Annotated in this window: 48 protein-coding genes and 3 pseudogenes (1 of these 51 cut by a window edge); 15 read left to right on the top strand and 36 right to left on the bottom strand. The window is 59.8% G+C overall.

Translation table 11 applies throughout. From position 1 onward, the window contains the following. The 3 genes from LVD08_RS22980 to LVD08_RS22970 all read left to right on the top strand — a co-directional run. Nucleotides 1-815: the 3' portion of an FAD-dependent oxidoreductase gene (locus LVD08_RS22980; RefSeq protein WP_007909438.1), read on the top strand. 604 nt of this gene lie to the left of the window's left edge; only the last 815 of its 1,419 coding nucleotides appear in the window; the start codon falls outside the window, past its left edge; it ends in the stop codon at nucleotides 813-815. Nucleotides 816-1,054: 239 nt separating this feature from the next. Next, nucleotides 1,055-2,122, top strand: a complete 1,068-nt coding sequence (hemE, locus tag LVD08_RS22975; protein WP_247269345.1) for a uroporphyrinogen decarboxylase — start codon at nucleotides 1,055-1,057, stop codon at nucleotides 2,120-2,122. 188 nt (nucleotides 2,123-2,310) lie between these two features. Continuing rightward, a complete protein-coding gene (locus tag LVD08_RS22970; RefSeq protein WP_027611321.1) occupies nucleotides 2,311-2,823 on the top strand; it encodes a cytochrome b in 513 nt (170 codons plus the stop codon). 1 nt (nucleotide 2,824) lies between these two features. Here LVD08_RS22970 and LVD08_RS22965 read toward each other — a convergent pair whose 3' ends face one another. Then, nucleotides 2,825-4,042 (bottom strand): MFS transporter, encoded by a 1,218-nt coding sequence (locus LVD08_RS22965; protein ID WP_412103650.1) that lies wholly within the window; start codon nucleotides 4,040-4,042, stop codon nucleotides 2,825-2,827. A 178-nt stretch (nucleotides 4,043-4,220) separates the two neighbouring features. Here LVD08_RS22965 and LVD08_RS22960 point away from each other — a divergent pair, with 178 nt between their 5' ends. Then, entirely contained in the window at nucleotides 4,221-5,162 is a 942-nt protein-coding gene (locus tag LVD08_RS22960; protein WP_247269344.1) for a LysR family transcriptional regulator, read from the top strand. 13 nt (nucleotides 5,163-5,175) lie between these two features. Here LVD08_RS22960 and LVD08_RS22955 read toward each other — a convergent pair whose 3' ends face one another. The 5 genes from LVD08_RS22955 to LVD08_RS22935 all read right to left on the bottom strand — a co-directional run bounded on the left by LVD08_RS22955 (nucleotide 5,176) and on the right by LVD08_RS22935 (nucleotide 11,207). Beyond that, entirely contained in the window at nucleotides 5,176-6,165 is a 990-nt protein-coding gene (locus LVD08_RS22955; RefSeq protein WP_247269343.1) for a hypothetical protein, read from the bottom strand. 10 nt (nucleotides 6,166-6,175) lie between these two features. Further along, nucleotides 6,176-8,185 carry an ORC-CDC6 family AAA ATPase gene (locus LVD08_RS22950; protein ID WP_247269342.1) on the bottom strand — a complete coding sequence of 670 codons (2,010 nt, stop codon included), beginning with the start codon at nucleotides 8,183-8,185 and terminating at the stop codon, nucleotides 6,176-6,178. Then, the gene (locus LVD08_RS22945; RefSeq protein WP_247269341.1) at nucleotides 8,182-9,189 is read right to left on the bottom strand and encodes a phosphoribosyltransferase-like protein; all 1,008 of its coding nucleotides are present in this window, start codon (nucleotides 9,187-9,189) and stop codon (nucleotides 8,182-8,184) included. Before LVD08_RS22945 ends, LVD08_RS22950 begins: the two co-directional genes overlap by 4 nt. Continuing rightward, entirely contained in the window at nucleotides 9,179-10,408 is a 1,230-nt protein-coding gene (locus tag LVD08_RS22940) for a DNA cytosine methyltransferase (protein ID WP_247269340.1), read from the bottom strand. Before LVD08_RS22940 ends, LVD08_RS22945 begins: the two co-directional genes overlap by 11 nt. Nucleotides 10,409-10,769: 361 nt before the next feature. Continuing rightward, on the bottom strand, nucleotides 10,770-11,207 hold the full coding sequence (locus LVD08_RS22935; protein WP_247269339.1) for an excinuclease: 438 nt from the start codon (nucleotides 11,205-11,207) through the stop codon (nucleotides 10,770-10,772). Nucleotides 11,208-11,324: 117 nt separating this feature from the next. Between LVD08_RS22935 and LVD08_RS22930 the strand changes: the two genes are divergently transcribed. Together LVD08_RS22930 and LVD08_RS22925 are read left to right on the top strand one after the other, a co-directional pair. After that, nucleotides 11,325-11,630 carry a type II toxin-antitoxin system RelE/ParE family toxin gene (locus tag LVD08_RS22930; RefSeq protein ID WP_247269338.1) on the top strand — a complete coding sequence of 102 codons (306 nt, stop codon included), beginning with the start codon at nucleotides 11,325-11,327 and terminating at the stop codon, nucleotides 11,628-11,630. Next, a complete protein-coding gene (locus LVD08_RS22925; protein WP_007943750.1) occupies nucleotides 11,627-11,914 on the top strand; it encodes an addiction module antidote protein in 288 nt (95 codons plus the stop codon). Before LVD08_RS22930 ends, LVD08_RS22925 begins: the two co-directional genes overlap by 4 nt. A gap of 56 nt (nucleotides 11,915-11,970) precedes the next feature. Here the strand turns inward: LVD08_RS22925 and LVD08_RS22920 are convergent, their stop codons facing one another. From LVD08_RS22920 to LVD08_RS22820, 21 genes are all read right to left on the bottom strand, one after another. After that, entirely contained in the window at nucleotides 11,971-12,774 is an 804-nt protein-coding gene (locus LVD08_RS22920) for a hypothetical protein (RefSeq protein WP_027611326.1), read from the bottom strand. A 25-nt stretch (nucleotides 12,775-12,799) separates the two neighbouring features. Next, nucleotides 12,800-14,026: a beta-ketoacyl-ACP synthase gene (locus LVD08_RS22915; protein WP_247269337.1), complete on the bottom strand. Its 1,227-nt coding sequence runs from the start codon at nucleotides 14,024-14,026 to the stop codon at nucleotides 12,800-12,802. Further along, entirely contained in the window at nucleotides 14,026-14,754 is a 729-nt protein-coding gene (gene fabG / locus LVD08_RS22910) for a 3-oxoacyl-ACP reductase FabG (RefSeq protein ID WP_247269336.1), read from the bottom strand. The genes LVD08_RS22915 and fabG overlap by 1 nt, the downstream gene beginning before the upstream one ends. After that, nucleotides 14,747-15,211 (bottom strand): hotdog family protein, encoded by a 465-nt coding sequence (locus tag LVD08_RS22905; protein ID WP_247269335.1) that lies wholly within the window; start codon nucleotides 15,209-15,211, stop codon nucleotides 14,747-14,749. Before LVD08_RS22905 ends, fabG begins: the two co-directional genes overlap by 8 nt. Further along, nucleotides 15,208-16,404: a beta-ketoacyl-[acyl-carrier-protein] synthase family protein gene (locus tag LVD08_RS22900; RefSeq protein WP_247269334.1), complete on the bottom strand. Its 1,197-nt coding sequence runs from the start codon at nucleotides 16,402-16,404 to the stop codon at nucleotides 15,208-15,210. The genes LVD08_RS22905 and LVD08_RS22900 overlap by 4 nt, the downstream gene beginning before the upstream one ends. After that, complete coding sequence (locus LVD08_RS22895; protein ID WP_431061411.1) at nucleotides 16,401-16,991, bottom strand: hypothetical protein; 591 nt, start codon at nucleotides 16,989-16,991, stop codon at nucleotides 16,401-16,403. Before LVD08_RS22895 ends, LVD08_RS22900 begins: the two co-directional genes overlap by 4 nt. Beyond that, complete coding sequence (locus tag LVD08_RS22890) at nucleotides 16,991-17,716, bottom strand: class I SAM-dependent methyltransferase (protein ID WP_247269332.1); 726 nt, start codon at nucleotides 17,714-17,716, stop codon at nucleotides 16,991-16,993. The genes LVD08_RS22895 and LVD08_RS22890 overlap by 1 nt, the downstream gene beginning before the upstream one ends. Then, complete coding sequence (locus LVD08_RS22885) at nucleotides 17,713-18,960, bottom strand: NAD(P)/FAD-dependent oxidoreductase (RefSeq protein ID WP_247269331.1); 1,248 nt, start codon at nucleotides 18,958-18,960, stop codon at nucleotides 17,713-17,715. The genes LVD08_RS22890 and LVD08_RS22885 overlap by 4 nt, the downstream gene beginning before the upstream one ends. Then, entirely contained in the window at nucleotides 18,947-20,110 is a 1,164-nt protein-coding gene (locus LVD08_RS22880) for a sodium:proton antiporter (RefSeq protein WP_103368712.1), read from the bottom strand. The genes LVD08_RS22885 and LVD08_RS22880 overlap by 14 nt, the downstream gene beginning before the upstream one ends. Beyond that, the gene (locus LVD08_RS22875) at nucleotides 20,107-22,446 is read right to left on the bottom strand and encodes an MMPL family transporter (protein WP_247269330.1); all 2,340 of its coding nucleotides are present in this window, start codon (nucleotides 22,444-22,446) and stop codon (nucleotides 20,107-20,109) included. The genes LVD08_RS22880 and LVD08_RS22875 overlap by 4 nt, the downstream gene beginning before the upstream one ends. Then, entirely contained in the window at nucleotides 22,430-23,032 is a 603-nt protein-coding gene (locus LVD08_RS22870) for an outer membrane lipoprotein carrier protein LolA (protein WP_247269329.1), read from the bottom strand. The genes LVD08_RS22875 and LVD08_RS22870 overlap by 17 nt, the downstream gene beginning before the upstream one ends. After that, a complete protein-coding gene (locus LVD08_RS22865; RefSeq protein WP_027611337.1) occupies nucleotides 23,029-23,454 on the bottom strand; it encodes an acyl-CoA thioesterase in 426 nt (141 codons plus the stop codon). Before LVD08_RS22865 ends, LVD08_RS22870 begins: the two co-directional genes overlap by 4 nt. Then, nucleotides 23,447-24,991 (bottom strand): HAL/PAL/TAL family ammonia-lyase, encoded by a 1,545-nt coding sequence (locus LVD08_RS22860; protein WP_247269328.1) that lies wholly within the window; start codon nucleotides 24,989-24,991, stop codon nucleotides 23,447-23,449. The genes LVD08_RS22865 and LVD08_RS22860 overlap by 8 nt, the downstream gene beginning before the upstream one ends. After that, nucleotides 24,972-25,919, bottom strand: coding sequence for an LpxL/LpxP family acyltransferase (locus tag LVD08_RS22855; RefSeq protein WP_247269327.1), 948 nt, complete (start codon nucleotides 25,917-25,919; stop codon nucleotides 24,972-24,974). The genes LVD08_RS22860 and LVD08_RS22855 overlap by 20 nt, the downstream gene beginning before the upstream one ends. Next, complete coding sequence (locus tag LVD08_RS22850; RefSeq protein WP_247269326.1) at nucleotides 25,916-26,650, bottom strand: glycosyltransferase family 2 protein; 735 nt, start codon at nucleotides 26,648-26,650, stop codon at nucleotides 25,916-25,918. The genes LVD08_RS22855 and LVD08_RS22850 overlap by 4 nt, the downstream gene beginning before the upstream one ends. A gap of 128 nt (nucleotides 26,651-26,778) precedes the next feature. After that, entirely contained in the window at nucleotides 26,779-28,458 is a 1,680-nt protein-coding gene (locus tag LVD08_RS22845) for an acyl-CoA synthetase family protein (protein WP_247269325.1), read from the bottom strand. Beyond that, nucleotides 28,455-29,000, bottom strand: coding sequence for a COG4648 family protein (locus LVD08_RS22840; RefSeq protein ID WP_027611342.1), 546 nt, complete (start codon nucleotides 28,998-29,000; stop codon nucleotides 28,455-28,457). The genes LVD08_RS22845 and LVD08_RS22840 overlap by 4 nt, the downstream gene beginning before the upstream one ends. Beyond that, entirely contained in the window at nucleotides 28,997-29,251 is a 255-nt protein-coding gene (locus tag LVD08_RS22835; RefSeq protein WP_003220947.1) for an acyl carrier protein, read from the bottom strand. Before LVD08_RS22835 ends, LVD08_RS22840 begins: the two co-directional genes overlap by 4 nt. 9 nt (nucleotides 29,252-29,260) lie before the next feature. Further along, nucleotides 29,261-29,521: a phosphopantetheine-binding protein gene (locus LVD08_RS22830; RefSeq protein WP_007967290.1), complete on the bottom strand. Its 261-nt coding sequence runs from the start codon at nucleotides 29,519-29,521 to the stop codon at nucleotides 29,261-29,263. Next, the gene (locus LVD08_RS22825; protein ID WP_027611343.1) at nucleotides 29,502-30,311 is read right to left on the bottom strand and encodes a lysophospholipid acyltransferase family protein; all 810 of its coding nucleotides are present in this window, start codon (nucleotides 30,309-30,311) and stop codon (nucleotides 29,502-29,504) included. Before LVD08_RS22825 ends, LVD08_RS22830 begins: the two co-directional genes overlap by 20 nt. Next, nucleotides 30,287-31,006, bottom strand: a complete 720-nt coding sequence (locus tag LVD08_RS22820; RefSeq protein ID WP_103368705.1) for a beta-ketoacyl synthase chain length factor — start codon at nucleotides 31,004-31,006, stop codon at nucleotides 30,287-30,289. Before LVD08_RS22820 ends, LVD08_RS22825 begins: the two co-directional genes overlap by 25 nt. Before the next feature lie 361 nt (nucleotides 31,007-31,367). Here LVD08_RS22820 and LVD08_RS22815 point away from each other — a divergent pair, with 361 nt between their 5' ends. Beyond that, nucleotides 31,368-32,138 (top strand): ParA family protein, encoded by a 771-nt coding sequence (locus LVD08_RS22815; protein ID WP_007967296.1) that lies wholly within the window; start codon nucleotides 31,368-31,370, stop codon nucleotides 32,136-32,138. Between the two features lie 129 nt (nucleotides 32,139-32,267). Here the strand turns inward: LVD08_RS22815 and trxC are convergent, their stop codons facing one another. The 6 genes and pseudogenes from trxC to LVD08_RS28330 form a co-directional block, all read right to left on the bottom strand. Next, nucleotides 32,268-32,702, bottom strand: coding sequence for a thioredoxin TrxC (gene trxC, locus LVD08_RS22810; protein ID WP_027611346.1), 435 nt, complete (start codon nucleotides 32,700-32,702; stop codon nucleotides 32,268-32,270). An 80-nt stretch (nucleotides 32,703-32,782) separates the two neighbouring features. Further along, entirely contained in the window at nucleotides 32,783-34,246 is a 1,464-nt protein-coding gene (gene selO, locus LVD08_RS22805) for a protein adenylyltransferase SelO (protein WP_247269324.1), read from the bottom strand. A 48-nt stretch (nucleotides 34,247-34,294) separates the two neighbouring features. After that, entirely contained in the window at nucleotides 34,295-37,648 is a 3,354-nt protein-coding gene (gene mscK / locus LVD08_RS22800; RefSeq protein ID WP_097087044.1) for a mechanosensitive channel MscK, read from the bottom strand. A 34-nt stretch (nucleotides 37,649-37,682) separates the two neighbouring features. Beyond that, nucleotides 37,683-39,425 (bottom strand): potassium/proton antiporter, encoded by a 1,743-nt coding sequence (locus LVD08_RS22795; RefSeq protein WP_027611349.1) that lies wholly within the window; start codon nucleotides 39,423-39,425, stop codon nucleotides 37,683-37,685. Between the two features lie 302 nt (nucleotides 39,426-39,727). Then, nucleotides 39,728-40,327: pseudogene (locus LVD08_RS28335) on the bottom strand (methyl-accepting chemotaxis protein); the annotation flags it as partial. A 303-nt stretch (nucleotides 40,328-40,630) separates the two neighbouring features. Further along, a pseudogene (locus LVD08_RS28330) lies at nucleotides 40,631-41,287 on the bottom strand (MCP four helix bundle domain-containing protein); the annotation flags it as partial. Between the two features lie 344 nt (nucleotides 41,288-41,631). Here LVD08_RS28330 and LVD08_RS22785 point away from each other — a divergent pair. The 4 genes and pseudogenes from LVD08_RS22785 to LVD08_RS28320 all read left to right on the top strand — a co-directional run bounded on the left by LVD08_RS22785 (nucleotide 41,632) and on the right by LVD08_RS28320 (nucleotide 44,198). Continuing rightward, nucleotides 41,632-41,862, top strand: coding sequence for a hypothetical protein (locus tag LVD08_RS22785; protein ID WP_003220969.1), 231 nt, complete (start codon nucleotides 41,632-41,634; stop codon nucleotides 41,860-41,862). Next, entirely contained in the window at nucleotides 41,859-42,161 is a 303-nt protein-coding gene (locus tag LVD08_RS22780) for a cell division protein ZapA (RefSeq protein WP_027611351.1), read from the top strand. The genes LVD08_RS22785 and LVD08_RS22780 overlap by 4 nt, the downstream gene beginning before the upstream one ends. A 99-nt stretch (nucleotides 42,162-42,260) precedes the next feature. Then, nucleotides 42,261-43,331: pseudogene (locus tag LVD08_RS28325) on the top strand (HAMP domain-containing protein); the annotation flags it as partial. Between the two features lie 126 nt (nucleotides 43,332-43,457). Beyond that, the gene (locus LVD08_RS28320) at nucleotides 43,458-44,198 is read left to right on the top strand and encodes a methyl-accepting chemotaxis protein (RefSeq protein ID WP_446739758.1); all 741 of its coding nucleotides are present in this window, start codon (nucleotides 43,458-43,460) and stop codon (nucleotides 44,196-44,198) included. Between the two features lie 119 nt (nucleotides 44,199-44,317). Here LVD08_RS28320 and LVD08_RS22770 read toward each other — a convergent pair whose 3' ends face one another. Together LVD08_RS22770 and putA are read right to left on the bottom strand one after the other, a co-directional pair. Further along, nucleotides 44,318-46,120, bottom strand: a complete 1,803-nt coding sequence (locus LVD08_RS22770) for an acyl-CoA dehydrogenase (protein WP_247269322.1) — start codon at nucleotides 46,118-46,120, stop codon at nucleotides 44,318-44,320. Nucleotides 46,121-46,380: 260 nt separating this feature from the next. Further along, nucleotides 46,381-50,334, bottom strand: a complete 3,954-nt coding sequence (gene putA / locus LVD08_RS22765; protein WP_247269321.1) for a trifunctional transcriptional regulator/proline dehydrogenase/L-glutamate gamma-semialdehyde dehydrogenase — start codon at nucleotides 50,332-50,334, stop codon at nucleotides 46,381-46,383. Nucleotides 50,335-50,791: 457 nt separating this feature from the next. On the opposite strand from putA, the gene putP reads away from it, so the two are divergent. From putP to LVD08_RS22745, 4 genes are all read left to right on the top strand, one after another. Beyond that, nucleotides 50,792-52,276, top strand: a complete 1,485-nt coding sequence (putP, locus tag LVD08_RS22760) for a sodium/proline symporter PutP (RefSeq protein WP_247269320.1) — start codon at nucleotides 50,792-50,794, stop codon at nucleotides 52,274-52,276. A 354-nt stretch (nucleotides 52,277-52,630) separates the two neighbouring features. Further along, complete coding sequence (locus tag LVD08_RS22755) at nucleotides 52,631-54,646, top strand: type VI secretion system Vgr family protein (RefSeq protein WP_247269319.1); 2,016 nt, start codon at nucleotides 52,631-52,633, stop codon at nucleotides 54,644-54,646. Then, nucleotides 54,636-55,340 (top strand): DUF4123 domain-containing protein, encoded by a 705-nt coding sequence (locus LVD08_RS22750; protein ID WP_247269318.1) that lies wholly within the window; start codon nucleotides 54,636-54,638, stop codon nucleotides 55,338-55,340. The genes LVD08_RS22755 and LVD08_RS22750 overlap by 11 nt, the downstream gene beginning before the upstream one ends. A gap of 321 nt (nucleotides 55,341-55,661) precedes the next feature. After that, entirely contained in the window at nucleotides 55,662-56,501 is an 840-nt protein-coding gene (locus tag LVD08_RS22745; RefSeq protein WP_247269317.1) for a 23S rRNA (adenine(2030)-N(6))-methyltransferase RlmJ, read from the top strand. A 124-nt stretch (nucleotides 56,502-56,625) separates the two neighbouring features. Here LVD08_RS22745 and msrA read toward each other — a convergent pair whose 3' ends face one another. Continuing rightward, nucleotides 56,626-57,291 carry a peptide-methionine (S)-S-oxide reductase MsrA gene (gene msrA / locus LVD08_RS22740; RefSeq protein ID WP_097087056.1) on the bottom strand — a complete coding sequence of 222 codons (666 nt, stop codon included), beginning with the start codon at nucleotides 57,289-57,291 and terminating at the stop codon, nucleotides 56,626-56,628. Nucleotides 57,292-57,466: the final 175 nt, after the last annotated feature.

The raw sequence follows: 57,466 nt of genomic DNA, 5'->3' as shown, positions 1-57,466 counted from the left end.
TGAGCAATCGCCGCGAAGTCTTCACCGGCATGGGCATCGAATTCCGCCTCAACACCGAGGTCGGCAAGGACGTGACCATGGAGCAACTGCTCGCCGAATACGATGCCGTGTTCATGGGCATGGGCACCTACACCTACATGAAGGGCGGTTTTGCCGGTGAGGATCTGCCGGGTGTCTATGACGCGCTGGACTTCCTGATCGCCAACGTCAACCGCAACCTGGGCTTTGAAAAGTCGCCGGAAGATTTCGTCGACATGAAAGGCAAGAAGGTCGTGGTTCTTGGGGGCGGCGACACGGCGATGGACTGCAACCGCACGTCGATCCGCCAGGGCGCCAAGTCGGTGACCTGCGCCTATCGTCGTGACGAAGCGAACATGCCCGGCTCGCGCAAAGAGGTGAAGAACGCCAAGGAAGAAGGCGTGAAATTCCTCTACAACCGCCAGCCGATCGCCATCGTTGGCGAGGACAAGGTCGAAGGCGTGAAAGTGGTCGAGACCCGTCTCGGCGAACCGGACGCCCGTGGCCGTCGCAGCCCCGAGCCGATTCCGGGTTCCGAAGAGATCATCCCGGCTGACGCCGTGGTCATCGCTTTCGGTTTCCGCCCGAGCCCGGCGCCGTGGTTCGAGCAGTTCGAGATCCAGACCGACAGCCAGGGCCGTGTCGTTGCGCCCGAGCAGGGACAGTACAAGCACCAGACCAGCAACCCGAAAATCTTCGCCGGTGGCGACATGGTGCGCGGTTCCGACCTGGTGGTGACGGCGATCTTCGAAGGCCGTAATGCGGCTGAAGGGATCCTGGATTACCTGGGTGTCTAAGCAAACAACGCAATACCTTGTAGGAGTGAGCCTGCTCGCGATGACGGTAGATCAGTCCCTGATGCATTGACTGAAACACCGCTATCGCGAGCAGGCTCACTCCTACAGTTGTTTTGGGGTGTTGCAAAATCAGTATTCCAACGCAATAAATTGACCCGATAGACAAAAGGCTGACCTGCATCCGTGCCTTTTGCGTCGCGCTCTGAGAAAATGCCCGCACTTTTTTTCCGGATGCCGACATGACTGCCCTGAAGAACGACCGTTTCCTCCGCGCCCTGCTCAAGCAACCTGTAGACGTCACCCCGGTGTGGATGATGCGCCAGGCCGGCCGCTACCTGCCTGAATACCGCGCCAGCCGTGCCCAGGCCGGTGATTTCATGAGCCTGTGCATGAATCCGGAATTCGCTTGCGAAGTTACGTTGCAACCGCTCGACCGCTACCCGCAACTGGACGCGGCGATCCTGTTCTCCGACATCCTCACCATCCCCGATGCCATGGGCCAGGGCCTGTACTTCGAGACCGGTGAAGGTCCGCGCTTCAAGAAAGTCGTCAGCACCCTGGCCGACATCGAAGCGTTGCCGATCCCTGATCCACACAAGGATCTCGGCTATGTGATGGACGCGGTCAGCACCATTCGCCGCGAGCTGAATGGTCGTGTGCCGCTGATCGGCTTCTCCGGCAGCCCGTGGACCCTCGCCACTTACATGGTTGAAGGCGGCTCGTCGAAAGACTTCCGCAAAACCAAGGCGATGCTCTACGACAACCCGCAAGTCATGCACCTGCTGCTGGACAAGCTGGCGCAGTCGGTGACCTCGTACCTCAACGGCCAGATCCAGGCCGGCGCGCAAGCGGTGCAGATTTTCGACACCTGGGGCGGCAACCTGTCGGCGGCGGCGTATCAGGAGTTCTCCCTGGCGTACATGAAGAAAATCGTCTGCGGCCTGATCCGCGAGCACGACGGTCGCAAGGTGCCGGTGATCCTGTTCACCAAGAACGGCGGCCTGTGGCTGGAAAGCATCGCCGACGCTGGCGCCGACGCACTGGGCCTGGACTGGACCTGCGACATCGGCAACGCCCGCGCCCGCGTCGGCGACAAGGTCGCGCTGCAAGGCAACATGGACCCGACCGTGCTCTACGCCAAACCTGAAGCGATCCGCACTGAAGTCGGTCGTATTCTGGCCAGCTATGGCAAAGGCAGTGGCCACGTGTTCAACCTGGGTCATGGCATCACTCCGGAAGTCGACCCAGAGCACGCCGGTGCGTTCCTGCGCGCGGTGCATGAACTGTCGGCGCAGTATCACGAGTAAGATTTTGACACGACCGCCCGAATGCAATGTTCGGGCGGTAATTGATTTTTGTATGTTTAAGTTGAACGTGCAATAAACCTTGTTCGTAAAGATTGTTTACTTTGTGCAGTTTCTGTTAATTGTTTTCTCGTTGACGTTGATAATTAAGAGCCTTGTAATGGCGCCACTTGTTTATCAGGATGGTTGCAATGAAAAGGGTGGGATATTCGCGTCTCCAGATTGCTTTGCACTGGATATCTGCGGCAGTAATTTTATGGGCTCTGTTGTCTGGCTTCTATGTGTCAGTCATTAAAGTTGCAGCGGAAACAAAATCGATAGTCGGATTTATAAATGTTTCGGTGACGGCTTTATTTATTCCGATATTTATACTGAGATTGTATGTTTCTGTCAGAGGCTCTCACACCACTTGCGAGGTGGACAGGACCTTTGTGGAGCGTCTGGCGAGTTGGATGCATAAGTCTATTTATCTGATGACGGCGGTTGTCTTGCTCACAGGAATATTAATGATGGATCGACCGATCAATATATTTGATCTGGTTCTTATTCCGGCGCCGCTGAACGATCTACAGTGGATTGATCGGTTCTTCGTCATCCATGTTTGGGCGTGCGTGATGTTACTGGTTCAAGTAGCGCTACACATCGCAGCCGTTATCAAACACGAAATGTGTGGGCGCCGAATCCTGAAAAAAATGGTGTTCTGACTCAAGCGGGAGCGCTGCCACCGAGGGGCGGCAACTTCGCCAGTTTCAACGCCACCAACAGCGCGATCATCAACAGGGCGCCAATAAACAGGCCGATGCCATTCCACCCGCCGAGATGCCAGAACACCCCGCCAGCCGTGCCGGCAATACTCGACCCGGCGTAATAGCTGAACAAATACAACGACGACGCCTGGCCCTTGGCCTTGGTCGCACGCCGGCCGATCCAGCTGCTCGCCACCGAGTGCGCGCCGAAGAAGCCGAAGGTGAAGATCAGCATGCCGACGATCACCAGCAACAGCGGCGTAAACATCGTGAGCGCAAGGCCGGCGAACATCAGCGCGATGGTTGCCCACAGCACTTTGCGCCGCCCCAGTTTGTCCGCCAGCGAACCGATCTTCGCCGAGCTGTAGATGCCCGACAGGTACACCACCGACAGCAAACCGACGAACACCTGATCGAGGTTGTACGGCGCGGCCAGCAGGCGATAACCGATGTAGTTGAACAGAGTGACGAAGGCGCCCATCAGCACGAACGCTTCAAGAAACAGCAGCGGCAGGCCGGCGTCGCGAAAGTGCATGGTGAAGCCATCGAGCAGGCTGCGTGGGTGCAGCGAGCGTGAGCGGAAGTTGCGCGATTCGGGGAGGATTTTCCAGAATACTGCCGCCGCAACCAATGCCAGACCGCCGATTACCAGCATTGCCGTGTGCCAACTGACAAAGTCGATCAACACCCCGGTGATCAACCTCCCGCTCATCCCGCCAATCGCGTTGCCGCCGATGTACAGGCCCATCGCCAGACCGATGTGCTGCGGATGGATTTCCTCACTCAGGTAAGTCATTGCCACGGCCGCCAGGCCGCTCAACGACAGCCCGATCAGCGCGCGCATGATCAGCACGCCGTGCCAGCTCGGCATCATCGAGCTGGCGATGGTGCACAACGCGGCGGCGAACAGTGCCGCGACCATCACCGGTTTGCGTCCGACCCGGTCGGAGATCGGCCCGGTGATCAACAGCCCGACGGCCAGCATGCCAGTCGCTACCGACAGAATCAGGCTGCTCTGCGCCGCGTTGATTCCATACTCGTGGGACAGCAGCGGCATCATCGGCTGCACGCAATACAGCAAAGCGAAGGTCGCGAAGCCGCCGCTGAACAGCGCCAGCACCGTGCGCATGAACATCGGCGTGCCTTTTTCGATGTAGATCTCCTGCAGCTCGGCGATGACATCGTCCGCCGCGGCAGGCGGAACTTCATGGGCAAGAGGGGCGGCGGCGGTTTTCACATCAGACCTCGGAGGGCACGGCCAGGCAGGCAATGAAAAAATCATATAGCTGGCTAATGTTTCTATCCAATATATTGTTCGACCTGTTTGATAGCTTTAACGACCTAATGGGGTTTCCATGGAATTGCGTCATCTGCGCTACTTCATCGCCGTCGCCGAAGAACTGCATTTCGGCCGCGCCGCACAGGTGCTGGGGATCTCTCAGCCACCGCTGAGCCAGCAGATCCAGGCGCTGGAGCAAGAGGTCGGCGCGCGGTTGTTCGAGCGCACCAATCGTCGGGTCGAGCTGAGCGAGGCCGGGCGATTGTTTCTGGAGGAGGCGCGGCTGGTGCTGGCGCAGGTCGACAAAGCGGCGGACGTCGCCCGGCGTGCACAACTCGGCGAACTGGGCGAATTGAAGATTGGCTTCACCTCGTCGGCGCCGTTCAACTCGACCATTCCCCAGGCGATTTTTGCTTTTCGTCAGCGTTTCCCGGCAGTCCACCTGAACCTGCGGGAGATGAGCAGCACCATGGTCGCGGACGCGCTGGTGGATGAGTCGATCGAAGTCGGGATCATGCGCCCGCTGGGCCTGCCGGATTCGCTGAGTGTGGTGGAGCTGATGCGTGAGCCGCTGGTGGCGGTGCTCGGCTCCAAACATCCGTTGGCGCAGGGCAGCGAGGAAGGCTTGTTCCTCTCGGCGCTGGCGCTGGAGCCGTTCGTGTTCTTTCCACGCAGCTATGGCAGCGGGTTGTATGCGCAACTGCTCAGTCTGGCGCGCGATGCCGGATTCAGTCCGCACTTCGCCCAGGAGGCCGGTGAGGCGATGACCATCATCGGACTGGTCGCAGCGGGGCTGGGGGTTTCGGTGTTGCCGGCGTCGTATCAGCGGATGCGCATTGACGGTGTGGTCTATCGACCGCTGCTCGATCCGGAGGCGGTGTCGGCGGTGTGGCTGGTGCAGCGCAAGGATCAGAAATCGCCAATGGCCAAGGCGTTTGTCGAACTTTTAACTAAAAAAACAGGACTATCCCAATATCCAGGCGTGCATGAAAATTGTACTCAGAATAAAAAAATGTGACATTAATTCCGATCTAAACGAAATCGATGTAATTTCTTCTTATACAATACGCTGTTATGCCTGATACACCTTGGTCATCTTTGTAAATGCCTTGCGAATACTCCGGATGGTATAGTCTCGGTTGAGAATATGATATCTCGGCAGATTCTCCCATTTTGGGGAATGCTAACCCCATTGCAAGTGCGTGAGGCTTTGGCCCAAGTGGGATTAAATCAATATTTCCATTTGCTGCTTGCTGAATGTTCCGCAGCCAATCGACTGTTGCGAACATATCCATCGAGTTTATTCGCTTAATTTCAGTCTGCATATCCATGCCTTGAGAAAGGTCGTGTAGCAGTCGCCAACTTCTTCTAAAACCCGGTGAGCCTGGTGGGAAAGGAAACAGAAATTTAGCTGTTCTACCTTTCTGTTGTTCTAGCAACTCGCCTAAGTTAAACGCCATATAACCAACGCTTACGATAGTAATTGGGTCGCCGCTTGTTTCTTTTATTCTCGAAAAACCTGGAATTGCTGATGGAGGCAACGCGTCTTCGGTAAGTTGTCCTTCTTTGTAGCCCGCAGGCCTGGTGTAACAAACTACGAGGTCTCTGACGTTAGAAGATTTTAGTAGTTGCTTTATAGTGAAAAGAAATACCCGTTTTGGCATGCAGGTAATGTCGAATAACAAAGAGCAGTCTTTCGTAGATGAGATTTTTTGAGCAAATTCATTCCAAGCTCCCGGTCCAGCAAGTAGGTCTTGAGTTGTTAAGTCAATTTTGTTTCGCAATAGTCCACGGATGACTTTTTCATTGTCATCAGTTTTTCTTGTGATTTCTGCAGTGAATCGACTTTGTGGATCATCTATTTTTATACAGAAATGATGGTTTTCATTTTTTTTTGATATCCATTCGGCGACCGCTAGACATCTAGGTTCAAATGATGAGCAGAAAACGCCCGTCCATGTTCTAACTCCGATTTTGGAAATGAGCCAATCGAGCTTACCCCACGGATGAATAGGTGTCATATCAATGTCCTTAAAATTTCAGCTCTGTTTGTAAAGGATTGCTATCGTTGTTTTTTATCTTTGAGCTGGTAGACGTTTTTCCGTTGTATATATTTTCAAGCTCGCTAATGGACGTATATATAGGCTCTTTCGTGCGAATGTGGGGTATTCTGAAGTGTGGGCTTAGAAGTGGATTTAAATACCACTTCATGCGCGGTTTTCCATCAGGCAGTTTCGTTGTATGGTCTGATTCAATTAGATCGCCATGGTCTCGGCAGCTTCTAATCAAGTCTGTTATTTCCGTCTGCTTTTCGAATTCGGTCTTATAAAGAGATATTCCATTGTGACCCGGGTTGGAGAGAGCCTTGTCGCTTCTGATTTTAGTAGAAAACCATGAGCCCAAAGCATTTATGAAAAAAAGTCTGCGGTCTCCATCCGTTCCTTCTTTTAGCTTCTCTGCCCAAATTCTACTTGCTTCATTAATGCCTATAATTTGTTTGTCCATTTCAATTTTAGGTATATAAGTTTTCGCCAGCTCATCATCTGGGGTGCTACGTAGCCAAGCTGCCCAAATTGCTCTGCAAATAGTCATGAATGCCAAGATGTTGTAACCGGAGAGGTCAATTATATGTCTTTGACCACTCCAGATTAGCATCTCCCTAGCATCTCCTGCTATCTGAATAAGGGCCGCCTCATTTCGTTCCTTTTTCCAGTAAGTACGGCTGGACCAATTTAGCGCCGAAGATATGTCAGTTAGTTTGTAAGTTTTTTCATTTTGTTGTTTTTTCTGACGAAGCCAGATCTCCCCTAATTTTGCTTCCAAAGGGTTGGTTTTCCATATTTCTTCAAGCGCTAACTTCCATTCTTTAGACCAGTTTTCTGGAATTTGCAGTGTCGAATGCTTTTTGTTAACGTAAACTTTAGCTCTTTGCGAAGGTGATAGTGTAGTGCCGAAGACTTTGGTTAATAGACTCTTTTCTGCAATATCAATTTCGAATCCGTAAGTGCTTAATCTTCTTTTAAATACGTCCTCTGCAAAATCACCAAAGTCAGCCACTTGTGAACTTTGCTCTTTGCGTCTGAACATCTCATCGATATCTATTGTGGAGAAGTCACGCATGTTTTCAAGATGCGCGCCACTGCCCCATACGGACACATCCGAATTCCATGCGTAATGTCTGGTACCTATTCTATACGCGACCCTTCCATCCCGCATTGCTAAAGCCTGATTTATAACTTGTCGAAAAACATTGGAGTATCCCGAGGATCTTTCAAGTTCAAAGAGTTCCTCGTGCTGATCTATTCTTAGAAAAACTAGTGTGTTCTCAGGGATTACTCCTGAGTTGCGGAAGCTATCTGCTAAGACTGCGGCGGGCTCTCCGACTCTAGTTCTGCTGGTTTCAACTGATTCGCTCAATTTATCGGCGTTGAAGTTAAAGTACTTTCTATACTCAATCAGTCTGCTTGAGATTTTTTCTTCGATGTTCTCAATTGTTGTACAGTCATCAAAGTATCCAAACCATGCATCTGATGATTTGATTGATTCAGCTAATTTAGCTTTTGTTTGTTTTGTCCAAGTGATCGGGATTTCGGACTTTATAACGTTATCCTTTGCTTGCTCCTCTGCTAGATATATGATGTTGCGTAATAAATCCTCTACTAAAAGATAATTTATATAGTCAGCAAAGGTGGTTGCGGCCCAATCTTTTCGGCGTTCTTCGGGTAATTCCGAAAGGCGAGAAGCTACGATGCGTGCATTATCACGAATCAGGTGAATTCCAGCTGCAATGAAGTTTTTATATTTTGTTGGGGCTGGATATTTTTCATTTGCTCGAGCGTAAGCGATGCGTGTACGTGTATTCAAAAGACTAAGAAGCATACTTTTGCCACTTCCTTGGCGGCCTTTGATAACAACATTGCCTGTGCCAAATAGCTCTTCTGAGTAGGTAACTACGTAAGGGCTAAACATTTTCACAAAATCTGTAGGAGCGAGGATTTCTGTAACCCAAAGATCGTGAAATGGGTTGTCAAATCTGTTCATGGCATCACCTTGACTTCTCGATCGGAGCGCGGAAATAATGGTTTCCAAGTGCTCGTTTGATGATGGAAAATTGGAGGCGTATTGTTTGGGCAGTTGCTGTACATGACAACTAGGCTACCAGTTTTCTTCCATCCATACTCTTCGCCATCTAATTTAGATTGCATTCGATCGTAGCCATGTTTTAAAGCGCTTCTTAACTGAGTAAAAAATTTCGGCTCCCCTATGTTAGGTTTGTCGGAAATTAAGCACTCATCGCTTAATATGGTTACTGGTGAATAATGGATGTCAGTTCTTTTTATTTTTGCTAGCACTTCTTTAAGTTTTCTATCCCCAGGCGCACAGATTATTAGTGGTATAATTATTATTGGGCCGTCGAAAACAGTTGCTGCATAGTTTACCGCTCTAGCTATTTGTCCTCCAGATCCCACGAAATCCTCAATAAGTACTAGGTATTTTATACCTTCCTTTAATTGGTATTCCTTTATTTTCTCTGGGCTAGCGAAGGCTCTCATGCTAATCCAGTCAGGACGAAGACTTTGCCCCTTTAATCCTGTTACGTGCAGAAAACCATTAATGCGCAAACTGTCGGTTACTGGGCATGGCCAAGTAGATTGTAATTCGGCATTTAATTGAGCGTTTGAGTCCTTTGTAAATATATCAATATTTGCTAAGTCGACTAACCACGGTTTAATAGTGTTTTCTAATGCACATCGATATAATTCTTCGAATTCTTGGTGGCCTGCAAAAAAAATGTATTCAACAGATTTAAAGGCGATCCATTGGTCTTCATTATCTGTAAAGAGCTCGAGCCAGTCGTTCAGCCGAACCATGAATTCTCGGCTTATTCTGTTAGATACCTTCTTAGTAGGTTCGAATTGTTGGAATAGCTGGATTGCTAAAGTCTCATATAAGCTTCTTAGCTTGCTTGCTTTTATAGAGCGACTGTCTTCGGTGATATGCAGTTCACGCTCAAGTTTTTCTATAGTTCGCAATCTATTGCTCATGCTTATCACCTAATGCCAGAGCCGATCTAATCATTTCGCCGATTACGAATCCCATTTTTGGTGGTACTGCATTCGCAATTAGTTTGAATTGATCTTCAATAGTGCCATGGAAAATGTAACTGTCTGGGAAGCCTTGTATCCTAGCTGCCTCTCTAACACTAAAACCACGGTTCTCTATTGGATGGAGAAAGCACTTTGGATCACCAAACCTAGAGTCGACGGTGAATGACGCCCCATCTGAGGTGGCTCGCCGGTACTTGCCGTTGAAAGTATGCCTGAGATCTATATGGGATCCAACCGACTTTAGAAATCCTTTCTTAATTAGGGATTTTACATTTCTAAGTGCTTTTCGGTTTAGTTCTGATTGTAGAGTTTCCAGTGAGACAGGGTCAGCATCCCCATAAGTGCGAATCCTGTTTCTTCGGCGGAGTCTCATAATCGCAATTAGGACCTCTTTTTCTTCATTTGAAGTCTCGCCAAATACCTCTGGAATATTCCAAGTATGAACTGAGGCGTCTGCTCCTCGAACATTACATAACTTTTGACCAGGAAGAATTCTGGTTGCAATTTTGAAGTCGTGTGTGTCTTCAACTAACAGCTTTGGTTCATGATTAGGTAGCTTGTGTGCGTCAGAGAGTACGCAGGCCAAAGTTTTTGGGGTGCTACGAGCAATGATTGGTAAACATTCGATGCTTTCTTTCCACGCAACTAGTATCACCCGTTTACGTGTTTGAGGAATTCCAATATCTCTGCAATCTATAGTCATTCCCGTGTATCTATATCCAGCGGCAGAAATCGCACTGCATGCATTATCCCAATGTTCCTTGTGGGAGCCTTGTAATATCCCAGGCACATTCTCAAAAATCATTACCTTAGGAGCTGCATCTATAGCTATTTTTACTGCCGAATGGAGCAGGTGATTTCTTGGATCATTAACGTCTCTTTTTCCTACCGTTGAAAAACCTTGGCATGGGGACCCTGCCAAAACCACATCACACTTCCCATTGAATGGTATTTTTCCATCAGAAAGATCTAGAACTTGTGCGTGATCGCCTAAGTTTTTTTTGTAATTTTCAATAGCTAACGGCCATATATCGTACGCTGCTTTAGGAGAAAATCCCGCGTTCATAAATCCGATGTCTAATCCACCACAACCCGAGAAAAGGCTAATAAAGCTTGGTTGAGTATCAGCTGGTGATTTTATAACTGATGTCGGCATTATATTTAAATAGATCCTAGTTAAACTAGAAAAACGATTTGTCATTGGAAACGGTATGACTAGCGTTCAAAAACTTTCTGAGAATTGAGGTGCCAAGGGCATTTGTCAACCCTAAAGCCAATGGCCCATTTAGGGCCAGTATACGAGGACTGACAGAAGAGCCCCAGCTTCTGCTTTAGGGGGAGGCATAAATCCTAATATTTCTTTCGGCACCGATTTTACATTCCCTGTGGGTAATCGGACTCTCAAGGCACGGTTTCCGCGGCTTTCACCAGAAATTCAGCCTCCCATGACAGATGGATACCTCGCTGTTTATAAAAAACCGGGTGCTTCCGTTCACTGCTGATGAATGATTATGCATTTACTCGGTTAGCACCAGATCCCCCTTCAACGCCACCCGCGTCACAAACACGCCGGCCCGGCACTCATAAGTATTCAAATCCTTGCGCACATGCTGGTCGTAATAACTGACGATATTGACCACCGCATTCGCCCCGACCCGCTTGGCGTCGGCCTGCAACTTGATCAGGTTCGACTGCAGCACCCATTCGCAGGAGTCGTGATCGCTCTTGTTGAAACCGTTGGTGCGCAAATCACTGACCACATCCCGCCGCAACAACTGCTGCGTGCCCTGCGGCCCGTTGCCGATCAGATAGAACTTCACACTGCCATCCAGCCGCCCGGCGCGAATCGCATCCGAGAGCACGGTCTCGAACGGCATGTACATCAGATTGGTGGCGTGGCTGGCGCTGGGCAATAGCCCGAGGAACGTGGCGGCGATCAGGGCTTTCACTTGCATGGTCATCTCCTTGACTTTGCGAGTCAGCATTCAACGATTTATGGAGTGTAGACACCGTACGTCGGTGCAGAAAAAACCGTCTGGTACATGTGTAGCTCAAGGGCTACACTCTCGGTCATGCCCGAGATTATTCGAAGTTCAACATTCTCCTGCTGGCTTTTGAAGCTGGCTGACAGCCGCGCCAGGATGCGTATTCAGGTGCGCATTGATCGTATGGCCGATGGGAATTTTGGTGATGTCAAAGCCGTCGGTGAGGGGCTCAGCGAAGTCAGAATTGACTATGGCCCCGGATATCGAGTCTATTTCATGCAACAAGGTCGGCAAGTGGTCATCCTCCTTTGTGGTGGAGACAAGAGCAGCCAACCCCGAGATATCAAGCAAGCCAGGCTCATCGCGGAGTCTTGGCAGGAGCAAAACCCATGACCGAACAATTCACTCGTTGGGACTCAGCCGAGTACCTCAAGACAGAAGAGGACATGGCCAATTATCTGGATGCCTGCATGGAGGAGGCTGGAGATGATCCTGCCTTTATCGCCAAGGCACTGGGCACCATTGCGAGAGCGCGAGGCATGACCCAAGTCGCACGTGACGCCGGGCTGTCTCGAGAAAGTCTCTACCGTGCACTGTCAGGTGAAGGAAATCCTGAGTTTGGAACGATTCTGAAAGTGGTGAAGGCGTTGGGCTTGAAGTTACATGCCAGCACTTGAGCTGAACTGAATAGCAAAGGGCGCCGTAAGGCGCCCTTTGTCGTTTCTACTGTCAATCAATCGACGTGGGCCAAATCCCCACGCAACGCCACGCTCGACACCACCAGGCCGGCGCGGCACTGGAATTTCTCGGTGTCTTTGTACAGGTCGCGCTGGTCGACGCTGGCGATGTTGATCACGGCGTTGGCGTCGGCTTTTTTCGCGGCGTTCTGCAGGGTGGCGAGAGCCGACTGCAGGGCCCAGAAGCAGGCGTCGGCGTCGGATTTGTTCGAGCCGTTGGTTTTGCGGCTGCTGCTGACGGTGTCGAGTTTGCGCACCTGTTTTGGCAGGGTTTCGCCGGCCAGGTAGAACTTCACGCTGCCGTCGAGCAGGCCGGCGTCGGTGGCGCGTTTGACGCCCTCGCGAAAGCTCAGGTAGGTCGGTTCGTCGGCGCCTTGCTTGACGATGCCCAAGTCGTTGACGAACTCGATGTCCGGGTTGATCGACAGTTCCTTGAGCACGTTGTCGCGCAGGCGGTTGACCCAGCGGTTGTAGTTGCCGTGGATCTTGCCGTCCTTGGCGTCGAGGCCGTAGCTGCTGCGGTAGTCGATTTCAAACGAGGTCGGGCTGAACGGGATGTCGACTTCGGCGTGGTGACGGCCGCGTACGGTAATCGCCGCTTTGATCATGCCCGGGCGCACCGACTGCACCACCCACTGGCGATCATTGAGTGCGGTGACGATGGCGCGGCTCATCTGTTGCTGGGTGAAGCCGAGGTTGGGCGAGAACTCTTCCTTGGCGTTGTAAACCGGTTTGCTGGTGCAACCGCCGAGCACAAAGGCCAGGGCCAGCAGGGCGGCGATGCGGTGAAACTGAGTCATTCCCTTCACTCCAAACATGTTGCGGTCAGTGCCAGCGGCGGAAAATCAACGAGGTGTTGACGCCACCAAAAGCGAAATTGTTGTTCATCACGTACTCGTGATGCATCTGGCGGAATTCGCCGCGCAGGTAATCGAGCTTGCCGCAGTGCGGGTCGACCTCGTCGAGGTTGAGCGTGTGCACGTACAGGTCGCGATTGAGCATCTCGATGCTGAACCACGACTCCAGCGCGCCACAGGCCCCCAGCGTGTGGCCGAGGAAACTCTTCTGGGAGCTGATCGGCATGTGTTCGCCGAACAGACTGCTGGTCGCCAGTGTTTCGGCAATGTCGCCCTGTTCTGTAGCCGTGCCGTGACCATTGACGTAACCGATGGCATCCGGCGTCAGCCCGGCGTCTTCCAGCGCCAGTTCCATGGCGCGGCGCATGGTGATCTGCTCGGGGCGAGTGGTGTGCTGGCCGTCGGCGTTGCTGCCGAAACCGACGATCTCGGCGTGGATCCGCGCCCCGCGAGCCAGCGCATGCTCCAGCTCTTCGAGCACCAGCATGCCGCCACCTTCGCCGATCACCAGACCGTCGCGGCCCTTGTCGTACGGACGTGGGCTGGTCTGTGGCGCGTCGTTTTTCAGGCTGGTGGCGTACAGCGCGTCGAAGACCATGGCTTCGGTCGGGCACAGCTCTTCGGCACCGCCGGCGAGCATCAGCGGCAGCCGTCCGAACTTGATCGTCTCGTAGGCGTAGCCGATGCCCTGACTGCCGCTGGTGCAGGCGCTGGACGTCGGGATCAGCCGCCCGGTGAGGCCGAAGAAGATGCTGATGTTGGCCGCGGTAGTGTGCGGCATCATCCGCACGTAGGAGTTGGCGTTGAGGCCTTCGGCCACCGAGTTGAGCAGCATGTTGCCGAACGCCTTGATCTCGTCGGTGCTGCCGGTGGATGAGCCGCAGGCCACACCCATGCGCCCGTCCTTGATCGATTCGTCACCGAGCAGGCCGGCGTCAGCCAGCGCCTGTTCCGCCGCACCCACCGCCAGCCGTGACACCCGGCCCATGCTGCGCAGTTGCTTGCGGGTCCAGTGCGGCGGTACGACAAAATCATCGATCGGCCCGGCCAGGCGGGTGTTGAGTTCGCTGAAGCGGTCCCACTCGTCCATGCGGCGGATGCCGCTGCGGTTGGCCGCGAAGTTGCCGGCGATGGTCTGCCAGTCGCTGCCCAGCGAAGTGATGCCGGCCATGCCGGTGACGACAACGCGCTTCATCAGCACAAGCCTCCGTTGACCGCCAGGACCTGGCGGGTGATGTACGAGGCTTCCGCCGACATCAGGAAATTCACCGCAGCAGCGACCTCTTCCGGGGTGCCCATGCGTTGTGCGGGGATCATTTTCATCAGATCTTCCACCGGCACGTTTTCGTCGAGCATCGCCGTGTCGATCAGGCCCGGCGCGACGCAATTAACCGTGATTTTGCGCTTGCCCAGTTCAATCGCCAACGCTTTCGCCGCACCGATCACCCCGGCCTTGGAGGCGCTGTAGTTGACCTGGCCACGGTTGCCGATCAAACCCGACACCGAAGTGATGCAGACGATCCGACCGGCGGCGCGACGACGGATCATCGGCATCATCACCGGGTGCAGGACGTTGTAGAAACCGTCGAGATTGGTGCGCAGCACCACGTCCCAATCGTCATCGCTCAGCGCCGGAAACGCGCCATCGCGGGTCAGGCCGGCGTTGAGCACCACGCCGTAATAGGCACCGTGGGTTTCGACGTCGGCTTCAAGAATGGTTTTGCAGGTTTCGCGGTCGGCGACGTCGAATTGCAGGACGCGCGCGTTGCGGCCCAGCGCTTCGACTTCGGCTTTCACCGCTTGGGCTTCAGCCACGCCGCTGCGGCAATGCAGGACGATGTCGTGCCCGGCCTGCGCCAGACGCAAGGCAATGGCGCGGCCGATGCCACGGCTGGAGCCGGTGACCAGTACGGATTCAGTCATCGTTCGACTCTCTGTTTTGTTCAAGGTATTGGCTGGGCTGCGGCGGGCGGAACACGTTCAAGCGTGCACTGGCCTCGATGCCGGGGGCGTTGATGTGGCATTCGAAAACACCCATGCCGTTGTCGTCTTCCAGCGAACGGATGCCATGGATAGTCAGTTCGCTGCCGGCCGGAAACGCCTCGACGTTGCACTCGAATTTGCGCGTGCCGAGGAGGAAGCCGAGCTCCACCGGGTTGCCCTTCTGCCGTGCATGGCAACCGGCGAACGCGGCGACGCTCTGCGCCATCAACTCGATGCCAACCCACGCCGGCAGGCTGCCGTCGGGCAGGTTGAACAAGCCATCGGGCTTGACCGTGAGGCGGGTGTGGATCTGCTCCTCGTCGAAGCTGAGGATGCGGTCGATCAGAATCATGTCGCCAGCGTGGGGCAGCAGTTCGGCGAGCGGCCAGTCGTTCATGGGGCGTCTCCGATAATCAGGCTGACGTTGTTGCCGCCGAAAGCAAACGAGTTGCTCATCAGGTAGCGGGGTGCAATGGACGACAGGCGTTCGCTCGCGGTCACCCACTTCAGCGCCGGCAAGTCGGGGTCGGGCTGGGCGTCCCAGACGTGTGGCGGCAGGGCGTGCTGCGGGTTGTCGGCGCTCAGGCTCAGCCAGCAGAACGCCGCTTCGAGGGCGCCGGCAGCGCCGAGGGTGTGGCCGGTCATCGGCTTGGTCGACGAGCAGGCCACGCCGCCCGGGAACAGCGTGGCGACCGCCAGACTTTCCATCGCATCGTTGTGCTGGGTCGCGGTGCCGTGCAGGTTCAGGTAGCTGATTTGCGCCGCTTGCAGCTGTGCGCGGCTCAAGGCTTTCTGCATCGCTTGCAGGGCGCCGCGGCCGCTCGGTTCCGGCGCGGAAATGTGGTGCGCGTCGGAGCTGGCGCCGCTGCCGAGCAGGGCAATGGCCGGGCCGTCGCAGCGCTGCTTGCTCATCAGGAACAGCACCGCCGCTTCGCCGATGTTGATGCCGTTGCGGTTGGCCGAGAACGGATTGCAGCGCTCGTCGGACACCGCTTCCAGCGCGCTGAAACCGTTGAGCGTGAGTTTGCACAGGCTGTCGACCCCGCCGCACAGCACCGCGTCGCACAGGCCCAGATCGAGCAAGCGCTGCGCGCTCATCAACGCCCGCGCACTGGACGTGCAGGCGGTGGAAATCACGTAGGCCGGGCCGCTGAGTTGCAGCCAGTCGGCGAGAAAATTCGCCGGGGCGCCGAGTTCCTGTTGCCGATAGTCGTACTCGGCCGGGAACTGCTGCTCACGAAGGTAGTGCGCCAACCCGCGACTGGCTTCGTCGATCCCCGAGGTGCTGGTGCCGAGCACCACGCCGATGCGCGCGCGACCATAGGTCTGGATCGCCCGATCGATGTCCTCGCGAATCTGCAGTGCGGCTTCCAGCAGCAGTTGATTATTGCGGCTGCTCTGGTCGGCCAGTTCGGCCGGAATCGCCGCCAGTTCACCGTGCACCGCCGCCACCGGCAACTCACGCCCGGCCACCCAGCCGGACTCGCGGCGCATGCCCGAGCAGTCACCGGCAAACAGGTTGTGAGCGACCTGGTGCTTGTCGCGACCCAGCGCGCAGATCACGCCGAGGGCATTGAGGTAGGCAGTCATGGCGTCGGTTCACCGAGAGGAGAAACCCGATAGTGCGGGCCTTGGGGCAGATTCAATTGGAAACTCAACGGTTGTGCATAACGGACCGCCCAGCGCGGCGCCAGCGTGCGTTGCTCGCCCTGCTGCTGCGCGGCGGGATAATTGCGCGCCAGTTCGCCGGAGGGGGTCAGGGCGAACAGCAGCGCGGCAAACAGCTCCCGGGCTTCCGGGTTGGGCGGCAATAGCCCGTCGGCCTGCCAGCGACCGTCGATCAGTTGCTGACGCGCCAGGGGGATGCCCAGCGGGTCCATCATCGACCAGCGGATGCCGGAGCCTTCGCGCTGGATCACCAACAGCCAGTCCTGACGCTGATTGGCCTGATTACGTTCGATGTGCAATTGCAGCGGTAACGGCAGCGTCGGGTTGCTCGCGGGCAGCGGGGCCTGGCTGGCGCAACCACTTAGCAGGGTAAACATCACCAACATCAGCCACACCACAAACCTTGTAGGAGTGAGCCTGCTCGCGATGACGGTGGCACATTCGAAAAGCATGTCGGCTGACCCACCGCTATCGCGAGCAGGCTCACTCCTACAGGTTATGTGTCGCATCAGAGACCACCTTCAAGCGGTTTTCGCGCGACGACATTCACCAACGTTTCCTCACGCTCGCCAAACGGCTTCGGCCGGCGCAATCCAAACCGTTCCAGCAGTCCGAAATCCTGCGACCGGCTCCACCACAAATACGGGTACGAGACATTGCGTTCGCCAAACTCGAAACCCTGCTGGCGAATCATCTCCAGGTACTGCGCCGCGCTCTTCTGCACATGCATCGGATGGCGGAACAGCCAGCGAATCACCCAGGTATCAATGTAAGCCTCGGTGGACTCGGCGAACAGCAGATAACCGCCCGGCTTCAGTACGCGGTAAAACTCGGCGAGGGCCTTTTCCTGCTCGACCAGGTGATGAAAGGTCTGATGGCAGAACAGCAGGTCGACACTGGCGTCCGCGACGTTGAGCGTCGCGCAGTCACTGCCGATCAGCTCCACATCGAAACCCTGGCGCGCCGCTTCTGCGGCGCTCAATTCAAGGCTGTGCGGATCTGCATCGACGCCGATCAAGCGTAGCGGGGCGAAGGTCTGGCGCAAATGCCGGAACGATTTGCCCTGACCGCAGCCAGCATCCAGCAGCACCGGATGGGCCGGCAGCGACTCGCTGAACAACCCGCGCAAATCGTTGATCGCCACGCGCAACACATGGTGCTGCCAGGTGTGGCTGCGCAGGAACCAGAAACCGAAGCGGGTTTCCTCGACGTAGCTGTCGCTCAAATAATTCATGGGGCGTCCTTTGCACAGAGTTCGGAAATCATCTTCAACCGGCGGCGCGCTTCGCTGACGAACGGGTTGCGTTCATCCCAGGCGTAGCCGGCGAGGATCGAGCAGATCATCCGGCGAATGTCCGCCTGACTGTCTTGATAAAAAATCACGTCCTGAAAGGTGCCGGCATACCAGCCTTCGACGTAGCAGCGGAAGGTGTCGACCCCACGCTTGAGCGGCTCGGCGAACTCGCGCTGCCAGTCGACGGTTTCGCCCTGCAACTGCCGGTGCAGGACCGCGGCGGCCATGCTCGCCGAACGCATGGCGATGGTCACGCCGGAGGAGAACACCGGGTCGAGAAACTCCGCGGCGTTGCCGAGCAGGGCGAAGCCCGGGCCGTGCAGGGTTTTCACATTGGCCGCATAACCACCGAGGGTGCGCGCCGGGGTGTCCCACACCGCGTTGTTCAGCACGCCGGCGAGGCTTGGGGTTTCGGCGATGAAGCCGCGCAGGCAGACGTCCAGATCGCTGTCGCGACCCTTGAAGTGTTCGGCGGCAGCGACCACGCCCACCGAGCAGCGCCCGTTGCTGAACGGGATCGTCCAGAACCAGATGTCGCGGTGCTCGGGGTGGGTGGTGACGAGGATCTTCTCGCGGTCGAAGGCCGGGTTGTCGATGTGATCTTCAACGTGGGTGAACACCGCCTGGCGCACCGGGAAATTCGATGGCGCTTCCAGATCGAGCAAACGCGACAGCACGCGCCCGTAGCCGCTGGCGTCGAGTACGAAATCCGCTTCGACGCGGTACTCGCTGCCGTCTTCGCGCAGCACGTCGAGCTGCGGTTTGGCCCGGTCGAAATCAACGCGGACGATGGCATCGCCGTAACGGATCTCGGCACCTTGCAGTGCAGCCTGATCGGCCAGCAGCTTGTCGAAATCGGCGCGCTGCACCTGGAACGTGGTGGGTTTACCTGCGGTGAAGGTGTCGCTGAAATCGAAGGCGCTGTAGCGCTCGCCCCAGGCGAACGCAGCACCGGTCTTGCGCTGGAATCCGGCGGCGTTGACGGCGTCGAGCATGCCGGCTTCTTCGACGAAGTCCAGGCAATGGCTGAGCAGGCTTTCACCAATGGAAAACCTCGGGAAGTGCTGGCGCTCGAGCACCAGCACATCGTGGCCCTTGCGCGTGAGCAGCGCAGCGGCGATGGCGCCGGACGGGCCGGCACCAATGATCACTACCTGACGACGTTGCATTTCAACGGTTGGCACGTGAACTCCCGGGCGCAGTGGCGGTGGTTTTCAGGGGCGCGCGGTGCAGGCCGATCAGGGCCGGCAACAGCGTCGCGATCAGGCCCATCAGCATCAGCGCGAAGTACAGCGCCGGGCTGATCAGCTGTTGTTGCAGCAACAGGTTGAGAAAGACGATTTCGCTCAGCCCGCGAATGTTCAGCAGCACGCTTTCCCGCCAGCGGCTGGCGCCTTCGAACGACGCACCGGCCCAGCCCAGGCCCAGCCAGTTGCCGAGCAGTTTACTGGCAATCGGCAACAGCAGCAGCGCCGCCCATTGCACCGCGCCGAGACTGGCGAGGGCGCTGTGCACGTCAATCTGCACGATACCGAAGGTGAGGATCAGCGGGATCGCGATCCATGTCTGCAAACGGCTCATCCACCGCGCCGGCAATGGCAGCACCAGCGGCACTTTGAGCAAGGCCATGCACAGCAGATAACCGATGCCGAAAATCAGCGCGTTGAGTTTGTAGTGCTCGGCCAGCACCAGCAGCGCAAAGAAACCGAGGCTGTAGGTCAGCGGTCGACGCACGCGCAGCAGACTCAACAGCAGCGGCACGCAGGCCAGTCCCAGCGGCAACAACAGGCTGCTCAAATGCAGACTGCCCTGAGCGAGACCGAACAGCGTCCAGCAGGTCAGGTCGATGAGGATGGCGGTCTGCACCAGACGCCGGGTGGCGGCGGGCGGATAGTCGATGTGGCGCAGGTACAGGTACAGCACCGGGATCGCCGTGATCGCGAACACCAGACCGATCGCCAGCGAGTTCAGCCACGGTTGCGCTGGCAGCAACCAAGCGGCGGCCGCCAGACCGGAGGCAAATGGCACGGCAAAACTCGGCACGGCGATTTTCACGCTCTGGCGGTCCAGCCGCAGGTCGATCACATCACTGAGAATGTGCCCGAGCAACAGCGCGAAACTCAGGCTGTAGAGGTCTTTCAGCCACACCGGCGCAATCAGTTCGGCACCGCTGAGCTGCCAGCCCGGTTCGATCCAGAAATACATCAGCAGCGGCAACCCGAAGCTGGCCAGCAGCAACTGGCTGACGATCGGGATCAGGCCGAAATGCCGACCGACACGGGTCGCCACAGCGAACAGCGCCAGGGCCATCAGCCAGAAACCGACGACCATCATGCTGCCGGCTCTGCGACGGCGGCGCGGTGGACGTGACGTCCGGCCCACGGCGCCAGAATGAAACTGAACGCCAGCCCGAGGCTGACCGCCAGGCCGAAATTGCTCACCGCCGGCGTGCTCGACACCGCCAGCAGACCGAACGACAGCCATGTCGTCAGCGCCGCCAGCAAGGTGCCCAGTAAGCTGACAGCCGCACCGCCGACCTGCTCACGCATGAGGATTGCGTAATCGACGCTGATCGCCGTTACCAGCAGCAGGCCGAACAGACTGAACAGGGTCAGCGGCTGACCGAGCCAACCGAGACTGGCGAGGCTGCACAGCGCCGCGAGTAACGGCAGAGCGACGATGCGCAAGGCGCCGCCGAAGCCGAACGGCACGATCAGCACCAGCACGATCAACACGCAGGAGGCGAGTTTCAGTTCGGCGGCGCTGATCTGGGTCGCGGCGAACACGTTGTTCAATTCGCCGAGACGATCCACCAGTATCACCCCCGGCAAGTCCAGCGCCTGCACCCGCAGCAGTGACGGATTGTTCAACCCTTGCAGGCTGGTCATCGCCGCCACGCCGTCAGCGGTCGGGCCGAGCCACAGCGTGCGGTAAGGCTCGCCCAACGGTCCGGCCAGTGCCGCGTCGATGTCTTCGGCAGGCAGGCTCTGCAACTGCTGCAACTCGGTTTGCAACGCCGCGAGCGGTACGCCGAGGTCGAGCAATGGCTGCCAGTATTGCGGCAGCTTGCTCAGCGCTTCGCGCACTTGCTGTTGCTGGCTCGGTGGGCTGAGCAGTTGATCGAGGGCCAGATAGCCTTGCAGTTTGTCGAGGTTGACCAGTTGCTGCAGACGCTCGCTCAACGCGGCCTGACGCTCCAGCAGTTGCTGCTGATTGGCGCCGCGTACGAGGAAGAACTGGCTGGTCGGCTGATAGCCGGTGATGCGCGCGATGGTCTGCGCCTCATCGGTCAGGCGTTGTGGTGCACCGACCCACTGGCGAATGTCGTTCTTGCTTTGCAGCTGCACCAGACCGCCAGCGCAGAACGCGATCAGCAGCGCCAGCAGCACCGGGGTGCGCACGTGTTCGAGCAGGGTTTCGCGCAGCTGCACCAAACGCTCGGCCAGGCGCAGCGGCCATTGCGCCGGTTGCAGCTCAACGTTGTTCAGCAGGGCCGGCAGCAGGCACACCGCCGACAGATAGGCACCGAGCAATCCGGCAGCGGAGAACACTGCGATTTGCGTCAGCGCCGGGAAGGGCGTCCAGGCCAGCGCCAGATAACCGATGGCGCTGGTGATCAGGCTCAGCGTCAGCCCGGAGAGTGTCAGGCGCAGCGCCGGCCAGCTGCGCCACGGCTTGAGGCTCCAGCTTTTCGACAGATAGTGCAGCGGGTAATCCACCGCCACGCCGATCAGGCTGGAGCCGAGTACCAGGGTCATCACGTGCATGTGGCCGAACAGCGCCACGCAGGCCACCGCGCCGAACAGCATGCCCACCAGCACCGGCACGAACGCCAGCAGCACCCGCCAGCGGCGAAACGCCAACAGCAGCAACAACAGAATCCCGAGAGTGGCGCCGCCGCCGACCCAGGTCATTTCGCGGGTGGCTTGTTGCTGGCCGTTGGCGGCGTACAGCAGACCGCTGGCGGCCAACAGTTGCACGTCGGCTTTCGCCGCCTGCTCGCGACTGTGCTGCAGCAGATCAGCGACTTTCAGCGGCAGATTCATGTCGAAGGCATTGCCGGTGGTGCGCGCGCGCAGCAGCACCCAGCGCTTGCCGTCGGCATCGGCGACCAGTGCGCCGCTGCCGATGTCCAGTTGCACCGCGCCGTGTTTCGGCTGGCTGTTCTGAATGCGTCCGGTCAGGCCCAGCCAGTCGTCCTGGCTCGGCACCAGGGTGAAACCGTTGAACGGGTCGAACAGCGCCTGCACCCGTTGCTGAATGAACGCATCGGGATGCTCGCTCAGCAGTTGCCGGTCATCCGCCGAGAGCATCGCCAGCCGTCCTTGCAGCAACTGCGTGCGCAGCGCTGGCAGATCCGCCTGCAGGTTCCACTGAACCTTTTCGAACAGACCGCTGGCCTGCCATTGCTCGCCGAGGGTCTGCGCCATGGCCACCGCTTGCTGGCGATCGGCGTGGCCGACCAGCACCAGCATTTCCCGATTGAGCGGCTCCTGCATGCGCTGTTCGGCGCGCAGTTCGAGGGCGTCAGGGTTGGTTCCGGGCACCAGTTCCATGAGGTTGGCCGACAGCGGCCCACCGTCGCGCCACTGCCACCCGGCCAGCGCGATGACTGCCAGCAGCAGGATCAGAAACAGCCACGGCAGCCTGCGCTCACTCGGCAAAGTCATGTTGCTCCGCTTCGCTCAACGGTTGACCGGAGGTACTGTCCTGCATGCGCAACACGGTGCTGTCGCCCTGGGTTTCCAGCAGTTCGATGGTCTGTACCAGCTCACCGCCGTCGATATTGATCTGATTGAACACTTGCTTGAGCAGCACCGAACGCGGGGTCAGCGTGAGTTTCCACTGCTGTGCGTCGCCGCTCAGGGCCAGTTCGAAATCCCGCTGCAAACCGCTGCTGTCGCCTTGCAGCACAGCGAGGAACAAGCGGTTCTGTTCGGCACCGGCGCTCTTGTTCGGCAGCAACTGCCAAGCGTTGCCGTCACGACGGGCGATGCCGTTGGCGGTGATGCGGTAATCCTGTTGCAGCGGGGTCTTGAGCAGCCACAGCAGGCCGTGATTTTTCGCCAGCACGAAGCTGCCCTTGCTGATCAACGGCTGAGGCAGGGCGCGCAGATGTTTTTCCTGAATGAACTGGCCGTGGATCACGTCCGGTTTCGCCAGTTGCTCGCTGAGCTGTTGCAGGTCGAAGGCGTTGGCCAGCGTTGACACGGCGAGCAGCGCCATCGCGCCAAGGCATTTGCAGAACAGTTTCATCGCAGCATCCTTTCCACCGCATCGGTGAACACTTTGGGTGAGGCCAGTTGCATCTCGCGGCTGCTGATCTCGACCGCTACCTGCACCGAGCTGGCACGGGTCAGGCGCTCACCGGTCTGCAGGTCGGTGATCAGATAATTGATCTTCAAGCGGTTCTCCCACTCCACCAGACTGGCGCGTACGTTCAAGCGCTGGCCGAACACCGCGCCGCGCACATAACGCAGTTGCAGGTCGATGATCGGCCACGCGTAACCGGACTCGGACATCTGCGTGTAGTTGTGGCCGATCTGGTCGAGCAGCGCGCAGCGCGCCACTTCCAGGTATTTGACGTAATGCCCGTGCCAGACCACGTGCATAGTGTCGACGTCGAAAAACGGTACGAGGATTTCCGTGTCGGCGTGCAGCACTCCGGCGCTACGCATGCAGCCTCCAGTGTTGCTCGGCGATACGTTGCAGACACAGGCGCAATTCGCCTTCGAGTGCACGGTCTTCGATGACCGGCGGGAAGTCCTTGGCCAGCTCTCCGTGCATGGCGGCCAGCGAAGGTGGCAGCGCGCGTGCGTCTTCATCGCGACCACGCAGCCAGACGCCCTGATTGGCCGCGAGCAACGTGGCGGCGGCGACTTGTTCGGTCAGCTCCAGCACGCGGATCGCGTCACGGGCGGCGATGGTGCCCATGCTCACCTTGTCCTGGTTGTGACACTCGGTGGAGCGTGAGAACACGCTGGCCGGCATGGTGTTTTTCAGCGCTTCGGCGGTCCAGGCGCTGGTGCCGATCTGCACGGCCTTGAAACCGTGGTTGAGCATGGCGCGATCCGCCGGGGCGCCGGACAGGTTGCTCGGCAAACCGTGGTTGTAGCGCTCGTCGACCAGCAGCGCGAGCTGCCGGTCGAGCAGGTCGGCGACGTTGGCCACCAGATTTTTCAGGCTGTCCATGGCGAACGCGATGTGCCCGCCGTAGAAGTGCCCGCCGTGCAGCACGCGCTCGGCTTCGGCGTCGATGATCGGGTTGTCGTTGGCGCTGTTGAGTTCGGTCTCGATGAACGCACGCAGCCAGTTCAGGCTGTCGGCCAGTACCCCGAGCACGTGCGGGGCGCAGCGCAGCGAGTAGCGATCCTGCAGGCGATGCAGCGGCGCGGTCGGCGCGTCGATCGCCAGATCCTTGCGCAGCCATGCGGCGACTTGCATCTGCCCCGGATGCGGCTTGGCGGCGAACAGACGCTCGTCGAAGTGTTCCGGATTGCCTTGCAGCGCGACCACGTTGAGCGCGGTGATGCGCGTGGCCAGTTGCAGCAGATAGTCGGCGCGGGCGAAGGCGAGGCAGGCGAGGCCGGTCATCACCGCCGTGCCGTTCATCAAGGCCAGCGCTTCTTTCGGACGGAGCACCAATGGCGTCCAGCCCAGTTCGCGATGCACGTCGGCCGCTTGCCGGCGTTCGCCACGGAACAGCACTTCGCGCTCGCCGGACAGGGTGGCGGCGACGTAGGACAGCGGCGTCAGATCACCGCTGGCCCCAACCGAACCTTCTTCGGGGATCAGCGGCAGGATGTCGTGTTCGAGGAAGGCGTGCAGGCGCTCCAGCAGTTCGATGCGCACCCCGGACACGCCGTGACACAGCGACTGCAAACGCGCCGCCAGCACGGCGCGGGTGGCTTGCGCGTCGAGCAGTTTGCCGAGGCCGCAACCGTGGAAGGTGTAGAGATGACGCGGCAGTGCCTCGACGTGATGCAGCGGCACCGCGACCACGCAGGAATCGCCGTAACCGGTGGTCACGCCGTAGATCACGCCTTCCTTGTCCAGCAGCGAATCGAGGAACCGTGCGCCTTTGGCGATGCGCTCGCGGTAAGCGGCGTCGCTCTGCAACTGCACGGGCGCCTGACGGTTGGCCAGGGCCAGCACGTCTTCGATGCGCAAAGGGCGTTCGCCGAAGGTTACCGGCTCATGGGTTGGCGTCGTCATCGGTCTTCCAGAAAGGGTAAAAGTTGAACCATTGGTGCGGGGCTTCGAGGCAATAGTGACTCAGGCGCTGCGCATAGCGGGTGGCCCACTGATGAATGACCTGCTCGCGCTCGCGGCGTGTCCAGGTCACGCTGTCGGCGAACGGCTCGAGGGTCAGGCGATAGTGGCCGTCCGGTTGTTTCAGGCACATCAGCAGATTGACCGGACACTTGAGCAAACCGGCCAGCAGCCACGGGCCTTGCGGAAGCGCTGCCGGGTGGCCGAGAAAGTCCACGCTGACGCTGCGCCCGCCGTGCAACGGCACGCGGTCGCCAGCAATCGCCAGCCACTCGCCGCGCTCCAGGCGTTCGTGCAGTTGCAGCATGATCACCGGGTCCAGTTCGCTGACCTGGATCAGGCGCAGATTGGTCGCCCCGGCCTCGCCCAGTAAGCGATTGAACTGCTCGGCGTGCTTGGTGTGCACCAACACGTTCATGGTGACCTTTTCGCCGATCTCGGCCAGCGCCCGGCAGACTTCGAGGTTGCCTAGGTGCGCGCCGACCAGCAGTTGCCCGCGACTGCCGCGCAACTGATTGCGCAGCAGTGCCGGGTCGATGATTTCGATCTGCTCGATACGGATCTTGCCGTTCCACACGTCGAGCTTGTCGAGCAGCGAATCGGCGAACGCCATGAACTGGCGGAACACCCGCCAGTAACTCGGGCGCAATTCGGCGCGGTTGCTCCAGTCGGCCAGCCGTTGCTGGTATTGCCAGGCACTGTTGCGCGCGGTACGGCCGAACAGGAAGAAATACAGGACGATGCCGTACAGCAGCGGACTGAGCAGGCGTCGGCCAAGCACCTTGGCGGCGAACGCGGTGAATTTCATCAGCAGGAAGCTGCCGCGCTCTTCGCGGTCGGCCCAGTGCTTCTTGTCGGTCTCGACGCTCATGTGCGCCACCGGCGCCAGAGGATGACGGGCAGGCGCAGCAGCATGCCGAAGAACAACCGGGTGTGCATGCTGGAAATCAGCGCGTTGTCGTGCAGCAGACGGAAGTGCGAGACGCCGTCCAGCGGGTAATGCACGCTGGTCTGCAGCCAACGCATCGGCTGGTTGCGCCACGCCAGACGCACGAGGATGTCCGAGTCGAAATCCATGCGCTTGCCGACCCGCGCCGAGTCGATCACCGCCAGCGTCGGGGCCAGCGGATAGACGCGAAAACCGCACATCGAATCGCGGATCTGCAGCGACAGCGTATTGATCCAGACCATCACGTGGGTCAGATAACGTGCGTACAAGCGGCCCTTGGGCACGCTCTCGTCGAACAGCGGATAACCGCAGATCATCGCCTCCGGGTGGGCGCGGGATTCCTCGACGAAACGGGCGACGTCGTGCAGGTCGTGCTGGCCGTCGGCGTCAACTTGCAGGGCATGGGTGAAGCCCAGGCGCGCCGCTTCGCGCAGGCCGGTCATCACCGCGCCGCCCTTGCCCTGATTGAGGGTCAGGCGCACCAGATGCACGCTTTCGCGTTCGGCCAGCGCATCCAGCACTCGCGCGCAGGACGGGGTGCTGGCGTCGTCCACCAGAATGCACGGCAGGCCTTGGGCGAGCAGCGCGTCGACCACGGTGCCGATCGCGGTTTCATGGTTGTAGACCGGAATTACGGCGCAGGGGTTATGCATGATTCACGCCCCCATTGTGGCGAGGGAGCTTGCTCCCGCTCGAGTGCGCAGCACTCGCTCGCAGTTTTGCGTGGACCGAGTTTGGGGCCGCTTCGCAGCCCAGCGGGAGCAAGCTCCCTCGCCACAGGTTATGCATCGGCAGTTCCCAGGAGGATTCGCCCGCTGGAGCAGGTCGCGGTGTCGTTACGGTAGGCGAAATACAGTTTGCCGCGCTCGGGATCGAAACGCAGGTGCAGCTGGATTTCATCGCCCGGGCGCACCAGTTGCTGGAATTTCAGCACTTCCATGCCGGCAAATTTGCCAGACAGGTTCAGCAGATGTCGGCCAAGGTTCAGCGCCCATTCGACTTGCACCACGCCGGGCAGCACCGGGGCCTTGGGGAAGTGGCCGCTGAAATAGGCCAGGTCCGGCGGAACACCCAGTTGCAGGCTCCACTCGCCGTCGGTTTCAACCTGCTCCAGCACTTCCGGGGCTTTCGGCCGTGGCGCCAGCAGCAGCGCTTCGATGTCGGCCTGCGGTAGCTTGCCCTGGCTGTTCAGCGGCAGTTGTCGCACCAGACGCCAGCGCCGGGGCAAGGCCAGGGCTTCGCAATGCTGGCTCAGGTGTTTGCGCAGGGCTTCGGTCAGGCTGCGACGACCGTGTTCGCACAAGGCAAACAGGCCGGCGTCGCTGAGCACCAGCAAGGCGCCAAGTACCGCGCGGTTTTCCTGAACCACGCCCAGCCGTGCTTCGGCGACCCACTCGTGGGCGACCAGTGCCTGTTCGAGCATCGGCAGGGAGATGCGCTTCTCTTCGAGTTTGACGATCCGGTCCAGCCGCCCGAGCAGTTCGAAACGCCCGTCGGCGGCAATGCGCGCGGCATCGGCGGTGTGCTCGACATGCCCGGCTGGCAGGTAGGGCGAGGCGATCAGCAGGGCGCCGTCGCTGTCCTGACTCAGTTCAACCCCGGCGAAGGGCTGCCACAGGCTGGCGCCCTGACGCCAGGCGATGCCGCCGGTTTCCGAGCTGCCGAGGATTTCGGTCGGCCACTGTTGCAGGCGTTGCTGCAGGCTCTGCGCCGCGTCTGCGGGTAAAGCGCCGCCGGAGGAAAACACTTGGCGCACGGAGCTCAGGGCCGGCCAGTCGAGGTTATCGCCCATGCGCTTGAGCAATGCCGGGCTGCCGACCCAGGCGAAGGCCGGGTGTTCGCGGCTGGCGCGCTGCAGGTCTTCCGGAAACGCCAGTTGCCTGCGCACGAACGGGCGTCCGGCGCACAGCGGCCACAGCACCCGGAACAACAAACCGTAGATGTGCTGGGTGGCGACGCTGCCGATGATCCAGGCTTCTCCCAGATCCGCGCCCCACAGTTGCTCCAGTGCTTCGACCTCGTTGGCCAGTTGGCGCAGGGTCTTGTCGATACGCTTGGGCTCGCCGCTGGAGCCGGAGGTGCACAGGCTCAGGCGGCACTGCTCGAGGTCGAGTTCAGCACCGGGCAGGGCCGGCTGCAGCAGATCGCTCAAGTGAACATCCGCGCTGTGATCGGTCAGCCATAGATCGACTTCATTCGACCAGCGCTGGCGGGTCTGCGCTTGCAGGTCAGCGGGCAGCAATACACTGACACCCGCACGCCAGGCCCCGAGCAGGGCGATGGCGAGGTCGGCGGCATCTTCCAGATGCACCGCCATGCGCTGCACGCCGCGTGCCTGCAGGCCGGCGGCAACGCTCAGCGCCTGCTCGCGCAGTTGCGTGTGGTCGAGCGCCGGGGCGGCGCTGATCGCGCGCTCCGGCAGGGCCTTGAGCAACAGTTGCTCAAGTTTTATCCAGTTCATTTACGGCCTCTTACCCGTTGTCGTATCAGCCATTCAATGGCAAACATCAGGCCGATCAATCCGTAGGAGATCAGGCCGGTGTACAACATCCACCAATGCAGCGGCGCCCACAGGGTCAGGAGCGCGGCGCACAAACCGTTGCAGAAGAAAAACACGCTCCAGGCCACCGTGACCTGGCGGGTGTAGCGGATCGCTTCGGGCGGCAATTGCGGCTCGCGCAATCGCGCCAGACGCTCGACCATCGGCGGCCCGTATTTCAGGCTCAGGCTGAACAGCACCAGCATGAAACCGCTGATCAGCACCGGATACCAGCGCAGCAACAGCGGACTGTCGAACAGCGCCAGCAGCAGGCAGAACACGATCGCTACGCAGGCCATCCAGCGGCTGCCGGGTTTGCGCTCGCCGGTCAGCGCGCGCGCCAGCCACAGCCCGCCCAGCAGCAGTCCGAACTGCCACGGGGCGAAGTGCTCCATGCCGAAATACACCGCAAAGGGGTACAGCAGCCCCGCCAGCAGCAGGCCGAGGCCGATCAATCGGCTCATGCGGCCGGTTGAACCAGACGGTAGACCGCCTCGACCACGTCACCGACGGTGCGCACCGATTTGAATTCTTCGGCGGCGATTTTCTTGCCGGTCTGGCGTTTGATGTGATCGATCAGGTCGACCGCGTCGATGCTGTCGATCTCCAGATCCTGATACAGGTTGGACTCCAGGCTGATCCGCGCCGGATCCAGTTCGAACAGCTCGACCAAGGCATCGCGCAGGGTGTTGAAAATGTCGTCACGAGTTTGCATGGTCCGGTCTCAAGCTGCCTGTTTTGCCGTGACGAACGCCGCAAGGCTCGCCACATTGGTGAAGTGGTTACGGGTGTCTTTGGCGTCGGCGTCGATCTTGATACCGTACTTTTTCTGGATCGCCAGACCCAGTTCCAGTGCGTCGACCGAATCCAGGCCCAGGCCTTCGCCGAACAGCGTCTGCTCGTCGCCGATGTCGTCGACGCTGATGTCTTCGAGGCCCAGGGCGTCGATGATCAGCAGTTTTATTTCACGGTGCAGATCGCTCATCTTCGGCGAGCTCCTTAATGTAGTAAGAGTGCAAATAATCATTGAGCTTGCGCGAGGCCTGCGGTGCCGGGCCTTGCGTGGCGAAAGTCTGTGGATCTATATCGGCCCCGACACGAAAACTGAAGTGCACGCGGCGGTGGGGGATGCGATACCAGGGTTCGGCCTTGGTCAGGGTGGTCGGATTGACCTTGATGACCACTGGCGTAAGGATTTTCGCACCGCGCAGGGCAATCGCTGCAGCCCCCCGATGAAAGGCTGGCGCCTGACCAGGTTGAGTGCGCGTGCCCTCGGGGAAAATGATCAGGGTCTGGCCGTTTTGCAGGGACTCGGCGGCAGCGTCGAGCATGTCCATGCTGCCGTCGTTGCTGATGTATTCGGTACTGCGCAGCGGGCCGCGGGTGAAGGGGTTTTCCCACAGGCTTTTCTTCACCACGCAATTGGCCTGGCGCACCAGGCCGATCAGGAACACCACGTCGATCAGCGACGGGTGGTTGGCGATGATCATCTGCCCTGGACGCCCGAGGCGTTCGGCCCCTTGAATGTCATAAGTCAGCACACCGGTGCGGGCCATGAACCGCACGAAAAACCAGAACAGCCGACTGACGGTTTGCCGTGCGCGTTGACGATGCCTGAGCGCGTCACCCGGCAGACAGCCGAGCAGCGGAAATACCAGCAAGCGCAGGCACAGCCCGCCGAGCCCGAACAGGGTGAAACTGGCGGCGGTGGCCAGCAAGCGCCAGTAATAGGCGTCGCGGTTCTTCTCGGTCACGGGTTGCGTTGCCAGGTCCATACACGATTTTTCCAGGCATGTTGGCAATGGGTTTGCTGACCGAGCAGGGCGCGCAACAGATTCAGCGCGTGGGGCCAGTGCGCTTTGGACACTGTTTCCTGGCCGCTGTTCAGGGTCAGCCGCCAGTCGGTACCGGGGGTGAGCAGCAGACCCAGCGCATAAGGGAACGGCACGTCGTCGACCCACTGCGAATAGGCCTCGGGCGGCTGTTCTTCGGTGATGATCAGCAGCACCGCGGGAGCGCCTTCAGCGAGCAGGGCGGAGGCTTCGATGATGCCGTGTTCCAGGCCATCGCCTGCGGCCGCCAGTGCAGTCATTTCGCTGGTTTCACCGCGCATGATCGACCACAGACCAATGATCGCGTTATGCACCGACAGGCTGAACTGGGTCGGCGACAACGGCTCGTCCTTGGCCAGATCACTGAGGATCTCGAAGGTGCGCGGGGTTTCGCCGTGTCGTGAAACAAACACCAGCGGCAGGTTCTCCCGTCCGTCGGCCAGCGGCCAGCCGACGCTGAACGCCATCCGCGCCAGACGGCTGAGGCGTCGGCGCTGCATGGCTGGCAGAAACGACACATCGGGCGCGGCATCGCTGCTCGGGAGTACGACCGGTTGTCGGCTCCAGGCCTGCCACGCGTCCACGCTGTCGAGCCCCGGGGCCCACGCGCGCCATTGGGCGATGTTGAAGTTGATCACGGATGTTCATCCCGCCCCTGCGGGCTTTTATGACGCTTTGAGTCGCCAGGGCCGCGGCTGACCTGAGGTGGCGCATGGCGCCGGGTGGCGCGCATTATCCCGGTGCGACGAGTGTGTAGCAAATGTTGGTTACGTTTTACGCAACGAAATGTACCGAGTGGTTCGTGGAAAAAATGTCATTTGGCCATTATCCGGATCGTGCGGGATTTGTCTGTCGGGCATATCGGCGCACTCGGGAGGTTTTTACCCGCCGTGCCCGCTGATTTTTGCGCCTGACTCTGTAGTCCGCTTCGTTGAAGGTAGCGAAGCGCACGCACAGGCAACTACACTCGGTCATTCTTTGATACACGGAGGTTTTGTCATGCGGCGCGTGGTGTTCAATCAGAAAGGTGGCGTGGGCAAATCCAGCATTGCCTGCAATCTGGCAGCGGTGAGTGCCAGCGAGGGCTATCGCACGCTGTTGGTCGACCTCGATGCCCAGGCCAACTCCACTCAGTACCTGACGGGGCTCACCGGCGATGACATACCGATGGGCATTGCCGACTTCTTCAAGCAAACCTTGTCATCAGGGCCGTTCTCGAAGAAAAACCAGGCCGACATCTACGAAACCCCGTTCGACAACCTGCACATCATCACCGCTACCGCTGAGCTGGCCGACCTGCAGCCCAAGCTCGAGGCCAAGCACAAGATCAACAAGCTGCGCAAATTGCTCGATGAGCTAGATGGCGAATACGACCGGATTTATCTCGATACCCCGCCAGCATTGAACTTCTATGCAGTGTCGGCGTTGATCGCCGCCGATCGGGTATTGATTCCCTTCGATTGCGACAGCTTCTCGCGGCAGGCGCTGTACGGCCTGCTGGCGGAGATCGGAGAGTTGAAGGAGGACCACAACGAAGGTCTGGAAGTCGAAGGCATCGTGGTCAACCAGTTCCAGGCCCGGGCCAGCCTGCCGCAGCAGATCCTCGATGAGCTGATTGCCGAGGGCTTGCCGGTGCTGCCGGTGTATCTGAACAGCTCGGTGCGCATGCGTGAGTCGCACCAGGCCAGCACCCCGCTGATCCACCTCGATCCTCGGCACAAGCTGACGCAGCAGTTCGTTGAGCTGCACAACCTGCTCGAAGACCACTGACCCCTGAGCTACTCAGATCCCCTGTAGGAGTGAGCCTGCTCGCGATGGCGTCCTCTCTGCGAGCATCTGAGTTGCCTGAAAAGACGCCATCGCGAGCAGGCTCACTCCTACAATTGAATCTGTGTTGGGTCAGATGCCCTGGCTACGCAACCACGCCATCAACTGTGGCAACGGAAACGCCCCGCTCTGGCGCGCCACCTCCCGCCCGTTCTTGAACAGAATCAGGCTCGGAATCGAACGGATCCCCAACTGCGCCGACAACTGCTGATTGGCCTCGCTGTCGAGCTTGGCCAAGCGGCACTTGCCCGCCAACTGCGCGGCCGCCTGCTCGAATACCGGCGCAAAGGACTTGCACGGCCCACACCAGTCCGCCCACACATCCACCAACAACGGCAGATCCCCTTTGATCTGGCTGGCGTAATCGCCTTGCTTGAGTTCGAACGGCTTGCTCAACAGCACCGCGGACTTGCAGCGCCCGCATTTCGGTTGATCGCCCAAGCGTTCGGCGGGGATGCGGTTGAGGCCGTTGCAGGCGGGGCAGGGGATGAGGAGTGGAGTGGTCATGACGGGCTCGGTTTAAGTTGATATCTCGTACGACTGATCTGGAGTCGTACGAGGCGTTTATCAAGGTTGAATCCGGAGCCTCAAGACGAACAACTGATCTCCAGATGCTTGCCCCACTCCGGCGGCCGCTCGGCATAACCTTCCATCCCCGGCTGCTCGTCGAACGGTTTGCTCAGCACCGCATGCAGGCGGCGTACTTCGGAGTAGTCGCCTTGTTCGGCGGCGTCGATGGCTTTTTGCGCGAGATAGTTGCGCAGGATGTACAGCGGGTTGACCGCGTGCATCCGCGCCCGGCGCTGTTCCTGATCGCTGTCGCCATCGCGGGCAACCCGTGCCACGTAGCGTTCGCCCCAGGTATCGAAGCCTTTGATGTCGACGAAGTCATCGCGCAAGCGGGCGACAGCCTGCTCTGCGGACTCTTCGCCGAGATGGCGGAAGAACAGCGTGTAATCGACGCCGCTGTTCTGCATCAGTTGCAACAGGTCTTCGAGCAGTTTCTGGTCGTCATCCTCGGCGCTGGTGAAACCGAGGCGGCGGCGCATCAGGTCGAGGTAGTGCGCCTGGAACAACGGCAGGTACAAACCGAGGGTTTCGCGCAAGGCTTCGACGCTGATGAACGGCGTCAGGGCCTGGGCCAGAGCGCTGAGGTTCCACTGGCCGATCGGCACCTGGTTGCTGAACGAGTAGCGGCCCTGATCATCCGAGTGGTTGCAGATGAAGTTGGCGTCGAAATCGTCGAGGAAGGCGAACGGGCCGAAGTCGAAGGTGATGCCGAGGATCGACATGTTGTCGGTGTTCATCACCCCGTGACAGAAGCCGTAGGCCTGCCACTTGGCGATCAGTTCGGCATTGCGCTCGACGATCTCGCGGAACATCGCCAGATACGGTTCCGGTTGCTCCAGGCACTCGGGATAGTGCATCGCCAATACGTGTTCGCCGAGCAATTTCTGCTGCTCGGGACGCTTGGTGTAGTAGAAGTATTCGAAGTGGCCGAAGCGCACATGGCTTGGCGCCAGACGCAGCACCATCGCCGCGCGTTCCTGCTTTTCGCGCCACACCGGAGTGTCGGAGCCAATCACGCAGGCGGCACGTGAAGACGGGATGTTCAGCGCGTGCAGCGCCTCGGAGGCGAGAAACTCACGAATCGACGAACGCAGCACCGCGCGGCCATCGCCCATGCGCGAAAACGGCGTCTGCCCGGCGCCCTTCAGATGCAGGTCCCAGTGTTCGCCGGCGTTGTTGTAGACCTCGCCAAGCAACAGCCCGCGACCATCACCCAGTTGTGGCGTGTAGCCGCCGAACTGATGCCCGGAATAGACCATCGCTCGTGGTTCGGCATCGGCCCACAACTTGTAGCCGCCGAACAGTTCAGCAAATTCCTGAGTCTCAGCGGTTGCCGGATCAAGATCGAGCAAGGCCAGGGCCGCCGGGCTGGCGACGACCAAACGCGGGTTGTCGATCGGCTCGGGCAGCACGTGGGCGGAGAACGCATCGCCGAGGCGGGCGAAGCGATTGTCGAAGGTCAGTTCGTCGAGGGCTTTCAAGGGCCGGCTCCAGCAGAATGTCCGAACATTCTGCTGGGATCAGACCGGTTAGTCGAGTTTGGCCGGCGGCGGCTCTTGCAGGGGCTTTTGCTCGGCGCCAATCGGCACGATGGTTTTGTTCTCGTCCTCGATCGGCACCAACTTGTATTCCTGGCCATGAAGGTTTTTCAGGTACACCTCCATCTGGCGGAACGAGATGTTGATGTGCTGCTTCTTGAACTCGCGATTGATGAAGCGGTTCACTTCGTCGATCACCGGGTTGCGGTCACCGAGGTCACGCACGTGCATGCGCAGTTCGTGATCGAGGGTGCTTTCGCCGAAGTTGAGGAAGTACACGTGCGGCTCGGGTTCCTTGAGGACGCGCGGGTTTTCCCGGGCAGCCTTGAGCAGCAGTTCCTTGACCAGATCCAGGTCGGAGCCGTAATCCACGCCGAGTTTCAGGGTGACGCGGGTGATGGTATCGGTCAGCGACCAGTTGATCAGTTGCCCGGTGATGAACGTCTTGTTCGGGACAATGATGTCCTTGCGGTCGAAATCGGTGATGGTCGTGGCGCGGATGCGGATCTTGCTCACCGTGCCCGACAGGTTGCCGATGGTGATGGTGTCACCGATCCGCACCGGGCGTTCGAACAGGATCATGATGCCGGAGATGAAGTTGGCGAAGATCTCCTGCATACCGAAACCGAGACCGACCGACAGCGCCGCCACCAGCCACTGCAACTTGTCCCAGCTGACGCCGAGGGTCGACAGAGTGGAAACGAAACCGACGCCGGCGATCACGTAGGACAGCAGCGTCGTGGTCGCATAGGCGCTGCCCTGCGCCAGATTGAGTTTCGACAGCACGAACACTTCCAGCAGACCCGGCAAGTTGCGGGCGAGGGCGAAGGTGATGCCGATGATGATCAGCGCGCCGAGCATGTCGCCGATGCTGATCGGCACCATGCTCATGTTGGCGCCGGTGCCGCTGGTGTATTCGTAAAGGGTGATGTTGTCGAGGTACGAAAACACCGAGATCAGGTCGGCCCAGACCCAGTACAGCGCGGCGATGAAACCGCCGAGCAGTGCCAGACGGATCAGGCGCAGCGACTGTTCGTTGACCTTTTCGATGTCCAGGGTCGGCTCTTCGATCACCGCTTCGCCGTCGCCGGCCTCTTTCGCCGCCTGACGTTTGGCCAGGGCGCGCTGATAGGCCAAGCGGCGTGCGGCGACCGCCAGACCACGGACGAAGGTAGCCTCGATCACCAGCCAGAACATCAGCAGGTACAGGGTGTTGATCAACCGGTCGCTGAGTTTCAGCGCGGTGTAGTAGTAGCCGAAGCACACCGCGACGAACAGGGCGATTGGCAGCAGGGTGAACATCACGCCCACGGCCCTGCGGAACAATGAGGTGTTTTCGTGGGCCGGACTGCTGATCAGCAGACGGCTGAGCAGCCACGCCATCAGGGCGTAGCAGGTCAATACCACCGGCATGCCGAGCACGTCGTCAGCCAGCGCTGCCGGTTGCAATTCGGCCACCGCCACCACGGTCACCAGCGCCATCACCACCAGCCCGAGGCGGCGGATCCAGCCTTGAAGGAACTCGACCTGCGGTTTGTCCCAGCGGAAATGCAGCTCGGCCACGCCGCCCGGCGAGAGAATCCGGTAAGCGGTGTAGAACACCAGCCACGCCTGGCCCATCTGCAGCAACGCCGCGCCCATGTTGGCGTTTTGCCCGCGGGCGTCGATCTGCAAGGCCAGGCCGCACAGGCCCAGGCCCAGCGCTACCGGCATCGCCAGCAGAATATTGATCAGAATCGCCTGGGGCGTATGCCACTGACTGTCACGCTTGAAGTGCCCGATGTCTTGGTGAACCTTGTTCAGGCGCGCATAAAGCGCCTTGCGCCGCCACAGCAGAGCGCCGATCAGCAAGGCCAGCGGCAGGAACAGCAGCGGACGCTGGGTCAGACCGTCGGTCAGCTCGCTCAGGCTTGAGGCCAGCGGCAGGGTGTCGATCTGGCGCTTGAGCCGCTCTGGCACGCCGCGAATCCATTCCGCGTCCAGCGGCTTGTTGCTGGGGATCCAGAACATCTGCTCGTCAAGGGTCGCGCGCAGGCTTTGCGCGGTGCTCAGCAGTTGTTTTTGGTTGAGTTGCAGGGTGATCGATTCGTTGAGCACCGCGCTCAGTTCGCGGTTCAGGCGCTCCAGCAGGTCGGCGCGGGTGTTGGCCAGTTCCATCAGGCTCTTGCGCAGTTGCGGGGTGACTTGTTCCGGCGGCTGGGTGGAGAGCAGGTTGTCGACATAGGTCGCCGGGTTGCTCAGCAGTTCGCGCTGCTGGCTGACTTCGAATTGATACAGGCGAATGTCGGCGATCTGATCCGCCAGATCGCGGTCGACCTTGAGTCGCGGCAGCGCCTGTTTCTGCTTATAGAGAATCTTCGACAGCAGCAGACTGCCCTTGAGCACGTTGATCTGCTCGTCGAGGGCCGAATCGCTTTGGGTCAGGCTGTCGAGTTGCTGTTTGGTCTGCAGGTTCTGTTGAGTGACTTCGTTGAGGCGGTCGGTGCTTTTGAGCAGGTAATCGGAGAGCTTGAGGTTGGCCGCACTTTCGGTGGCGAGCAGGCTGCTGCCGCCGGCCTTCTGCGCCTCGATCGACTGCTGAGTGACAGTTTCCTGAGATTGCGCCAGACGCTTCTGGTTGATCAGGGTCTGCAGCTCCTGGATCTCGCGATCGAGACGGTCGGACTTCTCCGAGAGCAGGTCGTGCTGACTGTTGCCCAGATCCTGCAACTGGCTGTTGCCCGCCAGTTCCTGACGGCGCAGCGGAATCAGTGAGTTCAACGCGGCGAGCTCGGCGTTCAACTGGTCGCGCTGCTCGGCGCTGACGGTCTTGCCCGCGTCCTTACCGGACTTGAGGATGTTGTTGATCTGCTGGATGCGCGTCTGGCTGGCAGAGATTTCTGCCTGTGCACGCTCGGGGCGAGTCTGGGCGGTGATGATCAGGCTGTTGGCATCGGCCAGGGCCTTTTGCAGATCGCTCTGCTGGGTCGAGCGATCGGTGAGGATCTGCTCCAACTGCTGGATCGACTCTTTGGTGAAGCGCTGCGCCACCGGCACCACTGGCGTGGCCTTGAGGCGCGTCAGTTCGCGGGTGTTCTCGATGGTCTGCCGCGGGGCGGAGGCCAGTTGCTGCTTGAGGTCGATCAGCTTCTGGTCGTAATCACGCCGGCTGTTGAGTTGATTGAGCGTGGTTTGCAGGACCGTCTGCAGGCTCTTTTTGTCGGCATCCGGCAGTTTGCTGTCGGCCAGTTTGTCGAGGCTGGCCTGCACGGCTTCGCTGGACGGCGGTTCGGCGGCGTAAAGCGGGCCGACGGAAAGACTCAGGCCCAGCAGGGCCGCGAAAAAGAAGGAGCGCAGGGTAGGCATAGAGACCGGTCAAGCAAGTGAGAGTGGACGCAGTTTAGAGGAAGAGACCGGGGCCCGGGCGACTTCCTTCGGGGAATCTGACGCCCACTTTGCCGATCTTGTTCCCGTCCATGACCGCGACCGTCCAGTGAGTGTTGTTCCACTCCACCTGGTCGCCAACGATCGGTGCCCCCCCGACCTTGTGGGCAATGAACGCACCCAGGGTCATGTCCGGATCGATGCCTTCGGCCGGTAGGCCATACAGCGCGGCAACCGCTTTAAGCTGGGCGTCTCCTTCGAGCACGAAGTCGCCGAAGAAGCGCAGATCGAGGCCGCGTTGTGGCGCCTGGCTGAACAGTTTTCCGAGCGCTGGCAAGTTGTGTTCATGGCCGATAACACACAGCAAATCATCGACTTCCAGCACCGTACTACCCGACGGATGGAGCAGTTGCTGACCACGAAACAGGGCGGCGATACGTGTGCCTTCGGGCATTTTCAGCTCGCGCAGGGGCGAACCGATGCACCATTTCTCGGCGCCGAGCTTGTACACGAACAGCTCCCACTCGCTGGTGATGTGCACTTCCAGTGCCGAACGGGAAATCGGCGCCGGCTCCGGCGGGACCGTCACCTTCAACAGTTTGGCCACCCATGGCAGGCTTGTGCCTTGCACCAGCAGCGACACCAGCACGATGAAGAACGCGAGGTTGAAATACAGCTGCGCATTCGGCAACCCGGCCATCAGCGGGAACACCGCGAGAATGATCGGTACCGCGCCGCGCAACCCGACCCAGGAAATAAACGCTTTCTCGCGGCCGTGGAACGCCTTGAACGGCAGCAGACCGACCAGCACCGACAGCGGCCGGGCGAACAGAATCATCCACAGCGCCAGACCCAGAGCGGGCAGGGCGATCGGCAGCAGATCGTGCGGAGTGACCAGCAACCCCAGCACGAGGAACATGCCGATCTGTGCCAGCCACGCCATGCCGTCGAGCATGTGCAGAATGCCGTGACGGCTGCGTACCGGGCGGTTGCCGATCACCAGACCGCACAGGTACACCGCGAGGAAACCGCTGCCGTGCAGGGCGTTGGTCAGGGCGAACACCACTAGACCGCCGGCGATCACCAGGATCGGATAGAGGCCGGTGGCGAGGTTGATCCGGTTGACCAGTTGCAGCATCAGCCAGCCACCGCCGAGGCCGATCACGCCGCCGATGCCGAACTCGCGGATCAGGTGGGTCAACAGGCTCCAGTGCAGGCCGGTCTGGCCGCTGGCGAGCATGTCGATCAGGGTCACGGTGAGAAACACCGCCATCGGGTCGTTGCTGCCGGATTCGATTTCCAGGCTGGCGGTCACCCGTTCGTTGAGGCCCTTGCCGCCGAGCAGCGAGAACACTGCGGCGGCGTCCGTCGAGCCGACAATGGCGCCGATCAGAAGGCCCTGGATCAGGTTCAGGTCGAACAGCCACGCCGCCGCCATGCCGGTCAGCCCGGTGGTGATCAACACCCCGACCGTCGCTAGCGACAGCGCCGGCCACAAGGCCACGCGGAAACTCGAAACGCGGGTGCGCAAGCCGCCGTCGAGGAGGATCACCGCCAGTGCGAGGTTGCCGACCAGATAGGCCGTCGGGTAGTTATCGAAAATGATCCCGCCGCCATCGACCCCGGCGGTCATGCCGACCGCGAGGATGATCACCAGAATGGGGATGCCGAGACGGGAGGAAAGTGAGCTGACAAGAATGCTCGCACCTACCAGCAACGCGCCGATCAAGAACAGGCTGTTGATGGTCGTCGCATTCAAAGGCAGTACTCCAGAAGCGTAAAGACGGGCACAAACTGACCATGCAGTCTGCGTGCCAGCGATTCTAACCTGTTGAAATGTGATGCTGTCAAAAAGCTTTTTACAGCGTGCTCACGCAGGAGGTGCGGCATGTGATGACTGTGGCGAGGGAGCTTGCTCCCGCTGGGGCGCGCAGCGCCCCCAAATGCAGATGCTGCGGTTTATCAGGATAAACAAGTTGGCTGAATCAGCGACTGCTTCGCAGCCGAGCGGGAGCAAGCTCCCTCGCCACAGGGAGCGCCTTTAGCATGAGAGCTGCGTGCTTAAAGGCTGAACCGCCCAACCATATTGTTCAGATCCAGCGCCAGGCGCGACAGCTCGTTGCTCGCCGCACTGGTCTGATTTGCGCCGGTGGCCGATTGCACCGACAGGTCGCGGATGTTCACCAGGTTGCGATCCACTTCGCGGGCCACTTGCGCCTGCTCTTCGGCGGCGCTGGCGATCACCAGGTTGCGCTCGTTGATCTCTACGATCGCGGTGTTGATGGTGTCCAGCGACATCCCGGCGCCACGGGCAATGTTCAGGGTCGATTCGGCGCGTTCGGTGCTGTTGCGCATCGAATCCACGGCGTGTTCGGTGCCGCTCTGGATGCTGCCGATCATGCGTTCGATTTCGCTGGTCGACTGCTGGGTGCGATGCGCTAGGGCGCGGACTTCGTCCGCCACTACGGCAAAACCACGCCCGGCTTCACCGGCACGCGCCGCTTCAATCGCTGCGTTCAGGGCCAGCAGGTTGGTCTGGTCCGCCAGACCACGAATCACGTCCAGCACCTTGCCGATGTCACGGGATTCATTCGCCAGATCGCCGATCAGGGTCGCGGTGCTCTGCACATCGGCGCTCATGCGTTCGATGGCGCTGACGGTTTCCTGTACCAGGTCACGGCCGTCGCCCGCCGAAGTGGTGGCGTTCTTCGAGGCTTCCGAAGTGCTCACCGCATTGCGCGCGACTTCTTCCACGGCGCTGGTCATCTCGTTGACGGCGGTGGCGGCCTGCTCGATTTCGTTGTTCTGCTGGGTCAGGCCACGGGCGCTTTCGTCGGTGACGCTGTTCAGCTCTTCCGCCGCAGACGCAAGCTGGGTGGCCGAGCCGGAGATGCGCTGCAAGGTGTCGCGCAACTTCGATTGCATCTTGGCCATGGCCGCCAGCAGACGCCCTGCTTCGTCGGTGCCGTCGACGTGGATCGGTTGGGTCAAGTTGCCTTCGGCGATGGTTTCCGCCGCGTCCAGCGCTTTGGAAATCGGCTTGGTGATGCTGATGGTCAGCAGCCAGGCGAACAGGAAGGTCAGGCCGGTCGCCACGACCAGCAGGGTGACCACCAGATTGAACGCCGAGGAATACTGGTCGACCGCCTCTTGATTGGTCTGGCTGATCTGCTCGCCGTTGATCTGCATCAGGCGGTTGAGCACGGTGTTCATCGCTTCGGAGTTGTTCAGCAACTCGGTGTTGAGCAGGTTGCGCAGCTCGTCCACCTGATTGTTGCGCGACAGGCTCTTCATCCGGTCTTCAATCTGGCGGTACTGGCCGAGCAACTGCACATATTGATCGTAGGCCGCGCGTTCCTGCGGGCCGCTGATCAACGGCTCATAGGCCGTTTGGGCGGCGCGGATCTGCTGGTTGCGGGTGTCCAGCAGTTCCATGGTCTTCTGCTGTACGTCCGGCTCGCGGTTGACCAGCAAGCGGTAGGACAGCACCCGCAGGCGCAAGGTCAGTTGGGTGAACTCGTCGAGGTTCTTGATGCTCGGCACGCTGCTGTTGGTGATGTCCTCGGCAGCGCCGCGGATTTTGCTCATCTGGTTCAGGGCGAACACGCCGAGAATCAGCATCAGGCCGCCGATCAGGGCGAAGCCGGTGAACGCCCGGGGGGCGATATTCATATTGCGAAGGGACATGGCGCGGATACCAAAAAGGGCCGCATCCATGCGGGCTGAGACTGCTGTATGGATGACTTATCGGTCATACGACTAAAGTCTTGAGGCACTGTGCGTATTTGTCGCATACGGGCCTGAGCGACGAAGTGCAGGAACCAGATCGGCAGATCACAGTCTTTTAAACTCGCGAGAACGGTCGGCCGCCAGGAAAATCAAGGCCTTGCGCCGGTATAACCCTGGCATCCGCAGTGACTTTTCTTTATCGTACGCGCCCTTTGAAAAACGCCTGGAAGATCAAAATGTTGGAAGCATCCCTCAGCCAATTGGAACAGCTCGTCAGCGACCTGGTGCAACAGAACCAGACCCTCACGCAAACCAACCAGACCCTGTCCACGGAACTGGCCCAGGCCAAGGATGAAAACGAAAGCCTGCAACTGAGCCTGATGGAACAGGAAGAGAAGCACGGCGCCACCGCAGCGCGCATCCAGGCCCTGGTTGATCGCGTCAACGCAGGCCCTGTCAGCGCATGAACCACGGCACCGCAGGGGTAAAAGTCATCTCCATTCTCGGGGAGGACTATTCGATCAAGGCACCGGCCGGGGAAGAACAGACCCTGCTGGACGCCGCACTGATGCTCAAGGCCGCCCTGGCCGACACCAAACGCAAATACCCGACGCTGATCGGTGACCGCTTGCTGGTGCTGGCAGCGATGAACCTGTGCTCGCAGCAGATCGAAATGAAGAAGCAGCATCAGGCAGAACTCGACCGTTACCAAGAGCAAGTCAGCGCCACGGTCGACACCATCGCCAAGACCATCAATCAGGGCTGATGGGGTTGCGCACAACCAAAGAATAAATTGTCGATCAGGTTGTATACAATCGGCACGGCTGTTGCATTGTTTCGGCCACTTATTCTTTGGGGGTGCTCCATGCAGTTGTGGCGACGCAGTATTCAATGGCAGCTGATTCTCAGCATGGGCACCGCCCTGCTGGTCAGCATCCTGATCGTGGTTGGCATTTATACCCTGGTGGTCAACCGTCTCGCCCAGAGCTATCTGGTCGAACAAGCGCTGCCGTCGAGCATCGAAGCGACGCGCAACGACATCGAACGCATCCTCGTCCAACCCCTCACCGCCGCCAAAGACATCGCCAGCAATTCCATGGTGCGCGACTGGTTGGCCTCGGGTGAAGACAGCAGCAAAACAGCGGCCTTCGCGCAGTATCTGGAGGGCATCCGCGCCGAACATAAAGCTTTCACCGCGTTGATCATCGGCACCGATTCCAACCACTACATCACCGAAAAAGGCCTGGATCGCACCCTCAGCCGGGCCAAGCCGGCCGATGCCTGGTTTTATTCCTTCCTCGACAGCCATCAGCCGCGCACCCTGAACATCGACAACGATGGCGCCACCGGAGAATTGGCGCTGTTCATCGACTTGAAGGTCGAGCAGGCCGGCAAAGTGGTCGGTGTCGCCGGGCTGGGCTTGAGCATGAAAGAGCTGTCGGAGTTGATCCACAACTTCAGCTTTGGCGAGCGCGGCAAGGTCTATCTCGTGCGTTCCGACGGTTTGATCCAGGTCCATCCCGAAGCGCAGTTCAGTGGCAAGCGCACCCTCACGGAGCAGATCGGTGCGTCGGCGGCGCAAGCGGTCATGGGTCAAAAAGTTGCCACTAACAGTTCCTTCCAGCGCGATGGCGAAGACTTCCTCGCCTTCAGCTTGCCGCTGCGCGATCTGGGCTGGACGCTGGTGGCCGAAGTGCCGCAATCGCAGATCTACGCCGAAGCCCGCAAGGCGATGTGGATGAGCGGCGGCATCGGTCTGGCGGTGGCACTGGTGTGCCTGGCGCTGGTGGTGTGGCTGGCCCAAGGGCTGGTGCGACCGATTCGTCAGGTAACAGCCGCGCTGGTAGCGATCGGTAGCGGCGGTGGAGATTTGACCCATCGGTTAGATTCCAGTCGCGCCGATGAGCTGGGCGATCTGGCGCGAGGCTTCAACCGTTTCCTCGACAGCCAGCGCGGGCTGATCGGCGAAGTCCTGACCACCAGCGAGCGTTTGCGCACGGCGGTCGGCCAAGTGGCGAAGGTGGTGGAAAACACCGCCGAACGCTCCGGGCGCCAGCAGGAAATGACCGACATGGTCGCCACGGCGGTGCATGAGATGGGCCTGACCGTGCAGGAAATCGCCCAGAACGCTGGCAGCGCCGCGCTTGCTTCACAAACTGCTCGCGATGAAGCGCTGCAGGCGCGGGAGGTGGTCGGCGGCTCGATCCGTCATATCGAAAGCATGTCCGATGAGATTGGCCTGGCGGCGGGCGCGGTGGGTGAGCTGGCACATCAGGTGGCGTCGATCGATTCGGTGCTGGCGGTGATTCGCGGGGTGTCCGAGCAGACCAACTTGCTGGCGCTCAACGCGGCGATTGAAGCGGCGCGGGCGGGTGATATGGGCCGTGGGTTCGCCGTGGTGGCGGATGAAGTGCGCACCTTGGCGAGACGGACTCAGGCGTCTACCGACGAGATCCAGCAGATGATCGGCAGCCTCAAACAAGGCGCAGAGAATGCCGTGTCATCGATGCGCACCGGGCAGGCGGCGACCGGCACCGGGGTTGAATCGAGCCAGCGTACCGGCGCGTCGTTGACCGCGATTACCGGGCAGGTCGAGCGCATCAGCGACATGAACCATCAAGTGGCAACCGCGACAGAAGAACAGTCGGCGGTGACTGAAGAGATTAACCGCAACGTACAGGGGATTTCCGATCTGGCCCGGGCCACGGCGGGCGAGGTGCGGGCGTGTCGTGAGGATTGTCAGATGTTGCAGAAGCTGGCGGATGATCTGGCAAGGCAGATGGGTGGGTTCAAGCTGTCCTGAGAGATGTGTTGTTTGAACTGACGCTATCGCGAGCAGGCTCACTCCTACAGAGGAACGCATTCCAACTGTAGGAGTGAGCCTGCTCGCGATTGGATTTCAGCCGCGGCACACAACTCGGATCAGAACCACCCATCCTGCATCGCCAGGCACGTGTCATCCCGCGCCTCCAGCAACGCCAGCTCATGGTGACAGCCCGGCACTTCCCACGTCAGGAAATACCGCGCCGCCTGTAGCTTGCCCTTATAGAAGTCAGCATCCGCCGCATTGCCTTTGGCCAAACCTTCCTCAGCCCGAATCGCCTGCTCCAGCCAGCGCCAGCCAATCACCGTGTGCCCGAACACTTTCAGATACAGCGCCGAATTCGCCAGGCTGCTGTTGATCTTGCCCTGCGCCAGATCGGTGAGCAGGCCGATGGTCACCGCTTGCAGGCGCGCCACGAGTTTCTCCAATGGCTCACGCAATGCGGTCAACGATTCATGCGCGGTCGCGCGCTCGGCGGTGTTGGCGATCAGACGGATCAGTTGCTTCAATCCGGCGCCGCCGTTCTGCGCCAGTTTGCGCCCGAGCAAGTCCAGCGACTGAATGCCGTGGGTGCCTTCATGGATCGGGTTCAGGCGGTTGTCGCGGTAGTACTGTTCCACCGGGTATTCGCGGGTGTAGCCGTGACCGCCGAGGATCTGGATCGCCAGTTCGTTGGCCTTCAGGCAGAACTCCGACGGCCAGGATTTGACGATCGGCGTCAGCAAGTCCAGCAGCTCGTGGGCCTGTTTGCGCTCGGCTTCGGTTTCCAGCGTGGTGGTGTCATCGAACAGCCGCGCCGCGTACAGGCCGAGGTCAAACGCCCCTTCGACGTAGGATTTTTGCGTCAGCAGCATGCGTCTGACGTCCGCGTGCTGAATGATCGCCACCGGCGCCGTGCTCGGATCCTTGCTGTCCGGCACTCGGCCTTGCGGGCGTTCCCGGGCGTATTCCAGCGAGTACAGGTAGCCGACGTAACCGAGCATCACTGCGCCCATGCCGACGCCGATCCGCGCCTCGTTCATCATCTGGAACATGTAGCTCAAGCCATGATGCGGCTTGCCCACCAGATAGCCGACGCACTCGCCGTTATCGCCGAAGTTCAGCGCGGTGGAAGTGGTGCCGCGCCAGCCCATCTTGTGGAACAGCCCGGCTAGCAGCACATCGTTGCGCTGGCCGAGGCTGCCGTCATCATTGACCAGAAACTTCGGCACGATGAACAGCGAAATGCCCTTCACCCCCGGCGGCGCGTCCGGCAGCTTGGCCAGGACCATGTGCACGATGTTTTCCGACAGCGGATGATCGCCGCCGGAAATGAAGATCTTGTTGCCCTTCAGGCGATAGGTGCCGTCAGACGCCGGCTCGGCGCGGGTACGAATATCCGACAGCGACGAACCGGCGTGCGGTTCGGTCAGGGCCATGGTGCCGAAGAAACGGCCGTCGATCATCGGTTGCAGGAAGCGCTGTTTCTGCTCGTCGGTGCCAAAGCTTTCGATCAGGTTGGCCGCGCCCATGGTCAGGAACGGGTAGGATGTGGTCGCCGCGTTCGCCGCTTGAAAGTGCGCAAAGCAGGCTTGCGACAGCAGCGTCGGCAGTTGCATGCCGCCGGCTTCGAAGCTGCGCGCGGCATTGAGGAAACCCGCCTCAAGAAACGAGTCCACCGCCGGTTTCACTTCGGGAATCAGCATCGCCTGGCCGTTCTCGTAGCGCGGCTCGTTCTCGTCGCCCTTGCGGTTGTGCGGTGCGAAGTATTTCTCGGCGATGCTGCGCGCGGTGCCGATGGCCGCGTCGAAGGTCTCACGGTTGTGCTCGGCAAAGCGCTCACGCCGGGTCAGGCCCTCGGCATCGAGGACTTCGTACAGCTCGAAAGCCAGATTGCGGGAACTGAGCAGCGTCTCGGACATGGCGGCCTACCTGAACATTGGGGTTGGGCCGAGTCTAGGCGTGCTGATAAAGACTGAATACGATGATTGATAACGGTGATGTCAGGGCCGAGCACCGACTTAACAAACACCCCAAAACAACTGTGGGAGCGGGCTTGCTCGCGAATGCGGTGGATCAGTCACTGGAGATGTCGACTGACACAACGCCTTCGCGAGCAAGCCCGCTCCCACATTGGGATTTGATTGTCAGGCAACCATCGCGGTTGCCTGACTTCTCGGGTTTAACCGATAGTCATCAAGCTCGCATTACCCCCCGCCGCCGCGGTGTTGACGCTCAATGCACGCTCAATCACCAGACGCTCCAGCGCAATGTTGGTCTCGCCCTGGGACAAGCCCTGAACGCCAACGATCGCACCAGCACGTTTGGCAATCTGCTGGCACACACCACGCAACTGGTCGGAATGACCATGATGCAGCACGGCATCAAACACCACTTCATCCTTGTGCCAGTCGGCAACCCGTTTGATTCGCGCCTGAACGTCCTTCGGCAGGCGTGCGAACAATGCCTTGCTGATGTCGGACTCCGGCCATACCGCCGAACCGCCGACCGCCAAGACCGCAGCCAGTTGGGTCAGCAGATCGCCTTCGACGTCGGCCAGGCACAGCACGTGTTCACGCGGCAGGATCGCGTAGCTGTTCTTCTCGCCGGTCGGGCCGGCCAGCACGCGGGTGATGCCGCTTTGCGATTGCGCGGCGTACTGCACGCACAGTGTGCTCAGTTCGGCGTACTGGTTGCTTTCGGCCCAGGCCTTGAAGGCGTTCAGCGGTTTGCTCATGGCATCACGCAAACGCACGTCCGGGGCGACGGCTGCATCACCGCGCGCGAAGGATTGTTCGATCGCGTCAGTAGGACGGGTCGACAGCAAGCGGTACAGGTACAGCGGGCCACCGGCTTTCGGGCCAGTCCCCGACAGGCCTTCGCCACCGAATGGCTGCACGCCGACCACGGCACCGACGATGTTGCGGTTGACGTAGACGTTACCGGCGTTGACGTTGTCGATCACCTTGGCGATGGTCTCGTCGATGCGGGTGTGTACGCCGAGGGTCAGGCCATAACCGGACGCATTGATCTGGCCGATCAACTGGTCGATGTCCTTGCGCTTGTAGCGCACCACGTGCAGCACCGGGCCGAAGATCTCGCGTTGCAGCTCGTCGAAGCTTTCCAGCTCGATCAGGGTCGGCATGACGAAGGTGCCGCGTTTGACTTCTTCGCTGTCGGCGATAGCCACCTGGTACACGCTGCGACCTTTATCGCGCATGCCCTGGATGTGCTTGTCGATGCCGGCCTTGGCTTCGGCGTCGATCACCGGGCCAATGTCCACGGACAGACGCTCAGGGTTGCCGAGGCGGCTTTCAGCCATCGCGCCTTTGAGCATTTCGATGACACGGTCGGCGGAATCTTCCTGCAGGCACAGCACGCGCAGGGCCGAGCAACGCTGGCCGGCGCTGTCGAAGGCCGAGGACACCACGTCGATCACCACTTGTTCGGTCAGCGCCGAGGAGTCAACGATCATCGCGTTCTGCCCGCCGGTTTCGGCGATCAGCGGAATCGGACGGCCCTGGCTGTCGAGACGGCCAGCGATGTTGCGTTGCAGCAGGCGCGCGACTTCGGTGGAACCGGTGAACATCACGCCTTTGACGCGCTCATCACCGACCAGACCGGCGCCGACGGTTTCACCGCGCCCCGGCAGCAGTTGCAGCACGCCTTCGGGAATCCCGGCTTCCAGCAGCAAGCGCACGGCTTGCGCGGCGACCAGCGGAGTCTGTTCAGCCGGTTTGGCCAGTACCGGGTTACCGGCGGCCAGCGCGGCAGCGACCTGACCGCTGAAGATGGCCAGCGGGAAGTTCCACGGGCTGATGCACACCACCGGGCCCAATGGGCGGTGGGCGTCATTGCTGAAATCGTTGCGCGCCTGCACTGCGTAGTAACGCAGGAAGTCGACCGCTTCACGCACTTCGGCGATGGCGTTGGCGAAGGTCTTGCCGGCTTCACGGGCCAGCAGGCCCATCAGAGGCTGGATCTCGCCTTCCATCAGGTCGGCGGCACGCTCCAGAATCGCCGCGCGCTCGGCCGGCGGGGTGGCCTGCCAGATCGGTGCAGCATTCAGCGCGCACTGGATCGCGTTGTCGACGTCTTCGACGGTGGCTTCCTGCACGTGACCGACCACATCGCGGTGATCCGCCGGGTTCAGCACCGGTGCCGGGGCTTCGTTGCTGGAAGCGCAACCGAGCATCGGCGCGGCTTTCCAGTCGTTGTGCGCGGTGGCGAGCAGGGCGCAGGACAGCGAGGCCAGACGATGTTCGTTGGCCATGTCGATGCCGGCGGAGTTGGCGCGATCGGCGCCGTAGAGGTCACGCGGCAGCGGAATGCGTGGGTGCGGCAGGCCGAAACCACCTTCCACGGTCGCCATCTGCTCGATCTGCGCCACCGGATCGGCCACCAGTTCCTGAATCGAAATCGACTGGTCGGCGATGCGGTTGACGAACGAAGTGTTGGCGCCGTTTTCCAGCAGACGACGCACGAGATATGCCAGCAGGGTTTCGTGGGTACCGACCGGTGCGTACACGCGGCACGGACGGTTCAGCTTGCCTTCGGAAACTTTGCCTACAACTTGCTCGTAGAGCGGTTCGCCCATGCCGTGCAGGCACTGGAATTCGTACTGGCCCGGGTAATAGTTCTGACCGGCAATGTGGTAAATCGCCGACAGGGTGTGGGCGTTGTGCGTGGCGAACTGCGGGTAGATGACTTCCGGCACCGACAGCAGTTTGCGCGCGCAGGCAATGTAGGACACGTCGGTGTACACCTTGCGGGTGTAGACCGGATAGCCTTCCAGGCCTTCGACCTGGGCGCGCTTGATCTCGCTGTCCCAGTACGCGCCTTTCACCAGGCGGATCATCAGGCGATGACGGCTGCGGCGGGCCAGATCGATCACGTAGTCGATCACGTATGGGCAACGCTTCTGATAAGCCTGAATCACGAAGCCGATGCCGTTCCAGCCGGTCAGTTGCGGTTCGAAGCACAGGCGCTCGAGCAGATCCAGCGACAGCTCCAGACGGTCGGCCTCTTCGGCGTCGATGTTCAGGCCGATGTCGTATTGCTTGGCCAGCAGGGTCAGCGACAGCAGGCGCGGGTACAGCTCGTCCATCACGCGCTCGTACTGCGCACGGCTGTAACGCGGGTGCAGGGCCGAGAGCTTGATGGAAATGCCCGGGCCTTCATAAATCCCACGGCCGTGGGAGGCTTTGCCGATCGAGTGAATGGCTTGTTCGTACGACGCCAGGTACTTCTGCGCATCGTGTTCGGTGAGGGCCGCTTCACCGAGCATGTCGTAGGAATAACGGAAGCCCTTGGCTTCGAACTTGCTCGCGTTGGCCAGCGCTTCGGCGATGGTTTCGCCGGTGACGAACTGCTCGCCCATCAGACGCATGGCCATGTCGACGCCCTTGCGGATCATCGGCTCGCCGCTCTTGCCGATGATCCGGCTCAGCGACGAAGTCAGGCCGGCTTCGTTGTGCGTGGAAACAAGCTTGCCGGTCAGCAGCAGGCCCCAGGTCGCGGCGTTGACGAACAGCGACGGGCTGTTGCCCAGGTGCGGCTGCCAGTTGCCGGTGCTGATCTTGTCGCGGATCAGTGCATCGCGAGTGCCCTTGTCCGGGATGCGCAGCAGCGCTTCGGCCAGGCACATCAGGGCCACGCCTTCCTGGGACGACAGGGAAAATTCCTGCAGCAGGCCCTGAACAATGCCTGCACGACCGCCGGCACTTTTCTGGTTACGCAGTTTTTCCGCGATGGTCGCGGCGAGTTTGTTGGTGGCGTCGGCCATCGGTGCCGGCAGGCGTGCCTGCTCGATCAGCATCGGCACCACTTCCGGCTCAGGGCGGCGGTAAGCAGCAGTGATCGAAGCGCGCAGCACCGATTGCGGCAGGATGCTTTCAGCGAATTCGAGGAAGCACTGGTGGGCGTGATCGGTATGGACTTCACCGGCATCGTCGGTGTCTTTGGCGGTCAAGCCGTTCAGCTCGGTCAGGGTTGCACCACCCTCGAGTTTTTCCAGGTAATTGAAAATTGCCTGCTTGATCAGCCAGTGCGGTGTGCGATCAATCGAGGTCGCGGCAGCCTTCAGGCGCTCGCGGGTCGGGTCATCGAGTTTGACCCCAAGGGTGGTGGTAGCCATATTTTTATCCTCATGGTTGCCACAGTTGCGTGGCATCAGCTGGCGGCAAGATTAGCCGTGCGCCGAAAGAGGTGCAACCGGGTGCAACCCTTTTTTTGTCGGAAAAATAAACGCTTCGTCAGGAATTATTTTCTGGTACTGAAGTGCCGCTCCTGCTTGGTGCTTTTACTTCTAGCAGAGCGACGCAACTGCGCTAAAAGGGAGCAAAAACGGCCTATTTGTCGGTATATCCGACTAGGTGCAACTTAATCGCCAGAAACTGGTTGCACCTTTTTTACTTTGTTGCATAGCATTCGCGCCCAAGGTGCAACCGGGAATGCCCGGTGCATCGGCTGGTGGCTTTCCTGGGGAAACATCAGTCCTAAATGCGCGGGATCCCGTTTCGTCTGCCAAACGTCGTCGTTTGTGGGCGATCAATCACCGCTGCAACATAAAAACAAAGCCAGGGCGTAACTTAATGAGCGTAAGCAATCCAACACTGATCACGTTCGTGATCTACATCGCAGCAATGGTGCTGATCGGCTTCATGGCCTATCGCTCCACCAATAACCTCTCTGACTACATTCTTGGCGGCCGTAGCCTGGGCAGCGTCGTGACGGCTCTGTCCGCCGGTGCTTCCGACATGAGCGGCTGGTTGTTGATGGGCCTGCCGGGCGCCATCTACATGTCCGGTCTGTCCGAAAGCTGGATCGCCATCGGCCTGATCGTCGGCGCCTACCTGAACTGGCTGTTCGTCGCCGGCCGTCTGCGCGTGCAGACCGAGCACAACGGCGATGCCCTGACCCTGCCGGACTACTTCTCCAGCCGTTTCGAAGACAAAAGCGGCCTGCTGCGTATCATCTCGGCGGTGGTGATTCTGGTGTTCTTCACCATTTACTGCGCTTCCGGCATCGTGGCTGGCGCCCGTCTGTTCGAAAGCACCTTCGGCATGTCCTACGAGACGGCGCTGTGGGCTGGTGCTGCGGCGACGATTGCCTACACCTTCGTCGGCGGTTTCCTCGCGGTGAGCTGGACTGACACCGTACAAGCCACGCTGATGATCTTCGCCCTGCTGCTGACGCCGATCATCGTGCTGCTGGCCACCGGTGGCGTGGACACCACGTTCCTCGCCATCGAAGCCCAGGATCCGAGCAACTTCGACATGCTCAAGGGCACCACCTTCATCGGCATCATCTCGCTGATGGGCTGGGGTCTGGGTTACTTCGGTCAACCGCACATCCTCGCGCGCTTCATGGCCGCTGACTCGGTGAAGTCGATTGCCAACGCCCGTCGCATCTCCATGACCTGGATGATCCTGTGCCTGGGCGGCACCGTCGCCGTGGGTTTCTTCGGTATCGCCTACTTCTCGGCGCACCCGGAAGTGGCCGGCCCAGTCACCGAGAACCACGAGCGGGTGTTCATCGAACTGGCAAAAATTCTCTTCAACCCGTGGGTTGCCGGTGTCCTGCTGTCGGCGATTCTCGCCGCTGTGATGAGCACCCTCAGCTGCCAGCTGCTGGTTTGCTCGAGCGCTCTGACCGAGGACTTCTACAAAACCTTCCTGCGCAAATCCGCTTCCCAGGTGGAACTGGTGTGGGTCGGTCGCGCGATGGTGTTGCTGGTGGCGCTGATCGCTATCGCCATGGCCGCCAACCCGGAAAACCGCGTACTGGGCCTGGTGTCATACGCCTGGGCCGGTTTCGGTGCCGCGTTCGGTCCGGTGGTGCTGATTTCGGTGATCTGGAAAGACATGACCCGTGACGGCGCACTTGCCGGCATCCTGGTGGGCGCGATCACCGTAGTGGTCTGGAAGCATTTCGAACTGCTGGGTCTGTACGAAATCATCCCGGGCTTCATCTTCGCCAGTCTGGCCATCTACATCGTCAGCAAGCTCGGCGCGCCGACTGCTGGCATGGTGCAGCGCTTCCAGGCAGCGGAAAAAGATTTCCATCTGAACAAGTGATGCACTGAGCTGCGGCTCACAGAAAAACGGCCCGTTTCCTACAAGGAGGCGGGCCGTTTTTTTGTGCCTGTGATTTCTCGAGTCCTGTGGAGATCCAATGTGGGAGCGAGCCTGCTCGCGAATGCGATTGATCATTCAATGAATGTGTCGACTGACATGCCGCTTTCGCGAGCAGGCTCGCTCCCACGGGGGATCGGTGGTGAGTTTGAGAGGGTTGTCTGTAGTCGCATGCGCCGATTTTCGAAGGCTTTTTCGACAGGAAAAGTAGGGCAAATCTGATTTTCCCGTCACCCGCCCAACACCTCTTGCCCCTCATGCAGAATCGCCCGCCCTCAATCTGCAGAGAGACATCGGATGTTCGCGCCTGCCAATCAACCGCGTTTCACGTTGACCCTCGAAGGCGCCCAAGTTGATCTCAAAGTCCTTGAGTTCACGGGCAAGGAAGCCATCAGCCAACCCTTTCGTTTCGAGCTGGAACTGGTCAGTGAGCGTCCGGATCTGGACCTCGAAAGCCTGCTGCACCGTCAGGCGTTTCTGAGCTTCGATGCGGAAGGTTCCGGTGTCCATGGTCAGATTTATCAGGTCGGGCAGGGCGATTCCGGGAAACGTCTGACGCGCTATCACCTGAGTCTGGTGCCGCGTCTGACCTACCTCGGTCACCGCATCAACCAGCGGATTTTTCAGCATCAGACGGTTCCACAGATCGTCGCGCAGATCCTCAAGAATCACGCAATCCTGCGCGATGCCTTCGAGTTCCGCCTCGGCAGCGATTACCCGGTGCGGGAATATTGCGTGCAATACGCCGAGAGCGATCTGGCGTTCATCCAGCGCCTGTGTGCCGAGGTCGGCATTCATTACCACTTTCAGCACAGTCCCGAAGGCCATCTGTTGGTGTTCGGCGACGATCAAACGGTGTTTCCGCGCCTGGCCGAGCCGACGCTGTATCTGCCGGGCAGCGGGATGGCGTCGACGGCGTCGGCCATCAAGCGCTTCAACGTCCGGGTGGAGACTCGCACCAGCGTGGTCACCCGGCGCGACTACAACTTCGAAAAGCCGCGACTGCAACTGCAAAGCCGCAGCGACAGTGAGCAGCGCCCGGTGCTCGAGGACTATCACTTTCCCGGCCAATTCAACGATCGAGAAACCGGCAGGCAACTGGCGCAACGTACGCTGGAAAGGCATGTCGCCGACTACCGTCAGGCTGAGGGCATCAGCGACGTATCCGCACTGGTTTGCGGACATTTCCTGCAACTGAGCGAGCATCCGCGCCAGGACTGGAATGACCTGTGGCTGCTCACCGCCATCGAGCATCATGGCCGACAGCCGCAAGTGCTGGAGGAATCGGTGACCAGCGATGGGGAAACATTCCAGGGTTACCGTAATACCTTTCTTGCCACGCCGTGGGAGGTGTTCTTTCGCCCGGCGTTGGGGCCGGAAAAACCGCGCATGCCCGGTTATCAACCTGCCGTGGTCACCGGGCCGCAAGACACGGAAATCCATTGCGACGAGTACGGCCGGGTCAAGGTGCAACTGGCCTGGGATCGTGACGGCGAGCTCAACGAGCATTCCAGTTGCTGGCTGCGCGTTGCCACGGGTTGGGCGCATGATCATTACGGCAGCGTGCTGATCCCGCGGGTCGGCATGGAAGTGCTGGTCGGTTTCATCGATGCCGATGCCGACAAACCGTTGGTGATGGGTTGCCTGCCAAACGCCGCAACTCCGCTGCCGCTGGACCTGCCCACCGACCAGACCCGCAGCATCTTCCGCAGCCAGAGCAGCCCCGGTGGTGGCGGTTACAACGAGCTGCGCATCGAGGACAAAAAGGGTGCTGAAGAAATCTACCTGCGCGCCCAGCGCAACTGGACGCAGCATGTCCTGCACGACCAGCAGGTGCAGGTCGACAACCAGCGCAGCATTGTCGTCACTGGCCTTGCCAGCCATGAACTCAAGGCCGACGAGCAGCGCATCACCCACGGCCAGCGCCAGACCGAAGTGAAACAGGACGATCACCTCACGGTTATTGGTGATCGGCATATTCGGGTGAGTAGTCAGGCAACCAGTGCGAGCGCACAAATTCACGTCAGTGCCGGGCAGCAAGTGGTGATCGACGGTGGCGCGAGCGCGACGATTCAGGCCGGCGGGCAATGGATCAACATCGGTCCCGGCGGGATTTTCAGTAGCGTGCCGATTGTCGTGGGTGGGGCGCCAATGGCGGCGATGAGCGCGGCGCCGAGTGTGCCGGGGTTGCCGGCAAAACTCGCAGCAGCACCAGCGGCCATGCTCACTGCTGCGCAAATCATGAGCTTTAAAGGTGATGCACCATTCTGCGAAGAATGCGAGCGCTGCAAGGACGGTGTCTGTGCTGCCTGAGTGCCTCACACCTGCAGAGTGGTTGGCGCGTGAACCGCTGAAACCTTCGGAGCAACTGTTCGCGATTTTCAGTAACGCTAGCGACGCCAGGCCTCCACTGGTTGCACCGAGCCCGATCTGGGCAGAGACGATCTACGCCGAGTGGGACGCGGTGATGCCCTTCGTGGGAATTGTCGCTGCGGACAGTGAGTTTCTCGATTGGGTGGCCTCTACCGAGTCTCGCGACTGGGGGTGGTTGGCGGTGTCCTCGGCGAGCCTGGAGGTGGTAGTTGAGCACTTTCGCAGCCTGACTCAAGTGCTGATGCCGGACGGCGCAGCGGTGTTTTTTCGCTTCTGGGATGGGCGGTTTTTGTTGCCGATCCTGCAGTCCGATGAAGTGCAATCTGCGCAGTTGATGCCGGTGATCTCGCGCGGCTTGATCAACGGACAGACCGTGGAGATCGGGGGCAGGGCGCAGGTTTCGGGGCGGGTGTTTCCTTGGTGGAAAGTACCGGGATCGGTCTTGGCCGCAACAGCTGATGACATTCGCATCGGCAATGCTGTGCAGTGGCTGAGCGAGGAGCATCCTGCCGTGTTCGAGGCCTTTCCCGAGCCGGTTTTACGTTGCAAGGTCAGGCAGTTTTTTCAGGTTTCAGCGTCGGAAGAAACGTCGCAATCGGCGTTATTGGACCATTTGCAGGACGAAGCAGAATGAAATTTCCGGGCGAAGTCCTCGGATCAGCGATGTTCGCATCCTGGGTTTTGATAAAGCTTTCGATGGGTTGTCGAGGCAACTGAACTGTGGCGAGGGGATTCATCCCCGATGGGCAGCGAAGTGGCCCCAAGACCTGTCATCGCGGAGCAACAGATACAACATGTTGACAGAATAGGGGGGCTGCTGCGCAGCCCATCGGGGATGAATCCCCTCGCCACAGGTATTGGGCCGAATCTTAAGATGTAAGAGGGCCACTCAGCCCCCAACCCCTGACTTGCCGCCCGGTAAAAGGTAAACTTTGCGCCCTTCGCAGGAGCAGCCATGAATTATCGTCACGCCTTCCATGCCGGCAATCACGCCGATGTGTTCAAACACCTGACCTTGACCCGCCTCATCGCCCTGATGTCGCGCAAGGAGCAGCCGTTTGCCTATCTCGACACGCACGCCGGTATCGGTTTGTATGACCTGCAGGGTGATCAGGCCAACCGTACCGGCGAGTACCTGGAAGGCATTGCGCGTTTGTGGGATCAGCCGGATCTGCCGGCGCAGACCGCCGACTACATGAAGGTGCTGCACGAGATGAACCCGGATGGCCAGTTGCGCTACTACCCGGGTTCGCCGGAGTTGGCGCGGCGTCTGACCCGGCCTCAGGACCGGGTGATGCTCAACGAGAAACACCCGGAAGACGGCGTGCAGCTCAAAGAGAACATGGCCGGTGACCGTCGGGTGAAAGTGCATCTGGGCGAGGGCTGGCATGTGGCGCGGGCGATGCTGCCGGTGCAGGAGAAGCGTGCGGTGATGTTGATCGATCCGCCGTTCGAGCAGCTTGATGAGATGCAAAAGTGTGCGGCGTCGCTGAAAGAAGCGATTGGCCGGATGCGCCAAACCGTGGCGGCGATCTGGTATCCGGTGAAGGATCAGCGTGCGTTGCGCCGTTTCTATCAGGATCTGGCTGGTACCGGTGCGCCGAAGTTGCTGCGCGTGGAACTGCTGGTGCATCCGCTGGATACGCCGAACAGCCTCAACGGCTCGGGGATGGCGATTGCCAATCCGCCGTGGGGGCTGGAGGAAGAATTGCGTGAGCTGCTGCCGTGGTTGTCGAAGAAGCTTGGGCAGACTCAGGGTGGGTGGCAGATGGATTGGTTGATTGCTGAAAGCTGATCAACTGTTTTAGCGGTGTCTGAACGGACGCCTTCGCGGGCAAGCCCGCTACCACAAAGTACTGCGCCATTTTGAAGTCGGCGCTAAACCTGTGGGAGCGGGCTTGCCCGCGATGCTTTGGGGTTTAGTTACCCGCCAGGCTCGGTGGCATGCACACGCCGGTGCCGCCAATCCCGCAATAGCCCTCAGGGTTCTTCGCCAGATATTGCTGGTGATACGCCTCGGCGAAGTACACGGTCGGCGCCTGCTCGATCTCGGTGCTGATTTCGCCCAGACCCGCCTTCGACAGTTCAGCCTGATACACCGCTTTGCTCTTCAGCGCAGCGTCCAGTTGCTCTGGCGAGGTGGCGTAGATTACCGAACGGTACTGGGTACCGATGTCGTTGCCCTGACGCATGCCCTGCGTCGGGTTGTGCAGCTCCCAGAACATCGCCAGCAGCTCTTCGTAGCTGACTTTGTCCTTGTCATACACCACCAGCACTACTTCGGCATGGCCGGTCAGGCCCGAGCAGACTTCTTCGTAGGTCGGGTTCGGTGTGTAGCCGCCGGCGTAACCGACCACGGTGCTGACCACGCCTTCGCGCTGCCAGAAGCGGCGCTCCGCCCCCCAGAAGCAACCCAAGCCGAAGATCGCAAAGTCGACGTCCTGGAAAAACGGGCCGAGCAGCGGAGTTTCTTCGAAGACGAAATGCTTTTCAGGCAGGGTCATCGCGGTTTCGCGGCCGGGCAGAGCTTGATCTTTGGTCGGTAGCACGTTTTTGTTCACCAGAATTTCCGAGCGCAGAACCATGATCGTTCCTCTCAGTCAGGATGGGATGTAAAAAGTCAGACCGCCAGTGTGCCGAATGATGCCGGATTTCGCACTATTCAAATGTGGGAGCAACTGTCTTACTGCCACCGTTCGTCACCGCCACTCTGTGCCGTCTCGCAGCATGGCATTCAGTCTGATCAGCAGTATTCGCATA

It is taken from the genome of Pseudomonas sp. YL2 (genome assembly GCF_023063025.1).
GTDB lineage: Bacteria > Pseudomonadota > Gammaproteobacteria > Pseudomonadales > Pseudomonadaceae > Aquipseudomonas > Aquipseudomonas putida_A.
The sequence above is the reverse complement of the archived record's forward strand: the minus strand, read 5'-3'. Positions and strand labels throughout refer to the sequence as shown.

Bases quoted from the DNA above. Each gene is read 5' to 3' on its own strand.
- LVD08_RS22825 (WP_027611343.1), bottom strand. From the start codon at position 30,311: ATGGACCTGGCAACGCAACCCGTGACCGAGAAGAACCGCGACGCCTAT.
- LVD08_RS22930 (WP_247269338.1), top strand. From the start codon at position 11,325: ATGCCCGAGATTATTCGAAGTTCAACATTCTCCTGCTGGCTTTTGAAG.
- LVD08_RS22770 (WP_247269322.1), bottom strand. From the start codon at position 46,120: ATGTCCGAGACGCTGCTCAGTTCCCGCAATCTGGCTTTCGAGCTGTAC.
- LVD08_RS22920 (WP_027611326.1), bottom strand. From the start codon at position 12,774: ATGACTCAGTTTCACCGCATCGCCGCCCTGCTGGCCCTGGCCTTTGTG.
- fabG (WP_247269336.1), bottom strand. From the start codon at position 14,754: ATGACTGAATCCGTACTGGTCACCGGCTCCAGCCGTGGCATCGGCCGC.
- LVD08_RS22905 (WP_247269335.1), bottom strand. From the start codon at position 15,211: ATGAACGACTGGCCGCTCGCCGAACTGCTGCCCCACGCTGGCGACATG.
- LVD08_RS22745 (WP_247269317.1), top strand. From the start codon at position 55,662: ATGAATTATCGTCACGCCTTCCATGCCGGCAATCACGCCGATGTGTTC.
- putP (WP_247269320.1), top strand. From the start codon at position 50,792: ATGAGCGTAAGCAATCCAACACTGATCACGTTCGTGATCTACATCGCA.
- LVD08_RS22925 (WP_007943750.1), top strand. From the start codon at position 11,627: ATGACCGAACAATTCACTCGTTGGGACTCAGCCGAGTACCTCAAGACA.
- LVD08_RS22830 (WP_007967290.1), bottom strand. From the start codon at position 29,521: ATGAGCGATCTGCACCGTGAAATAAAACTGCTGATCATCGACGCCCTG.
- LVD08_RS22955 (WP_247269343.1), bottom strand. From the start codon at position 6,165: ATGACACCTATTCATCCGTGGGGTAAGCTCGATTGGCTCATTTCCAAA.
- msrA (WP_097087056.1), bottom strand. From the start codon at position 57,291: ATGGTTCTGCGCTCGGAAATTCTGGTGAACAAAAACGTGCTACCGACC.
- LVD08_RS22940 (WP_247269340.1), bottom strand. From the start codon at position 10,408: ATGCCGACATCAGTTATAAAATCACCAGCTGATACTCAACCAAGCTTT.
- putA (WP_247269321.1), bottom strand. From the start codon at position 50,334: ATGGCTACCACCACCCTTGGGGTCAAACTCGATGACCCGACCCGCGAG.
- LVD08_RS22845 (WP_247269325.1), bottom strand. From the start codon at position 28,458: ATGAACTGGATAAAACTTGAGCAACTGTTGCTCAAGGCCCTGCCGGAG.
- mscK (WP_097087044.1), bottom strand. From the start codon at position 37,648: ATGCCTACCCTGCGCTCCTTCTTTTTCGCGGCCCTGCTGGGCCTGAGT.
- LVD08_RS22915 (WP_247269337.1), bottom strand. From the start codon at position 14,026: ATGAAGCGCGTTGTCGTCACCGGCATGGCCGGCATCACTTCGCTGGGC.
- LVD08_RS22780 (WP_027611351.1), top strand. From the start codon at position 41,859: ATGAACCACGGCACCGCAGGGGTAAAAGTCATCTCCATTCTCGGGGAG.
- LVD08_RS22755 (WP_247269319.1), top strand. From the start codon at position 52,631: ATGTTCGCGCCTGCCAATCAACCGCGTTTCACGTTGACCCTCGAAGGC.
- LVD08_RS22895 (WP_431061411.1), bottom strand. From the start codon at position 16,991: ATGCGACACATAACCTGTAGGAGTGAGCCTGCTCGCGATAGCGGTGGG.
- trxC (WP_027611346.1), bottom strand. From the start codon at position 32,702: ATGACCACTCCACTCCTCATCCCCTGCCCCGCCTGCAACGGCCTCAAC.
- hemE (WP_247269345.1), top strand. From the start codon at position 1,055: ATGACTGCCCTGAAGAACGACCGTTTCCTCCGCGCCCTGCTCAAGCAA.
- LVD08_RS22850 (WP_247269326.1), bottom strand. From the start codon at position 26,650: ATGCATAACCCCTGCGCCGTAATTCCGGTCTACAACCATGAAACCGCG.
- LVD08_RS22815 (WP_007967296.1), top strand. From the start codon at position 31,368: ATGCGGCGCGTGGTGTTCAATCAGAAAGGTGGCGTGGGCAAATCCAGC.
- LVD08_RS22935 (WP_247269339.1), bottom strand. From the start codon at position 11,207: ATGCAAGTGAAAGCCCTGATCGCCGCCACGTTCCTCGGGCTATTGCCC.
- LVD08_RS22970 (WP_027611321.1), top strand. From the start codon at position 2,311: ATGAAAAGGGTGGGATATTCGCGTCTCCAGATTGCTTTGCACTGGATA.
- LVD08_RS22785 (WP_003220969.1), top strand. From the start codon at position 41,632: ATGTTGGAAGCATCCCTCAGCCAATTGGAACAGCTCGTCAGCGACCTG.
- LVD08_RS22900 (WP_247269334.1), bottom strand. From the start codon at position 16,404: ATGACTGCCTACCTCAATGCCCTCGGCGTGATCTGCGCGCTGGGTCGC.
- LVD08_RS22945 (WP_247269341.1), bottom strand. From the start codon at position 9,189: ATGAGCAATAGATTGCGAACTATAGAAAAACTTGAGCGTGAACTGCAT.
- LVD08_RS22840 (WP_027611342.1), bottom strand. From the start codon at position 29,000: ATGAGCCGATTGATCGGCCTCGGCCTGCTGCTGGCGGGGCTGCTGTAC.
- LVD08_RS22835 (WP_003220947.1), bottom strand. From the start codon at position 29,251: ATGCAAACTCGTGACGACATTTTCAACACCCTGCGCGATGCCTTGGTC.
- LVD08_RS22855 (WP_247269327.1), bottom strand. From the start codon at position 25,919: ATGAGCGTCGAGACCGACAAGAAGCACTGGGCCGACCGCGAAGAGCGC.
- LVD08_RS22890 (WP_247269332.1), bottom strand. From the start codon at position 17,716: ATGAATTATTTGAGCGACAGCTACGTCGAGGAAACCCGCTTCGGTTTC.
- LVD08_RS22875 (WP_247269330.1), bottom strand. From the start codon at position 22,446: ATGACTTTGCCGAGTGAGCGCAGGCTGCCGTGGCTGTTTCTGATCCTG.
- LVD08_RS22960 (WP_247269344.1), top strand. From the start codon at position 4,221: ATGGAATTGCGTCATCTGCGCTACTTCATCGCCGTCGCCGAAGAACTG.
- LVD08_RS22880 (WP_103368712.1), bottom strand. From the start codon at position 20,110: ATGATGGTCGTCGGTTTCTGGCTGATGGCCCTGGCGCTGTTCGCTGTG.
- LVD08_RS22860 (WP_247269328.1), bottom strand. From the start codon at position 24,991: ATGACGACGCCAACCCATGAGCCGGTAACCTTCGGCGAACGCCCTTTG.
- LVD08_RS22870 (WP_247269329.1), bottom strand. From the start codon at position 23,032: ATGAAACTGTTCTGCAAATGCCTTGGCGCGATGGCGCTGCTCGCCGTG.
- LVD08_RS22950 (WP_247269342.1), bottom strand. From the start codon at position 8,185: ATGAACAGATTTGACAACCCATTTCACGATCTTTGGGTTACAGAAATC.
- LVD08_RS22865 (WP_027611337.1), bottom strand. From the start codon at position 23,454: ATGCGTAGCGCCGGAGTGCTGCACGCCGACACGGAAATCCTCGTACCG.
- LVD08_RS28320 (WP_446739758.1), top strand. From the start codon at position 43,458: ATGACCGACATGGTCGCCACGGCGGTGCATGAGATGGGCCTGACCGTG.